The organism is Sphingobacterium sp. UBA1498 (genome assembly GCF_002325125.1).
In the GTDB taxonomy this organism is placed as follows: Bacteria; Bacteroidota; Bacteroidia; order Sphingobacteriales; family Sphingobacteriaceae; genus Sphingobacterium.
Map to the genome: position 1 here is coordinate 1 of NZ_DCRG01000032.1, position 57671 is coordinate 57671.

The 57671-nt window shown below is 40.9% G+C and carries 43 protein-coding genes (1 of these 43 running past the window's edge); 22 read left to right on the forward strand and 21 right to left on the reverse strand.

The genetic code is table 11. The features are described 5' to 3' along the window. Positions 1 to 116: 116 nt before the first annotated feature. The 4 genes from B3139_RS17105 to B3139_RS17120 all read right to left on the reverse strand — a co-directional run bounded on the left by B3139_RS17105 (position 117) and on the right by B3139_RS17120 (position 4576). Positions 117 to 1013 (reverse strand): 3-hydroxyacyl-CoA dehydrogenase, encoded by an 897-nt coding sequence (locus B3139_RS17105; RefSeq protein WP_293884756.1) that lies wholly within the window; start codon positions 1011 to 1013, stop codon positions 117 to 119. 64 nt (positions 1014 to 1077) lie between these two features. After that, entirely contained in the window at positions 1078 to 3018 is a 1941-nt protein-coding gene (locus B3139_RS17110) for an oleate hydratase (RefSeq protein ID WP_293884757.1), read from the reverse strand. Positions 3019 to 3114: 96 nt separating this feature from the next. Then, entirely contained in the window at positions 3115 to 4011 is an 897-nt protein-coding gene (locus B3139_RS17115) for a helix-turn-helix domain-containing protein (RefSeq protein WP_293884758.1), read from the reverse strand. Between the two features lie 64 nt (positions 4012 to 4075). Further along, a complete protein-coding gene (locus B3139_RS17120) occupies positions 4076 to 4576 on the reverse strand; it encodes a GNAT family N-acetyltransferase (RefSeq protein ID WP_293884759.1) in 501 nt (166 codons plus the stop codon). Between the two features lie 251 nt (positions 4577 to 4827). Between B3139_RS17120 and B3139_RS17125 the strand changes: the two genes are divergently transcribed. Next, positions 4828 to 5280, forward strand: coding sequence for a VOC family protein (locus B3139_RS17125; RefSeq protein WP_293884760.1), 453 nt, complete (start codon positions 4828 to 4830; stop codon positions 5278 to 5280). Between the two features lie 87 nt (positions 5281 to 5367). Here the strand turns inward: B3139_RS17125 and B3139_RS17130 are convergent, their stop codons facing one another. Beyond that, positions 5368 to 6162: a class I SAM-dependent methyltransferase gene (locus tag B3139_RS17130; RefSeq protein ID WP_293884761.1), complete on the reverse strand. Its 795-nt coding sequence runs from the start codon at positions 6160 to 6162 to the stop codon at positions 5368 to 5370. A gap of 451 nt (positions 6163 to 6613) precedes the next feature. Between B3139_RS17130 and B3139_RS17135 the strand changes: the two genes are divergently transcribed. Beyond that, entirely contained in the window at positions 6614 to 7447 is an 834-nt protein-coding gene (locus B3139_RS17135; RefSeq protein ID WP_293884762.1) for a hypothetical protein, read from the forward strand. A 170-nt stretch (positions 7448 to 7617) separates the two neighbouring features. On the opposite strand, the gene B3139_RS17140 is transcribed toward B3139_RS17135, so the two are convergent. Genes B3139_RS17140 through B3139_RS17150 form a run of 3 tightly spaced genes read right to left on the reverse strand, consistent with a single transcriptional unit; the run spans position 7618 to position 13426 of the window. Further along, complete coding sequence (locus tag B3139_RS17140) at positions 7618 to 8715, reverse strand: efflux RND transporter periplasmic adaptor subunit (RefSeq protein ID WP_293884763.1); 1098 nt, start codon at positions 8713 to 8715, stop codon at positions 7618 to 7620. Positions 8716 to 8736: 21 nt separating this feature from the next. After that, on the reverse strand, positions 8737 to 12027 hold the full coding sequence (locus B3139_RS17145; RefSeq protein ID WP_293884764.1) for an efflux RND transporter permease subunit: 3291 nt from the start codon (positions 12025 to 12027) through the stop codon (positions 8737 to 8739). 10 nt (positions 12028 to 12037) lie between these two features. Next, on the reverse strand, positions 12038 to 13426 hold the full coding sequence (locus tag B3139_RS17150) for a TolC family protein (RefSeq protein WP_293884765.1): 1389 nt from the start codon (positions 13424 to 13426) through the stop codon (positions 12038 to 12040). A 166-nt stretch (positions 13427 to 13592) separates the two neighbouring features. Here B3139_RS17150 and B3139_RS17155 point away from each other — a divergent pair, with 166 nt between their 5' ends. Further along, positions 13593 to 14606 (forward strand): sensor histidine kinase, encoded by a 1014-nt coding sequence (locus tag B3139_RS17155; protein WP_293884766.1) that lies wholly within the window; start codon positions 13593 to 13595, stop codon positions 14604 to 14606. Between the two features lie 3 nt (positions 14607 to 14609). After that, positions 14610 to 15305, forward strand: a complete 696-nt coding sequence (locus B3139_RS17160) for a LytR/AlgR family response regulator transcription factor (RefSeq protein WP_293884767.1) — start codon at positions 14610 to 14612, stop codon at positions 15303 to 15305. A gap of 44 nt (positions 15306 to 15349) precedes the next feature. On the opposite strand, the gene B3139_RS17165 is transcribed toward B3139_RS17160, so the two are convergent. Then, on the reverse strand, positions 15350 to 16246 hold the full coding sequence (locus B3139_RS17165; protein ID WP_293884768.1) for a LysR family transcriptional regulator: 897 nt from the start codon (positions 16244 to 16246) through the stop codon (positions 15350 to 15352). Between the two features lie 97 nt (positions 16247 to 16343). Between B3139_RS17165 and B3139_RS17170 the strand changes: the two genes are divergently transcribed. Beyond that, a complete protein-coding gene (locus B3139_RS17170; protein WP_293884769.1) occupies positions 16344 to 16955 on the forward strand; it encodes an NAD(P)H-dependent oxidoreductase in 612 nt (203 codons plus the stop codon). Positions 16956 to 17120: 165 nt separating this feature from the next. Here the strand turns inward: B3139_RS17170 and B3139_RS17175 are convergent, their stop codons facing one another. The 4 genes from B3139_RS17175 to B3139_RS17190 form a co-directional block, all read right to left on the reverse strand. Then, positions 17121 to 17444 (reverse strand): hypothetical protein, encoded by a 324-nt coding sequence (locus B3139_RS17175; protein WP_293884770.1) that lies wholly within the window; start codon positions 17442 to 17444, stop codon positions 17121 to 17123. A gap of 95 nt (positions 17445 to 17539) precedes the next feature. Then, entirely contained in the window at positions 17540 to 18271 is a 732-nt protein-coding gene (locus tag B3139_RS17180; RefSeq protein WP_293884771.1) for a glutamine amidotransferase-related protein, read from the reverse strand. An 11-nt stretch (positions 18272 to 18282) separates the two neighbouring features. Further along, complete coding sequence (locus B3139_RS17185) at positions 18283 to 19014, reverse strand: YggS family pyridoxal phosphate-dependent enzyme (RefSeq protein WP_293884772.1); 732 nt, start codon at positions 19012 to 19014, stop codon at positions 18283 to 18285. Between the two features lie 154 nt (positions 19015 to 19168). Then, complete coding sequence (locus B3139_RS17190; protein WP_293884773.1) at positions 19169 to 20983, reverse strand: mechanosensitive ion channel family protein; 1815 nt, start codon at positions 20981 to 20983, stop codon at positions 19169 to 19171. Positions 20984 to 21273: 290 nt separating this feature from the next. Here B3139_RS17190 and B3139_RS17195 point away from each other — a divergent pair, with 290 nt between their 5' ends. Beyond that, on the forward strand, positions 21274 to 23724 hold the full coding sequence (locus B3139_RS17195; RefSeq protein ID WP_414711840.1) for a glutaminase domain-containing protein: 2451 nt from the start codon (positions 21274 to 21276) through the stop codon (positions 23722 to 23724). A 48-nt stretch (positions 23725 to 23772) separates the two neighbouring features. Here the strand turns inward: B3139_RS17195 and B3139_RS17200 are convergent, their stop codons facing one another. After that, a complete protein-coding gene (locus B3139_RS17200; protein WP_293884775.1) occupies positions 23773 to 25692 on the reverse strand; it encodes a sensor histidine kinase in 1920 nt (639 codons plus the stop codon). Next, positions 25689 to 26432, reverse strand: coding sequence for a LytR/AlgR family response regulator transcription factor (locus B3139_RS17205; protein WP_293884776.1), 744 nt, complete (start codon positions 26430 to 26432; stop codon positions 25689 to 25691). Before B3139_RS17205 ends, B3139_RS17200 begins: the two co-directional genes overlap by 4 nt. 186 nt (positions 26433 to 26618) lie before the next feature. Between B3139_RS17205 and B3139_RS17210 the strand changes: the two genes are divergently transcribed. From B3139_RS17210 to B3139_RS17220, 3 genes are all read left to right on the forward strand, one after another. After that, entirely contained in the window at positions 26619 to 27248 is a 630-nt protein-coding gene (locus B3139_RS17210; protein WP_293884777.1) for a Pr6Pr family membrane protein, read from the forward strand. A gap of 95 nt (positions 27249 to 27343) precedes the next feature. Then, the gene (locus B3139_RS17215; RefSeq protein ID WP_293884778.1) at positions 27344 to 27865 is read left to right on the forward strand and encodes a hypothetical protein; all 522 of its coding nucleotides are present in this window, start codon (positions 27344 to 27346) and stop codon (positions 27863 to 27865) included. 389 nt (positions 27866 to 28254) lie between these two features. Then, positions 28255 to 28524: a hypothetical protein gene (locus B3139_RS17220; protein WP_293884779.1), complete on the forward strand. Its 270-nt coding sequence runs from the start codon at positions 28255 to 28257 to the stop codon at positions 28522 to 28524. A gap of 114 nt (positions 28525 to 28638) precedes the next feature. Here the strand turns inward: B3139_RS17220 and B3139_RS17225 are convergent, their stop codons facing one another. Together B3139_RS17225 and B3139_RS17230 are read right to left on the reverse strand one after the other, a co-directional pair. Next, positions 28639 to 29259 carry an HPP family protein gene (locus tag B3139_RS17225; protein ID WP_293884780.1) on the reverse strand — a complete coding sequence of 207 codons (621 nt, stop codon included), beginning with the start codon at positions 29257 to 29259 and terminating at the stop codon, positions 28639 to 28641. 218 nt (positions 29260 to 29477) lie between these two features. After that, positions 29478 to 30053 (reverse strand): GNAT family N-acetyltransferase, encoded by a 576-nt coding sequence (locus B3139_RS17230; protein ID WP_293884781.1) that lies wholly within the window; start codon positions 30051 to 30053, stop codon positions 29478 to 29480. A gap of 200 nt (positions 30054 to 30253) precedes the next feature. Between B3139_RS17230 and B3139_RS17235 the strand changes: the two genes are divergently transcribed. Together B3139_RS17235 and B3139_RS17240 are read left to right on the forward strand one after the other, a co-directional pair. Beyond that, complete coding sequence (locus B3139_RS17235; RefSeq protein WP_293884782.1) at positions 30254 to 31783, forward strand: DUF2931 family protein; 1530 nt, start codon at positions 30254 to 30256, stop codon at positions 31781 to 31783. Positions 31784 to 32307: 524 nt separating this feature from the next. Further along, positions 32308 to 32985: an ATP-binding cassette domain-containing protein gene (locus B3139_RS17240; RefSeq protein WP_293884783.1), complete on the forward strand. Its 678-nt coding sequence runs from the start codon at positions 32308 to 32310 to the stop codon at positions 32983 to 32985. 61 nt (positions 32986 to 33046) lie between these two features. Here the strand turns inward: B3139_RS17240 and B3139_RS17245 are convergent, their stop codons facing one another. Next, positions 33047 to 33730: a YceI family protein gene (locus B3139_RS17245; RefSeq protein WP_209577957.1), complete on the reverse strand. Its 684-nt coding sequence runs from the start codon at positions 33728 to 33730 to the stop codon at positions 33047 to 33049. A 251-nt stretch (positions 33731 to 33981) separates the two neighbouring features. Between B3139_RS17245 and B3139_RS17250 the strand changes: the two genes are divergently transcribed. Further along, positions 33982 to 34419: a winged helix-turn-helix transcriptional regulator gene (locus tag B3139_RS17250; protein WP_293884784.1), complete on the forward strand. Its 438-nt coding sequence runs from the start codon at positions 33982 to 33984 to the stop codon at positions 34417 to 34419. A gap of 74 nt (positions 34420 to 34493) precedes the next feature. Here the strand turns inward: B3139_RS17250 and B3139_RS17255 are convergent, their stop codons facing one another. Both B3139_RS17255 and B3139_RS17260 read right to left on the reverse strand, forming a co-directional pair. Beyond that, positions 34494 to 34883 (reverse strand): response regulator, encoded by a 390-nt coding sequence (locus tag B3139_RS17255; protein ID WP_293884785.1) that lies wholly within the window; start codon positions 34881 to 34883, stop codon positions 34494 to 34496. A 110-nt stretch (positions 34884 to 34993) separates the two neighbouring features. Beyond that, a complete protein-coding gene (locus B3139_RS17260) occupies positions 34994 to 39064 on the reverse strand; it encodes a hybrid sensor histidine kinase/response regulator transcription factor (RefSeq protein WP_293884786.1) in 4071 nt (1356 codons plus the stop codon). A gap of 377 nt (positions 39065 to 39441) precedes the next feature. Between B3139_RS17260 and B3139_RS17265 the strand changes: the two genes are divergently transcribed. The 9 genes from B3139_RS17265 to B3139_RS17305 all read left to right on the forward strand — a co-directional run bounded on the left by B3139_RS17265 (position 39442) and on the right by B3139_RS17305 (position 53678). Next, positions 39442 to 40557 carry a glycoside hydrolase family 88 protein gene (locus tag B3139_RS17265; RefSeq protein ID WP_293884787.1) on the forward strand — a complete coding sequence of 372 codons (1116 nt, stop codon included), beginning with the start codon at positions 39442 to 39444 and terminating at the stop codon, positions 40555 to 40557. 7 nt (positions 40558 to 40564) lie between these two features. Further along, a complete protein-coding gene (locus B3139_RS17270) occupies positions 40565 to 41812 on the forward strand; it encodes a DUF2264 domain-containing protein (protein WP_293884788.1) in 1248 nt (415 codons plus the stop codon). Between the two features lie 14 nt (positions 41813 to 41826). Next, on the forward strand, positions 41827 to 43164 hold the full coding sequence (locus B3139_RS17275; RefSeq protein ID WP_293884789.1) for a BNR repeat-containing protein: 1338 nt from the start codon (positions 41827 to 41829) through the stop codon (positions 43162 to 43164). Positions 43165 to 43178: 14 nt separating this feature from the next. Beyond that, positions 43179 to 45185: a DUF2264 domain-containing protein gene (locus tag B3139_RS17280; protein ID WP_293884790.1), complete on the forward strand. Its 2007-nt coding sequence runs from the start codon at positions 43179 to 43181 to the stop codon at positions 45183 to 45185. A 461-nt stretch (positions 45186 to 45646) separates the two neighbouring features. Beyond that, positions 45647 to 46018, forward strand: a complete 372-nt coding sequence (locus B3139_RS17285; RefSeq protein ID WP_293884791.1) for a carboxypeptidase-like regulatory domain-containing protein — start codon at positions 45647 to 45649, stop codon at positions 46016 to 46018. Continuing rightward, on the forward strand, positions 46015 to 48654 hold the full coding sequence (locus B3139_RS17290) for a SusC/RagA family TonB-linked outer membrane protein (RefSeq protein ID WP_293885076.1): 2640 nt from the start codon (positions 46015 to 46017) through the stop codon (positions 48652 to 48654). The genes B3139_RS17285 and B3139_RS17290 overlap by 4 nt, the downstream gene beginning before the upstream one ends. 39 nt (positions 48655 to 48693) lie before the next feature. Continuing rightward, positions 48694 to 50406, forward strand: a complete 1713-nt coding sequence (locus B3139_RS17295) for a RagB/SusD family nutrient uptake outer membrane protein (RefSeq protein ID WP_293884792.1) — start codon at positions 48694 to 48696, stop codon at positions 50404 to 50406. Positions 50407 to 50534: 128 nt separating this feature from the next. Continuing rightward, positions 50535 to 51461: a 2-hydroxyacid dehydrogenase gene (locus B3139_RS17300; protein ID WP_293884793.1), complete on the forward strand. Its 927-nt coding sequence runs from the start codon at positions 50535 to 50537 to the stop codon at positions 51459 to 51461. 150 nt (positions 51462 to 51611) lie between these two features. Then, positions 51612 to 53678 carry a M48 family metallopeptidase gene (locus B3139_RS17305; RefSeq protein WP_293884794.1) on the forward strand — a complete coding sequence of 689 codons (2067 nt, stop codon included), beginning with the start codon at positions 51612 to 51614 and terminating at the stop codon, positions 53676 to 53678. 95 nt (positions 53679 to 53773) lie between these two features. On the opposite strand, the gene B3139_RS17310 is transcribed toward B3139_RS17305, so the two are convergent. After that, positions 53774 to 54271 (reverse strand): DinB family protein, encoded by a 498-nt coding sequence (locus B3139_RS17310; RefSeq protein WP_209577969.1) that lies wholly within the window; start codon positions 54269 to 54271, stop codon positions 53774 to 53776. A gap of 304 nt (positions 54272 to 54575) precedes the next feature. Between B3139_RS17310 and B3139_RS17315 the strand changes: the two genes are divergently transcribed. After that, on the forward strand, positions 54576 to 57671 hold the 5' portion of the coding sequence (locus B3139_RS17315; RefSeq protein WP_293884795.1) for an alpha-2-macroglobulin family protein. It continues 2904 nt past the right edge of the window; the window shows 3096 of its 6000 coding nt (coding positions 1–3096); its start codon is at positions 54576 to 54578; its stop codon lies off the right edge, out of view.

The following is a 57671-nucleotide window of genomic DNA, read 5'->3' on the forward strand; positions in this document are numbered from 1 at the left end:
GACTTTTCGGACACCCTCTTTTTATGTGCTGTGCAACAAGTCTTTATTTATCCGTTATCTTGTAAGATCGCGAACGAGCTGTTTATTGAAATCGCGTTCTTTCGAAAGCCAGTCCATTACTTCAAAAAGTCTGGCGATTGATAGGCTGGATTGGGATAGGTATAGAACCCTTCCCCGGTAGCGACGCCTAATTTGTTCTTGTCTATGAAATGTTCTTTAAGATAGGCTACAGTTTTGATCTTTATGGGATCATTGGCTGCCTCGGCACTCATTTTGTTGATATTATAGGCAGTTGTGATGCCAACGATATCGAGTATGCCAAAGGGGCCCGTTGGCGCTCCCGTGGCAACCATCCAAGTCTTGTCGATTGTTTGGGCATCGGCTACTTCGTTGACCAAAAGATCCGTTGCTGCCGATAGTAGCGGAACAAGTAAGGAGTTTACAATATAGCCAGGCTGCTCCTTATGCAGTGGCAGTGCAACCATCCCAATGGATTTTGAAAAGTTGACCACCTGCTCAAATACTGTTTTGTCTGTGCCTGGATGGCCCATAATTTCTGCTGTATTGTGCTTCCAGATCTCATTGGCAAAATGTAGGGCCAGGAACTTCTCCGGACGGCCAGTTTCTTGGGCAAACTGACTTGGTAGTAGGGTGGAAGAGTTTGTCGCAAAAATGGTTTTCTCCGGAGCGACTTTCGCTAACTCCTGATAGAAACCTATTTTAATGGCAGGGTTTTCGGGAACGGCTTCGATCAGAAAATCTGCGTTCGCTACTGCCGAAGCAAGGTTTGAATCGTAACTGAGCCTGTCAAAGGTTGAAGCCAGTTGTTCCTTACTCGCATGAAGATCTTTCTCGAATGCCTGCGCCATAAGATCAAATTTAGCTTTTGCTTTTTCAAGTACCTCATCGTTGATGTCATATACGGTAACTTCATAGCCATGAAAAGCAGCTTGGAAAGCAATTTGATAACCTAAAACTCCGCTGCCTGCTATCGTAATATTTTTAAAGTCCATGATGTTATTATTTTTTCAATTCGTAAAAACATACGCCGCGAAACCATGGCGCATGCTGTGATCCTTATCCTTTAATTCCTTTTAACCAATCTTTGAATTTGCTGATCTGTTCTGTGAGAAAGGATTCATGCTCTTCTTCGTCAGCGGAACCAAGCGGTAGGATATGTTCAAAATAAGTGCCTTTCAATAGTTTACGCAGTAAACCTTCTCCTATAAACGGTTTGTCGTCATTTAACGTTTTGGCCGCTTTTAAGAGATGACGGATGTCGTATTGAAGGGGATTGATATCTGGAACCTGTTTATTTAAGTTTAAAAGTTCATATACGGCAATCCGTGCTGTACGTACTGAGCTTTCCATGGTAAAAACCACATCGTTATTAGTTTCGACAAACTGACCGACCAAGCCAAGATTTTTGCAGCCTTCAGGGACAACTCTTGGACGGTCACCCTTTGCTCTAGGCATAAACATAGACGTAATGTAGGGCATAAACGCCGTACGCACAATGGTATTTGTGATAACATCGTCCAGTTGCTCAATAATGCCCAGATGGTAACATAACTCGGCTAGAATTTCATCTCCCGTACATTGGGGCATTGGCTTTTTAATGTAATTTCCTTCTTTATCCATAAATAAGGCATATACCCACAAGACAAGGACATCGTCTGGCTGAGCCGGAAAGTGAGGCTGCCTATTACAAGTGAAACTCACCAACCAGTTGGAATCAGTAATGGTGATAATACCGCCAGTAACTGTTTTGCCGGAATAAGGGTCGTTGACGGAATATTCTTTTAGTTTTTCGACTAAAGCCGAAGGCTTACAAGTCAGCGTTGCAGACTCCCAGGCTGATTTTTCGATGTTACTGCAAAATTTTTCGGGCCTACCAAATATAGCTGATTTGGCGGCAAGGTTTTTCCAGAGCTTCCAGCCTGCGCTTTGACCGCTGCTGCTATTGTCTATACCAATGATCGGTGCGTTTTTGTTATCTCCATAAAAGGTGTCTTCGGTCATTGATCCGGTGGTAACAATGACGAAATCGTCTTTTCCAATTGGAATTTTCACCGCTTTACCATCTTGTTCTGTGATAAGCGCCTCCACGACTTTTCCTTCGGTATTGCTTTGGATATCGAGGTCTTTGACCAGCACATTAAACTGAATGTTTACCCCTTTGCTTTGGAGTACTTTGCGCAATGGGGTTACAAAAGTATCGTATTGATTGTATTTAGGGAATACCAATGACGAAAGGTCGTTCAGTCCATCGATCGCATGTAAAAAACGATGCATGTACAATTTCAGCTCAAGTAAACTATGCCAGTTTTCGAAAGCGAACATGGTACGCCAGAAGGTCCAGAAATTGCTGGATAAAAATGATTCGCTGAAGTAGTCTTCGATGGTTAAGTCATCTAAGTCTTCTTTATTTTTGAGCAGCAGGCGAATGATGGCCAGCTGATCCATTTTGCTCAATTCAAATTTACTGAAATCTTTTATTTCACCCAATTTATGAATGAGCCTTGCTTTCGAGTAATTGGGATCATTATCATTGATCAAACGGTACTCGTCCAAAACACTATACGGGGCAGGCATCTCCAATGCAGGGATATCCTGAAACATGTCCCAAAGATTTTCATAGGTCATATCCATTTCCCTGCCACCGCGGATGATATAACCATCGGCTGCGTTGCCAGCACCATCTAACGAGCCACCTTCCACATGGAGCTGTTCAAGAAAGGTGATGTTCTCCGCAGGAACATGTCCGTCACGGATAAAATAATAAGCCGCGGACATCCCTGCGATACCACTTCCGACGATGTAGATTTTACTGTCTTTATATGATTTTGGGGGAATGCCTTTATTGCGCTGATAATTACCGATCTGATCAGAAAAGGGCATCGATTTTTTTGGTGTATTACGTTGAACCTCTTTGCTCGAATCAGGTTCATGATTAACGTTTTTACATTCGGCAGATGCATTCAATACGTTGTCGAATTTGGAGGTGATTTCTTTCATGATACGTATGGTTTTTAATCCTTGACTAAAGTTACCGATACCATCTGAAACATTTGTGCCCTCAAATTCGCTATTGTTCTACCGAATTTCCGATTCCTACATATTTTGTTGCTTTCGGTATTCAGACGGCGATAAGGTGGAGTATTTTTTGAAAAAACGACCGAATGCCGAAATGGAATGGAAGCCGATTTCATACGAAATTTGTGAAATTGTTTTTTCGGGGTTCCCCAGCAGCACATAGGCTTCTTTAAGTACATACTCGTCAATAATTTCATGCGGCGTTTTACCAGAGGCTCTCTTTACAACATGAATAAGGTATTTGTTTGAAATAAACAACTTATCGGCATAATACTGTACTTCTTTGTATCGACTTCCATAGCGTTGAACTAAGTTCGTAAACTTATAGAACAGATGATTTGTTTCTTGGGTACTGTCTGCAGGAATTTGGTGTTCGGTAGCCAATTCGTCGGCGATTTCCAATAATAAATTAAAGATGATTGTCCGAATGATGTCTGCTGTAAAACGTGTCGTCCGTAAAGTAACATCCTTAAGGTAATCTATTAATTTTATTAATTTGTCGACAAGATTATCTTTAGCATTAACGATGGTAAAGGTCGAATTTTTGAAAAGTCCCAGTTGTTCGATAAAGAATGGATTGACAATATGTTTAAGAAGAAATGCTTTGTCAAAGAAAATAAGCTTCATTCTAAAGTTAGGACTGACCTGTGAAAATCGGATAATTGTTGTCGGTGCGGATACGAGAATCTTATGCTTTGAGAAATGGTATTCCTGATTATCGATTTCAATATTGATATCCCCTTCGGTACAGATACAGATCGCATAAAAGTCGATACGAAAAGCATTACTGGGGTATTCAAAAATCGGATTGCCAGAAGAAATGTAATAGGGGCGATGACAATTTACGCCAAAGAATGATAAGGTATCCTGAAGGCTTTCGTGTGCTTTACAGTTTGTTTTTACCTTAAGCTTCATGGATTTTTTGTTTGACTCGGGCATGGGCTGAAAAGATTGTTTCTAATAAACGAATGGGCTTTGTTTATTTGATTGCGGTTCGTTTGAGGATCAGTTTTTCGGTCGCAATAGCGTCTTCGATCCCGACGAAAAAACTCTTGAATCCGAATTTGCTTAACAGGCGTTTCGAAGCGGTGTTATCGGGATCAATAATGCCGATGACATCCTTATTTGGATCCAATGCTGTCGCTAGTGCGAGCATTGACTTACAAATCTGCGTCCCTAAACCTTTGCCCCAGTGTTCCTTGCGGAGCAAATAGCCTATTTCAAATACGGTTGCATCTTTTTTGTAGTTAACGAGCTTACAGTCCCCTAAAAGTTTTTGCGTATCTGCTTCAATTACTTTGAAATAACCTAAATCCGGATCTTGGTTGAGTTCGAGAATCGACTCGAATTTTTTTCGCGCCTGTGCGTTGGACAAGCCTTTGCCAGTAATATATTTCATGACATCATCCTCCTTCACCAAGTCTTGGAAGTCGGTGAAATCACCAGACACATATTTTTGAAAGAGAAGGGTATCAGGCATAGCTTAATGTGTTTAGTTACAAGATAAGGTTGTTTTCCCTTAAATCAAATTGTGAGATCATAAATCATCATCTTTCTGTCTTATTTAGCTTTTTTACTGGTTTTAGTTTTGCAATTGAGTTAAATTGCGGTTACGAAAGGCGAAAGTTACGGCCAATATAAGTACACGGCATGCTTCATACCCATCCGATCTTATATTGACATCGCGAGACAACTACACATGAATGCGAATAATTTAAAACGATATAATTTATGATACAAGGCTTATACGAAACACATATCCAGGTTAGGGATTTAACCAAATCTGTCGCATTTTATACAGAAGTATTGGGATTACGTGTGGCACATCGCGATCCGACGCGTCCCATTGTTTTCCTATGGATTGGCCCCGGAAAAGACAATATGTTAGGCTTATGGCAGGAAGAAACAAATTTTCAGCCGAGACATTTTGCTTTTAGAGCGGATAAAGAAGATATACTGAATTACGCCGTGGACTATCTGAAAACTCGTGACCTGACCCCTTATAATTTTTTAAAAGATGGGATCGAAGCACCGATGGTCTTTGCATGGATGCCGGCATTGGCCATTTACTTTAATGATCCGGATGGCAATCAATTGGAGTTTATTGCAGTTTTGGAAGGAGAGGGTAGACCCGAATTAGGGGTGCTTTCCTATGAAGATTGGTTAGAGCATACAGGAAAGTAAGTCGTCATTTTAGCGACTTACTTTGCTGTTTATATTTTTCGGATCACCGCGAACACAACGTCTACTTCTCAGGTGGCGTTAATACGCTCACAGATAAGAATTGCTAGCCCTCACATCGTTCATTTTGAGTGTCATGCTTGTCGCTTCTGTTTCTATCCATCTTGTATATTCCTCAATAGCCTGCAAGCGAAGTTCGTCAGTAATATAACCTTCGATGACCATTTGTCGCGACTGGGCCACTTTGTTCCAGATGGCTAAGTTTACTCCAAAATTGTCTTCTCCTCTTTTATAAACTTGATCAGCATTGATCACGTGAATTGCATTGAACCCTGCTTCCTGTAGAAGTGCGGCTACTGTATCGGCAACCCGATTATTCATGCCTGCATCTTCTCGCCATCTAAGGAAAGTACGATAAAATTCAAGCATGCTCTCTGGTGGAGCGGGATTCCACTCGATCGTGGTATGGTTGTAATCTAAAATAGAAATTTGCCCAGCAGGCTTTAGCCAGGATTTGAAAAGATCCAGTGCTTTAGGAATATCGCTTAACCACTGCATGGTGCGCGCTGTAATAATCAAGTCAAACTCATGTGGCGGCTTGTAGTCGAAAATATTACAGCAGACAAGACTTAAATTTCTAGTGCTAGCATACAGCTCCTTTCCACTGTCTATAAAAGCAGCAGTGTTATCCAGACCGATTATTGTCCCGTCACCGATATGTGCCGCAACCTCATTGGTCAGTGTACCTGTGCCGCAGCCTACATCCAATATTTTCATTCCTGGAGACAGTAAGGGAATAATCGTTCTATAATCGGAAGATAATGTCCTTCTTTCAAATATCTTATTGGCCTGTTGATCCTTTCTGTCGATAAATTTCTCTTTCATGAACATGGGTTTAGGTTTTTGTAAATATAGCTTTTGCATTCGTTTTAAAAAAGTCGCTATGCATCACTAAAATTCCATGCTTTCTAAGCAATAGTAAAAGCACCCTATTATTTACTTGATACCAAAGCTATACCAATACCTACATTAACCGTGATATAACAGGAAGACTACGCGGAGATAGCAGGGTGTTAACAGGGATATACCCCTGTTAACACCCTGCTATCCCCCTATAAATACCTATAAATACCTTGTTAGTTTACCAGTTGGTATTGTTTTAGTGTCAATTGGTGCACAACACAATAGCATCCCTATTAATACAGAAAAATGTCCTTTTAAGAGAGAAATAATCAGATTTTTTTTATATTATTTCACTGTATTCTTTAGAATAATTTTTATATTGTTGGACAACGATTCTATAACCGTTATAGTTGCACTAAAATATCCTGATGTTATGCGAAAAGTATTTAAAATGCTCATGCCAATTTATTGTGCTGTTTTTCTTTCAGCCTGTTCTTCTAACTACCTCATGACATTCAACGGCGAGAATGTAAAGAAAGATGAAGACAAAGGAACATTTTCTTTTGATAATGATACGCTACAAATCGATTATTCCTTTGCCGACCGAGATGGTCGAATTTATCTGCGGATAGAAAACAAAATTGATAAGCCGATCTTATGGGATCTTAAAAGTTCGGCCTTGGTTATTAACGGTAAAGCGGTAGGCTATTCAGCCGAAAAAGCCGATTTTAACGGAAAGGTGAACGCCTCTGTTTCCAATATAGATACTCGAAATGCAACGTTATTCAACGACGCATGGGTTAATGGTTATATTACGGGATCGGTAAGTTTACCTAAAGATGTGGTACTTATCCCACCACATGCCTATGTGGATGGGCATTATTTTGATTTTAAAAATGATGTTAAAGCCATTGTACGATCATCTCGAAAAGAGAAAGTGTATATGTATGATATGAATGGGGAGAGTTATGCAGTGAAACTTGCGCAATTTGAAGGTGCTGAATCACCATACAGTTTAAGGAGCTATCTAAGTTATTCTATTTTGGAAGATGGTAAAGTGGTCGCTAAAACTACGGAGCAAAGATTTTATGCTGCCCAGCTTTGGCAGACGGGTGCTGTAGCGCTTAACAATATAATTGAATTATATAATAGGCGTGGGGATGTGGTGGCTGTTAAAGAGAAAAAAGGACAAGGAGCGATGATTGTTGGGGGAGCCTTGGCGCTCACTGCAGTGGCTGCCGCAATTGACCCGAAAGAAGGGCAATAGCATCCAGACTTAACCATGAAAGCTAGATTGACCAATAATAAAGGCACTCCGATTTGTTGAATTCGTATAGCCATTTCAATGTATGGAAATTTAGGAAATTTTAAGAACCGAACCCGTCTAAATCGGGTTCGGTTTTTGTTAGTTATGAGAACTTCAAATTCATGAGCGTCTTAGTTGACCGACGTACCATCTATAATCTCTTCATCTGCTTTGCTGACCAGCGTAACGCCCCCCTTTAAGTCACCAAAAATTTCGGTCTGACCATTTATGCTGCGCCCTTTCTGAACCGGGAGACGTTGTGTTTTGCCAGCAACGACAGCAATTACAAAATTCCCTTCACCGGATGTAAATACCGCTGATTTTGGCACAACGAAAGTGCTGTCTTGGGAAGTCAAAGGCAATTCGACCTCGGCGACCATACCGGGCAATAGCTTGTTGTCGGTATTGATAATATCAATTTCTACCCGTTCAGCTCTTAACCGGCTGTCCAATGCCCCCGATTTACGTGCGATCTTACCGGAGAATGTTTGTCCAGGCAATGATTTGACCGTAAATTGTAAGGGCTGGTTTTCCGCTAAAAAACCCGAATATTGTTCTGGAACAGCAACGGCTAACCGGAGTTTACGTTGTTGTTGAATGGTCATGATGGGCATTTCCGAACCACGGCCAGCAGGTCCGACATAAGCGCCCTGATTGACATTTCTTGTAGCGATGACACCATCAAAGGGCGCCCTGATTTCTAAATAATTCAATAGATTTTGAACTTCGGCGTAGGCGGATTTAGCGGCTTGATATTGTGCAAAATCGGCATTCTTTTTTGCTTCGGCCACCTCTAGATCCAGTCTCGCCACCGTTCCCTCGACTTTACTGGTTTCAAAGAGTCTGTCGTAAGTGCTTTTGGTCGCCATATAGATGGCCTCCTGGGATTTGAAACGTGATTTTGCGGCTGATAGTTGTGAACTTAATTCGGGAGCCTCCAATACAGCTAATAGCTGACCGGCATGCACTTGACTTCCGATGTCCACATTGAGGCTCTTGACATAACTGCTTACCTTGGCGTATATCTCGACCTGTTGGAATCCCGTGATTTCCCCAGGAATCTGCATTTTATTTGTTAATTTCTGTTTGGTGGGTACAAAGGTCTCCATTGCCGGAGCTGCAGCTTCGGGACTTTCTTTTTTTGCATTTTCCTCAGCAGCCGAATGGCATCCGGCTAAGGATGCGATCAGACCGGCGATAGCTACTATTTTGAACAAATTATTTTTCATATTTTATAGATGATACTGCTTTTACGATAAAGGTTTTAATGCGGCAATATAGTGCTTGCTGTCTTTGTCTTCAGGATCTAATGAGATCGATTGTGTACTGCTTTTTTCCTGCGCCCAGGCAAATATGAGAGGTAAGATGACGAGTACGGCAAAAGTCGAAAATAGTAATCCGCCAATGACGGCCCTACCGAGTGGTGAAACTTGTTCGCCACCTTCGCCATGGCCAATGGCCATAGGGAGCATGCCTACAATCATGGCCAAACTGGTCATGATAATAGGCCGGAGCCGTAAGGATGCTGCCTCACGGGCTGCAGCCAGCGCATCGCCATGATGCCGACGGATATGTTCAGCATTGGTGATGAGCAAAACAGCATTCGCAATGGATACACCCACCGACATGATAATTCCCATATAGGATTGTAAGTTGAGGGTAGATCCTGTCAACAACAGCAGAAGCAATGAGCCCAGCACAACCGCAGGCACTGTCGTGAGCACAACCATAGAAACTTTGAACGATTGAAAGTTAGCCGATAGCATCAGGAATATAACGATAATGGCCACAGCTAGACCCGATTCGAGGCTGCTCATGGTCTCTAACAATACTTTTCCAAGTCCTATTTGCTCCATGGATAGCCCACGAGGGAGTTCACCAAGGGCTTTGATACTGCGCTGTACATCCTTGGAGGCTGTTTTTAAATCGGTATGATCAATATTTGCTGTAACTGATACATAGGGCATTGCCCCTAGATTGTCGTTTTCGCCATAAGTAAAGGACGGTGTGATCGTCGCAACGTCGCTCAGAATAGGACGCGCTGAATTTTTCAACAAAGGAATTTCACCGATTTCTTTCTCATCTTTCATTTTATCGATAGGAACCTGAACCTGGACGTTGTAGGAAAGCCCGGCTTTTTCATCGATCCAGGTGTTCTTTTCCGTATAGCGTGAAGAAGAAGTAGAAGCGATGAGTGATCGTGTGACTTCGCTGAGGTCAACGCCCAATTGTGCAGCCCTAATGCGATCTATCTTAATGTCGTACGAAGGATATTTGATGGATTGTGCTAGTTGCACATCTCTAAAGTAAGGGATTGTTTTTAATTCTGCAATCAATTTACCGGCGTACTTCTCGTTGTTCTTTTTGTTTTTTCCTGCAATCCGAACTTCAATAGGTGTGGGCGATCCTTGACTTAACACTTTATCGGTAAGTTCGATCGGTTCAAAAGATACTTGCACATCTGGCAATGCAGCTTTAAGCCGCTTGCGGTACTCATCACGGAAACTGTCCATATCGTGATGGTAGTCTTTCAGTGCAATCTGGAAAACAGCTTCATGTGGACCAGCCATGAAAAGATAGATCGGCGAAACGGAAAATTGCCCCGGATGTTGCCCGATATAGACAGATGATATGCTGATATGTTCTTTCCCAACCAGTTTTTCCAATTCGGCCAGCGCTAGTTTTGCTTTTTCTTCGGTGCGCTCGATCCGTGTGCCTTCCGCTGCACGAAGACGCATTTGGAACTGTCCCGAGTTGACCCTCGGAAATACATCCTGGCCGATTGTGGAAAGTAAAATGACAACAAGACTTATTGCTCCCAGCAGATAAACTACAGTAATGGTTTTCTTCCTTTTGAACAAACGGTCGATCATTTTCATGAACCTGTTTCTGAACCGTTCAAAAATACTGATCTTTCCATCGTTGTTAAAGTCTTCCCGTTCCACCAATAGTTTCTTCTGATCCAGGGTATCCTGCTCGGATGCTACGGTCAGTCCAGTTGCAGCAAATTGCGCTTCATCTGCATTTAAACCCTCGGATTTGGTCGCATGTGGAGCCTTATGCGCATGATCTTTCATCAGCCAGTTGGCCATGATGGGAACAAATGTCTGCGAAAGGAGAAAGGATATGATCATGGAGAAGCCAATGGACAGGGCCAAGGGAAGAAATAACGAACCCGGGATGCCTGTCATGGTAAATGCTGGCGCAAATACGGCTAGTATACAGAGCAGGATCAATAATTTGGGTAAGGCGATCTCTTTACAGGCATCCCAGATCGCCAGGGCTTTGGGTTTACCCATATCCAGATGCTGGTGTATATTCTCGATCGTTACCGTACTTTCGTCGACCAGGATACCAATAGCCAAAGCCAGTCCACTGAGGGACATGAGGTTGATGGTCTGCCCGAAAAGTTTCAGAAAGAGCACGCCGGATATCACGGATATCGGTATGGTTAGGATAACAATCAGCGCAGCTCTCCGATCACCTAAAAATAGGAGCACCATAAGTCCGGTCAGGATAGCGCCGATGGCACCTTCGGTAATCAGACTCTTTACGGAATTGATGACATAGACGGATTGATCAAATTCATAGGATAATTTGACGTCGTCGGGTAAATTCTCCTGAATCTTTGGTAAGGCTGATTTTAAATTCTGCACGACCTCCCAGGTTGAGGCGTCGCCGGCTTTGGCAATACTAACGTACACAGAACGTTTGCCGTTGACCAAAGCATAGCCTGCGGTAACGTCGGCACCATCTTTTACGGTAGCAATATCGCCAAGGTAAAGATTTTGTACTCCACCTTTAAATAGCGGGATTTTTTCAAAATCTTTGACCTCTTTGATCGTATTGTTCGTTGGTGTAATGTAGTTTTTGTCCTGAATACGTACGTTTCCTGCCGGAGCGGTTTGATTGTTTAGTCTTAGCGCTTCTACGACCTGATCGGGCGTCATATGGTGGCTACGCATTAAATCGGGATCAACGTTGACCTCAATGGTACGTGGACTTCCCCCAAAAGGAGGTGGCGACAATAGACCGGGGATTGACGTAAACGATGCCCGGACATAGACGTTGGCCAGATCTTGCAGTTCATTATTGGATCGTTTGCTACTGCTCAAAACCAGTTGACCTACAGGAAGGGACGAGGCATCAAAGCGAATGATGAACGGCGGTTGCGAGCCTGGAGGAAAGGAGGCCTGGATCCGATTGGCCAGGGCGCTTAGCTCGGCTGCAGCCTGTGCCATGTTGGTGTCTTCGTAATACGATACTTTCATTAAGGTCAGACCTTGAATATTCTTGGTCTCAATAGACTTGACCCCATTGGCAAAAAGAAGGATATTGACGTAGTTTTTAGCAAAATAAGATTCCATCTGATCCGGCGAATAGCCACCAAATGGATGAGCAATATAAATAACCGGAAGGTTCATTTTTGGCAGGATATCCACCTTGATCGATCGAACGGCACCTATGCCAAAGACAATAAGTCCCAATACGAGTACGAGGATGGATATTGGCTTGCGTAAGGCAAAACGTATTAAATTCATGTAATGTTATTTATAGTTCGTTGTTGAAAATATCAAAATCTCCCGCGGCTGCGGCTTTGAGTAACAGCGACTGCCAAAGGTTAATGTGGACGATCTCTCGGTCAGTTTCGGCTCTATTGAGTGTGTAAAGGGTTTGTGTAACGTCTACAAGTGTCGCTAGACCGTTTTTATACATCGTCATTTTTTGGTGGTAAGCTTGCTGAGCTGCCGACACTTGTCGGGGAGCTTCTAAATCACTTTTTAGGGCCAGTTGGATTTTCACATCAGCAGCATCCAGCTGTGCGGTCAATTGGGCTTCGGCAGTTTGGTATTCTTCTCTTAGGGCATCATTGGTAAAGCGTTGTGCACTGATTTTTTTATTAATGCGTGCAATCGAAGTCAGATTCCAGTTTATGCCCAATCCCAAGAGATAATTTTGCCTACTGGGACGAACCCCTTGCCAATAATTTGTGCTGTAGGCTTGTAAATCCGTGATGTAGTCGCTCTTAAAACCAGAACCCCTGGTCTGGAAGACACCGAATGCGCTTACCGTAGGAAGATACTCTTTGGTGGATAGTTTTATTTGTTGGTCGCCTAGGTCAATGTTGCTTTGATAAAATTGCAGCAAAGGGTTGTTTTCAATCAAATTGTTGGAAAGAGGTGTGCGCTGGACAGGTGTTTTCTCCACCAGGGCAGTATCTATTTGAAGTTCCTTGGTTGGAATCCCCATTAATACCGTCAACTTATTGTTTTGCTCCTTCACATTTTCGCTGGCCTGGTTGAGGCTGATTTTTGCACGCGATACTTCCGCTGAAGCGAGTGTAGAATCTACCCCGGGCAATAGTCCATTTTTTACTTTGGTGGCAGCAATATTTAAAAATACGAGTGCACGATTGAGATTCATCTGTTGATTTTTTTCCAATCGTTGACTGGCCAATAAATTGAGGTAAGCTGCGGCAATCTTGACTTTATGCTGGAACCTTTCCTGAGCGAGATCCGCCTGTCGTCTTTTAACGTCAGATTTAGCCAATTCGATGCGTTCTTTTTTTCGTCCAAAGGTGTAAATGTCCCAATTGACATTGGCTAAGTAAAGTGCACCAAATGCAGCATTCCAATTTTGTTCCGGAAGGGCTACTCCCGACGAAGCCACACCAAGTCCACCAAATCCATACAGCGGGCCATTTTGTCCGTTAATGGTCCCAAAATCCTGTTGAGCGACGATGTTCAGGTTGGGCCAAAAGTCGCGTTTGACTTGTTCATTGGTCTGCCGGGAAGACTGGAGATAATATTCCTTTGCCTTGATCATTCCATAATTTGCAATGCCTTGTTCTACCGCGTCTCGGAGCGTAAGTTGCTGAGCGAAGGAAGAGGATGTCGCAAGTGATACAGCCAGTGATAGCACTAAATTTAATTTCAGCATAGGTTATCTATCATTTATGGACACGAAGATAGTAAGGACAGCAACCCCGATGTCCCTTTAAAATGATCTATGGCATTTAAAAGTGACCAATTTAATTCGTCATTTATTTTTCTCCTGTTTTAAACTTAAAGCTTTTACTTTGTAACAGAATTTTAACAAAATAAGGATGATGAGAAAGGTTTTAGAGAACAAGATAATACAAGAGATCGTTCTATTGATCTTTTCATTTATCCTTTTTACGTTGAACGACTGGATTTTGATCTTGAGCTGGAAGGGCTTTCTGATGGGCGTGTTCTATTTTATGATCCTGTATGCGCACGCTCAGTTAAATCGTTTCTTTCTATTACCGCTGCTACTTAAGAAGAATAAACCCTTGTTGTATGTGTTCGCGTCGGTGGCAACCCTGCTCATTTTTGCAATCCTATTAAAAGAGCTAACGGACAACGTGATTTACAAGAATTGTTTTCTCTATAAGAATCTTGTACAGAAAACATTCCATTATCAATTTGGTGTACTATTGGGCTCGTTGATCTGTATATTGGGCAGTATACAATTTATCGAATTTTATCGCTTTCAACGGGTGAAGACCAGACGCGAACTGCTTTCCAATCAAACGCAACTGTCGCATTTAAAAAAGCAGCTCAACCCACATTTTCTATTCAACACGTTAAATACCATTTATGGTATTAATCTAAAGTATCCGGAACGTACTTCTGAATTGATCATCAAAGTGTCTCAGCTGCTTCGTTATCAAATGGAGAGCAGTGAACGGGAGTATGTGCCTATGGATGATGAAATTGATTTTATTTCAAGTTATATTGAACTGGAGCGCGAACGGTTAGGTTACCGAACAAAAATTGAATTTGATTATCAAAAAGAGGAAGATATCAATTATCAGATAGCGCCGATGCTATTGATTACTTTTGTAGAAAATGCTTTTAAACACGGAACCTGCAGTATTGAAGATTGTTTTGTACATATTTCGATCAAGATTGAAAAAGGGAACTTATATTTGCATGTACTGAATTCTGTTCCCATTAAGAAAAGGAATGTTTTTTCGGCGAAAATAGGTTTGGAAAATACAGTAGCGCGATTAAAGCTTTTGTATCCTAATCGGTATACATTAACGACGAATTCCAAGAAAGAGGAGTATGAGGTATCATTGGTTATCAATCTTTAAACAATGAATAAAAATAGCTGTATCGTGGTTGATGACGAACCTGCCGCGCATTATGTACTCGTAAATTATATTGAAAGAAGTACTGATCTGGAGTTGGTCGCTCAATGTTATAATGCTTTTGAGGCATTGGAGTTTCTTCGGGAGAACAAAGTAGATTTAATCTTCCTGGATATTGAAATGCCCGAAATTAATGGGATGGAGTTTCTGAAGATGCTGGATAACCCACCCAAGACGATTTTGACAACAGCCTATTCCGAATACGCACTGGAAAGCTATGATTATGGCGTTGTCGATTATTTATTAAAACCCATCTCGTTCCCCCGTTTTTTTAAGGCTGTTCAACGTTTTCTATCCTATAGCACGGTCCTACCACCCCAGGAAGAAGAACCCAAATCAATTAGTATACGCATGGATGGCCGTGTCATTGAGGTTAAATTAGCGCAGATTGATTTTATCCAGAGCTTTGGCAATTACGTGAAAATTGTCACTCCGGGACAAACTTATTTAACGGCAAGCACCACACAGCAAATTCTCACACAGGTGCCGGCATCAAAGTTTGTCCGTATCCACAAATCCTACATTGCTTCGATCAATAAGGTGATCAAATATGAGCATGGCATGGTACAGATCAATAATACTTCTTTACCTGTCGGTATTACTTTCCGTCGGGAATTGCAGGAGCGGCTAGCGAATAAATAGCGCCAAGCTAATGGTGATCTTATCGCTATGAACGAGTCAGTTGACTACCATTTCTCCTTTAATAGCGTTTCCAATTGACCGATTTCTTCCTGGTACATGGTTTTCTTTCTCGTTCCGAAGTAAAGGATATTTTCGACAGGCGATGTCCCTTCCCAGATTAGTTTTATTTTCCCGGAAGCAAGTGCTTCAGCACATAGGAAATCGGGAACGATGGAAAAGCCAGTATTGTTGCTTAAGCAGCGTATGATGGAGCTAATATTAGGAACGATATAATTGGGGCTAAAGTCTGGATGCTCGCCAAAGTGTGTTGACCAGTAGTTTTTTAAATGATCCATATCGGCAGCCGTGCTATACCATAATTGTTTTTTAAGGAGTTGAGCTGCTTCTTTAATTTTATTGTCGCTCAGCAGTGCTTCCAGTGTGGATGTATCCGTCTGACACCCCGCAATCAAGACAATGCGTTCTTTTGAGAACGCTTCGTATTGCAGGTTCTGCTGGTTTCCTTTTTGAGGCGTAATAATAAGGTCCAATAGGCCATTATCAAGATCCTGCTGCATCTGCGGGTATTCTCCAAATTTGATAATTAAATTGAAGGGGAACTGGGCAATATGTTCTTCCAGGGTGTACTGAAAAGTCTCAAAACACATTCCGATACTGATCGTTATACGTTCGTCCAATGCACGTTTGTGAAAATGCTGTTCACCAGTTTCTAGTTTTTTAAGCGGATCAATCACATAGTTGTACAAGATTTTTCCCTTTTCGGTCGGCACCATTCTTCGCGCAGAGCGATCAAAAAGTTTGTACCCTGTAAACGCTTCCAGGGAATTCAGATGTAGGCTGACACCAGGTTGGGAAATAAACAATTCCTGTGCAGCTGCAGATAATGTTCCGGTTTCATAGATTGCCTTAAATGTACGAAGCCATTCTAAGTTCCATTTCATAGTTATTATTTTTATGATACAAATATATAATTTAAATTATTTTTATGATTTATAAAAATGATAGAAATTTGTATTATCAATAAGAAAAATTATAGAAATGAACATATTTATTATTAATGGCGGACAGAAATTCGCACACTCGGGAGGCTCTTTTAATACGACGATAACAAATTGGACCCTTGAAACATTGGGTGATAATGGATTTGAAACAAGGGTTACCAATATCAACGATGATTTTGATCCAATGGTTGAAGTTGAAAATTTTAAATGGGCAGAAATTATCATTTACCATTTTCCTGTATGGTGGTTTCAGGTTCCGAATCGTCTGAAGCTTTATATCGATGAGGTTTTTACGGCGGGTCACAACAACGGTATCTATAAACATGATGGTCGTTCACGTAACAATCCGGCCATTAACTATGGTACCGGTGGTTTGATGCAGGGTAAAAAATACCTAGTGACTTCGAGCTGGAATGCTCCTGAGACAGCCTTTACAATGGAAAATGAATTTTTTGATCAGCATTCCGTTGATGCCGGTGTTTTATTCGGTTTTCACAAGATGAATCAGTTTGCCGGATTGGAACATCTGGGAAGTTTCCATTTTCATGATATGGAGAAAGGTGCGTCTCAAGAACGTATTGACAATTACGAAAAGGAATATAAACAATATTTGGAAGAGGTGTTCCATTTGGAAACCACGATGAACTAAAATTTATTGATCGATAAATCGCTTTATCCGTGGCAGTATTGTGATGAGAAAAGATGGTAAAAAATATCATGTATTGTAGGCCGTGCGCAGGAGGAAGGTATTAACTAGAATTGAGGTATTGCGGTGGGTACCAAAATCATTTGTGTTGCCTTGAATAAGCTTGTTTTATTCTGATTTAGTGACACGAATGATTTTGTTGGTACCTTGCTGAACAGCGACATCAACTTTATTTCGTTGCGTGTAGCTCTGTTGCAGGAGTTTTAATTTTTTGGTCAGTTGACCATCCTGATTATCTAACCAGAAGGTAGCTGCCATAATACCAATTTGAACTCTATAACTGGAGTCCGTTTCTAGAACAAGCTGCTCGATAACCTGATGTTGATACCAAGTGAGGTTTTTGTTTTCTTTTTGGGAAACACAGGCGTGTAGAATAAATGCCAGAAGGGCTAGATAGCCGATTTTTAAAAGTTGACTGTGTATTAGGTTCATCACTAGTTTTTTTGTGTTGCACCAAATCTACTATTTTTGTCCAAATAATGAATTAACGTTGTGAGTTTTTACGCTCCCATTTAGACAGATACGCTTCATGTATTGACTAGGCTTTTCGCGTATGCGCCTTCAAGTAAATCTAAAAATGTATGAAGTTTGCTGTTCATTTCGCTGTAATCATAAGCCTGAATTTCGTCAGGTGATTGCACAAACTGGAGCGATTGGCTTTGAAGAAAGAGATCTTCTTCTGCAGCGATCAAAAGCCGGACGACTTCAGGTGTGAGTTCCATATGGCATTGAAATCCGTAGACGAGATTTGTATAGCGAACAATTTGCCGAGGGCAGCCGACGCTGCTTGCTAAGATTTTACTTTCTGGGCTAAGTCCAGGCATATCGCTGTGCCAATGTCCGACTGGTATCGGGCTGCCAAAATGAGCTATTTTGCTGTCTTGAATTCCTTCTGCTGTGAGCATGATCGGGAAAACTCCAATTTCTTTTTGCGGACTGTGTTCGTATGTTGCCGACAGCGCTTCGCCAATCAATTGTGCGCCCAGGCATATACCGACAACAGCCTTGCCTGCATTGATACATCGGCGGATAAAAGCGATTTCGGCTTTAGCGTCGAAATAAGGATATTCGATTTGGGATGAATCTGGACTTTGCGGTCCGCCCATAATGATCAACACATCGATGGAATCGATTTGTTCTGGCAAATGGTCCTGTCTATAGACGTGGGAAAAGGTGACCTCATGCTGTTGTTTTTCTGCCCAGGCTAAATAAGCTCCGGGTGCTTCGAAAACTTCGTGTTGTATAAAATGTATCCGCATTGCTTTTTATCTTATAGATTCTCATTCCAGTAATAACTATCTGGAGTAGGGCGCTGTCCAAAAATTGCCGTTCCTACCCTGACAATCGTCGCGCCTTCCGCTATCGCTATTTCTAAATCCCCGCTCATGCCCATCGACAGTTCTTTCATCGATACATCAGGAATAGCTAGGGCTATAATTTGTTGTTGAATATGTTTAAGCAATTTGAAACAGGCTCTTACCTGTTCGGCCTCGGCACTCAATAGACCTATCGTCATCAGTCCTTTAATTTTTAGTGTGCTAAATGTGGCTATTTGCTGAACCAGATCGATGACTTTCTCTGGAGCAGCGCCATATTTGCTCTCTTCGAAGGAAGTGTTTACCTGGATGAGCACTTCCATGGTTTTATTTTCTTTTAAAAGGCGCTGATGCAATTTTTCGGCAAAATCTACACGATCTATTGAATGGATGCAGGATACATTATATTTGAGAATATCCTTGATTTTATTGGTTTGCAGGTGGCCAATAAAATGATTAACATGGGGAATAGCTTTTAAATACTCAAATTTGTCTTTCAGTTCCTGCACTTTATTCTCCGCTATCAACGTTTGTCCTGTACGTAGTGCAATTTCAATACGTTCGGCAGGTACAGTTTTAGTCGCTAGCAATAATTTTACTTCTCCGGGATTGCGCTGGTTTGCTTTGCACGCTTTGTCGATACGCTCTTGTATGATGCGTATATTTTCTGTAATAAACTCATCCATGTTGCGGTTGTATTGTTTGTTATTGAAGTCAAAATTACAGCCAATTATTAAGAAAAAGCTAGTCCAATTTAGCTAATACAAGCTGGTCCAGTACGAGCGTCTCTACACGAGTGTTTTAGGTAGACTGCTCGATCGGGAGCGGCTATTACTGAAATTAGTTTTCTTGCGTCTTGCCGGGCATATTTGGATTATATTGCTGTACATGTTCTGCCTTAGCATAGATATGAGGTCCATTCATATCAATTCCTGCGGTTAAAAAGTCGTCAAGAATTAACTGAAAAATTTCAGATCTTGCAAATTCAATTTCCGCAGATCTTTCAATAAAGACATTCAGCTCATAGAGTACATAAAAATCATCTAACTGTTTTTGTAGCACAAATGGTGCGGGATTAAGTTTAACTCTTTTTACGCGCGGTGGTATGTTTAAAAGCAACTCATGGATCCGTTGCCAAGGCTCTTCATAACCGACCGTTAATTCCACCTGAAAGCAGATTCCATCCTCTGAAAAGGTCGAGTAATTCACTGTATTTCCGGAAAGAACAGAGGAATTGGGAATCGTAATCTCCTCATTCTTTATGGTTCGAAGCCTGGTTACCAAGGGCGATTTTTCGATAACAACACCTGTTTTGTCGGCAATGGTGATGCGGTCTCCGATCCGGAAAGGACGCATATACGTGATTACAAGACCTGCAATGATATTGGAAATCGCAGAAGATGACCCTAAAGAGAACAGGATACCAATAAATACGGATATTCCTTTAAAGATATCTGAATTTGCTCCGGGTAAGTACGGGAATATGAGCACCAGCGTAAATGCGTGAAGCAGGAAACGAACGATGGTAAAGGTTGGCATGGCAAAATCACGGTGAAAACCGTTAATTTCTAATTTGCCCTTGTCAATCTCGCTAAAAATATATTTTATAAATCGAACAGCATAGCGCATGACGGCAAGTATCACTAAAATTGTGATCAGATTTGGAATATAATGCCATATGGCCAAGACTGCGGTTTTGAGCGGTTTTGTGAAAAGTCCGATCAGATTGGAAGCCCAGCTCTGTGTAAATGGGAAAACACTGAAAACAATAGGCAGCACGATAAAGGCGATTAGGATGATCAATCCCCAACGTAAGATATTAATCGCATGAATAAACATCCGTGTTTTTTGTACCGAAGTAACGAGTACGTAATTTTTGATCTTAATGTCTTTAATCCGCTGCGTTCGTTCCGTTAGTATGCGTCGTGTCCCGTATGCTTTTAACCTATTTATTAGTAAGATCAGAATAGAAAAAACAATGAGAATAAGGAGTACGAGCCCAATTCGGGTAAGAAGTTTTGTGATGCTGTTCGCGGCACGTTCAGCTGTGATGCTATCTTGAATCTTTTTTAGATAGTTTGCCGCAATTTCTTCTTTGCTTTTTCCTTCAAGAAGTGCATCAAGTTCGGTGACGGAAGTTATGATGAGATCTTTATAAACGATGTCGGCGCTGATTTCGCTGTTTTCGATTTTAAATGAATCTACTTTCACAAAATCATCTTCATAGAGATTGTGGATTCTGCTAACCACGTTGGAAGCGCGATCTTTGGCTAATGACGATCCAAGCTTATTGTAGATATAGAATAACGTGTCTTGAAACGGCGCGACTGCGTATCTTTTTGTGTTTTTTTTGATCGAGTCTACTTTGACTTTCAGTTGCTGCTGCCGAATCGTATTTTCTTCGTCAAACTCATTGAGCTGCTGTTTTAAGTTCTCCTTTTTGGGACTATTTTGACTTTTAAGGTCGGCAATTTCGTGCTGAAGCTTTACCCGTTCGAGCGAATCATTGATTTGCTGTTGCCTGATTCCATTCAGTAGGGAACTCAGATCCAGCTCTTTTTTATTGACCGAATCTATTTCTTGTGCATAGAGCTGTAAGCTTGTTGACAAAAGATAAGATAGGGTCACGAAGAAATAAATAGAAATACTTCTCATTGTGTTGTTGGTAAAATTGAATGCCGATTTTTATTAGGTCATTGAGCACATAACGATCGGACGGGTTCTCAAAGATAATAATTATCTTGATTAGATGGCAGCATGTCAAATATGATATAAATTGAAGGTAAAATGATACGATGCGACAGCTGAATTCCAATTATTCCAACTTTCTTTGTTAAAAGGATTGGGCAAATGCTCAATAGGGAAAACTGTATAGCTAATTTTATCCAAAAAATATGATTAAACCTTTTCAAAAATCTATTTATGCAATGAACAAACTTGGGAAGATGGGTCTCTGTATTGTTGTGGCCTGTGTTTCCGCTGTTTTAGATGGACAAGCCCAAGAACGCAAAGCTCCAGCTTATCCATTGATTACACATAACCCCAATTTCAGTATATGGTCCATGACGGACCAGCTTCATGCGTCGACAACGAAACACTGGACAGACGCTGATCATTCACTGTTGGGTTTAATTGATGTTGATGGCAATACTTATCGTTTTCTTGGCAAAGAAGAGCCTAGTTATGCGGTCATTCTACCGACTTCGGAAGATAAATCTTATACGGTACAGTATACTGAATCGAAGCCTCAAGGCGGCTGGGAGTCTTCCGCTTATAATACGAATACGTGGAAATCGGGACTTGCACCCATCGGTGATGATGCGCAGCAGGTAAAGACACTTTGGAAATCAGACGATATCTGGGTGAGACGTGAGTTTTCCGTTGCGGATCTGAAGGGTATCAATGAGCTGTTTCTAAAACTCAATCATGATGATAATATCGAAGTATTTTTGAATGGGAAGAAGGTTTACGAAAAGGTAGGTTGGACCAACAGCTTTCAATATTTGCCGATTGACAAGGCTAATTTAAAGGCCGGGCAAAATCATATTGCCATCCATTTGAAGAATAGTGCTGGCGGTCGTTACCTCGATTTTGGATTGGTTGACAGGCTTAAAGAGCGTGGGCCACGGATTCAGGAAGCGGTGCAAAAAGATGTGGAAATAACAGCGACGCGTACGGTCTATAATTTTCAGGCCGGTAAGGTGGATCTAAAATTGACCTTTACGTCGCCTTTGCTGATGGATGATCTGAATGTATTGGCTCGCCCCGTAAGCTATATCACATACAACGTAAAAGCAAATGATGGCAAGCAGCATGCGGTGAAAGTTTTTCTAAGTGCATCCTCAAATATTGCGGTGTATAAACCTTCACAAGAAGTAACCGCCGAAAAATATGAGACAGAAAAATTGTCTGTCCTAAAAACGGGAACGGTCGAACAACCCATTTTGCAGAAAGGGGCCGATGATATGCGGATAGACTGGGGGTATTTTTACGTTGCTTCGCCGAAGCGGGATAAAACGCAACAGTTTATTAGTCCGAGGGCCGGAGCTGTAGATGCCTTTAGAAAGGGAACGACGACCGCTGCAAAAACCGTTAAGGGTACATCACTTGCGCTGAACACGGTCATTCCATTTGGAACTGTGGGGGCGAAAGCGGAGGAGCGTTTTGTTGAGGTTGGCTACGATGAGATTTATGCGATTCAGTATTTCAACAATAACCTGAAACCATGGTGGAACAATTCTGGCAAAGAAACGATGGAAAATCAGTTGTCTTTGGCTGCAGATGAGTATCGTAATGTGCTCGATAAGTGCGTGGCATTCGACAAGGCGGTTTATGCGGATGCGCTCAAATCGGGTGGAAAAGAGTACGCACATCTTAGTATTCTAGCTTATCGCCAAAGCATAGCAGCACATACCTTGGTAAAAAGTCCGCAAAATGAACTATTATGGTTGTCGAAAGAAAATAATAGTGGTGGTTTTATCAATACGGTGGATGTCACTTATCCTTCAGCGCCCTTGTATCTGATCTATAATCCGGAGTTGTTGAAAGGGATGTTAAGTGGAATATTTTATTTCAGTGAGAGCGGTAAATATCCCTATCCTTGGGCCGCGCACGATTTGGGTACGTATCCATTGGCCAATGGTCAAACCTATGGTGAACCTATGCCTGTGGAGGAATCGGGCAATATGATTATTTTAACTGCGGCAATCGCGAAAGTGCAAGGAAATGCTGACTATGCCAGGAAGCATTGGAAAACCCTTACTACTTGGGTAGATTATCTTGTTAAAGACGGTTTTGATCCTAAGACACAGCTTTGTACAGACGATTTTGCCGGTCACCTTGCTCGAAATACGAACTTATCTGTCAAAGCAATTGTTGGTATCGCTTGTTATGCGCAGCTGGCTGAAGCAATTGGTGAAACAGCCATTGCAAAAAAATACCGTGCAATTGCGGAGGAAATGGTTCCAAGATGGATGGAAATGGCAGATGCTGGCGACCATTATGCGCTGACATTTGATGATAAAAATACTTGGAGTCAGAAATATAATTTGATCTGGGACAAAGTATTGGGATTAAATCTATTTCCTCAAAAGGTCTATGATACGGAAATTAAATATTACCTAACCAAGCAAAATAGATTCGGCATACCATTGGACAGCCGCAAAGCCTACACCAAAAACGACTGGATTCTTTGGACAGCATCATTTGCTCCATCAAGGGAAGCGTTTGAAGCTTTGGTAAAACCAGTGTATAACCATGCAATTCAAACGGAATCCCGCGTCCCTTTGAATGATTTTTATGATTCCAATACTGGAATTCGTGAAAATTTTAAGGCGCGTAGTGTCGTTGGAGGGTTTTATATGAAAATTTTAGCGGATAAGCTGCAACAACAATAAACCAATGACCCAGGAGTAGCTGTCTGAATGAACGAAGAATACAGATCATCAATAGGTCACCGGTATGTGAAGGATCACTGTGGTGCCAGCATTCGGGTTTTTGTTGATCTGTATACTTGCTTTTTTTCCGAGCAATTGCATGCGTTCTCGGCAGATGGCTCCTGAAAGCGACCGATGTGACAATTCAGGAATGTCGCTATTGATTTTACCACTATCTTGAATCTTCACGCGCAGGATATCTCCTGATAGTGCAAATTGGATGTCAATGCTGCCATTGCCTATATGGAGGTCTATACCATGAAGAATAGCATTTTCAACATAGGGTTGTATCAGCATGGGAGGTAGCATCACCGCACTGAGGTCTTGATCTTGCGGAGGTGTAATATGGTAATGAAAAGTGTCATCAAAACGCATTTGCTGTAGAATGAGATAGTTTTCTAAGGCCTCAAGTTCCTCACTTAGTGGGACAACGTTCTCACGGCTTAATTCGAGATTGCTACGTAATAAGCGACTGAAAAGATTTAAATATTTAATGGCATCTTCTTTTTTATCAAGGCGCATAAAGCTTTGAACAGCCGAAAGAGTATTGAAAATAAAGTGTGGTTCCATCTGTGTGCGTAGTAATTGCTGCTGCAATAAGACCTTTTCTTTTTCTTGCCTGGAACGTCGCTGGCGAAAACTGGAATATAGAAAGAAAAGGATGATGATCAATAAAATGATGGCCAAAGAGGTTGTCATGAGCCAGAGACGATTTTGCTGCAGTTGAAGTTTATTGATTTCAATATTTTCATTCAGCATACGAATAGATTGATCTTTCGCCTGAAGCTGATAAAGAGCATTCATTTCTGCAATCGCCTGTGTATTCTCTGACTGGTAAATACTCCTTTGTAACTGAACAAGGTGATTCAATACATCTATTGAGGCTTTATTTTTCCCTTGCAAGCTGTATAGCGCGGCGAGGTTGTTTTGAAAGGTAATTTCGTTGGCGGGAAAAATTAATTTTGGAAACTGTGCTTTCAGCCTATTGGCCTTTTGGATGAATTTTTCTCCCAAAGCGGGCTTATTTAATGTCACATAAATTGCAGCTACATTGCTGTAATCAACAAATAGATTATTCATCAATGTTGGAGATGATGTCTGTTGATGCAAATATTCGTCTATTGCAATTTTTCGCAGTTCATAATGTAAAATGGAATCAGTTTTTTTCGCAGTTTCGTAGTATTGGATCTTCGAATCGTACAAAAAACTGATGTTGTATTTGTCTGGGTGCTTAGCGTGTAATTCTTCGAGTTTATGGAGGTAGGGGGCAATTTCAGCTGCGGGTCTCTGCAAGGTATTCAGTGTCTGGATAATTTGTACCAAAACGCGTTGTCGATTGATATGTCCTTCAGGCAATGCATCTACTAGGGGTAATGCCGCTCGATTCATCTTTTCAGCAAGATTATACTGAAAGGAAGTGAGGTTGTTTTGCGCTGCAGACAGTAATATTGCTGATTTTGCTTCGTTTGACAGTCCTGATGCGGTGTCCGACAAAACAATTGTAGCAGCTTTATTATAATAATAGCCAGCTTCTCGTTCCTTTGCTTCGAGACTGCGGATGTTTCCTATGCCGTTATAAATAAGCGCCTTGTATTTTGCATTCCCCGTGGTTGGTTCAATCAGCTCAAGAGCCTTTTCAACAAAGAAAAGCGCTGAATCTTGCCTGCTCCTGGCATATTGTCGAGCCAAGTAATATTTTACGCGGGCAGCCAGCACGGTATCTTTTTTCACATTCAAATTCTGGTCTAATTCTAACCAGACCTGTTTTAAAGAATCCCCGTTTGCGCCATTCATTTTTTGGTCCTCGAGCGATTGAATCTGTGCGGCAAGAGCTTTACGTTCAGGTGAGTATGTGCCTTTTTTTTTCGTACAGGCTATGAACAATAGGCAGATTGATAGCCAAGGTAAAATGCGGTTCAGTGCGCTCATTTTTCTGGAAACAGCTGATTTAAAATCGAGTTTTTTCTGCGCGAGGAGATGGGAATTTCCTCTTTGTTTTTTAAGACAATATATTCGGAGCGATTGACGCCTGAAATATGCGACCTATTAACAAGATAGGACTGATGGGTGCGCAAAAAATAGGGCTGGGGCAATAATTCTTCATAATATTTGAGCGGTTTGGATATTAACTCTTTTGTGCCATCATTTAAAAAGAAAAATGTATAAGGGCCATCTCCTTTGCAATATACGATGTTATGAACAGGAACGATGCGTACTTGCTGTAGGGATGATAACGCGATACTTTCGGGTAATTCCCGGGCATACAACGCCTCTTGTGCCATGGATAGACGCTGCATCCATTGTGGATTGTTTTCTCTTTTGCGTCGAAAGCGTTCTAAAGCTTCGTTTAATTCGGTTTGATCTACAGGTTTTAAGAGGTAATCTAGCGCACCATATTTAATGGCTTTGATTGCAAAATGATTGTAAGCAGTAATGAAAATAATATTCTGTGGAATTACAGTCAACTTCTTTAAGATATCAAATGCTGTTCCGTCGCGGAGCTGAATATCCATAAGAAGAACATCGGGCTGTTTGTCTTCAATCAGTTTTACAGCATTTGTCACAGTATCACTCCAGCCAACAAGTTCAACGTCAGTCTCCTGTTGCAACAAATAGCTGATTTCTTTGCGTATGGCGGGCTCATCTTCAATAATGGCTATTCTTATCATCTATTCATAATGCTTTATATCGGATAAAAATAATAATAGTAAGTCAGTAATCTCACTCCATTTACAAATCTTTGCTATTATTTATTATGCAGATTCAAATTCAAACGCCGGAAAGCTGAATTTATCATTTAATTTCAAATAGTGTTTAAAATCTTTATATTTAGTAGGGCTAAGGCTAATTGGGATATGGAGATTCATAAGTCATTAAAATCGGTTTTTGCTGGAAGCATTGGTTTAGTCACCCTATTGGCCCTTGTTGGGCAATTTACATTAAGTGCTCTTGTCTCGAAGCTTGGTACAACCGATTATGTAATACAGTTTTTTAGTTATTTTACGATTTTAAGTAATGTCTGGGTGCTGTTATGTTGTTTTTTTACTGTTTTCTTGGCAAAAAGCCGATTGGGCATATTCTTCACTAACGCCCAAACAATTACTGCCGTCACACTCTACATACTTATTGTCGCACTTATCTATAATAGCTTACTTCGTTTTTTGTTAAACACAAAAGGGATGCTGAGTTTGGTAGACGAGTTACTGCATGTTGTAACGCCTTTGAGTTTTTTCCTCTTCTGGTGGCTATTTTGTAACAAAAAAGTACTCCGTTGGCACCAGATTTTCTATTGGTTGATTTTCCCGTTAGGCTATCTGTTGTACACATTGTGGCATGGTTCGGTTTCTGGATTTTATCCTTATCCTTTTATCAATGTTTCTGAGTTGGGCATAGAAAGCGTTATTTTGAACAGTTTGGCAATGACTTTGGTTTTCGTCCTTATCGCGGTGGTATTGATTGGATTGGGAAAGTGGCAAAATAAATAGCGTACTTAACGTATTGAAAAATAACAAAACTCAAAGCTGTTCGATATTGTTATATGACAGAACAGTTTCTATTTTATACTTTAATTGAATTGAAAATGGTTATACGATTTTTTGTCTGTGTCTCTTTGGTATTATGTACGATATGTTGTTTTGGTCAAGTTGATGTTGATAAAATGAGGGCCGAGTACGCTACCGCCGTTCAAAATAAGAAGCTCTGCGAAACGAATCTGAAACTATTGGAAAAATCCGCCAATTCCGCAACGGAGAAGGGTTACCTCGCTGCTTATGAAATTTTATGGGCCAAACATATGGGCAACCCATTTTCGAAATTGGGTCAATTCAAAAAAGGAAAGAAGCTTTTAGAAGAAATGATCATGAAATATCCGGACAATATCGATTTACGTTTTATAAGATGGAGTGTCCAGACACACGCACCCTCTTTTCTAAGCTATGGTAAAGATCGATTGCGCGATAAGGAATATTTAGTAAACAATTTGCATAAATTGCCCAACCCAAAAGGCAGGGAGGTGATCTACAAATATTTAAAAGAAGCCAATAGTTATCTTAAAGGTGACCATGCATTCTCGCAGGCCGAACTCAATCAGCTTGCAAAATAGAACGTATACTGTCTATCGTTAAGGAATGTATTGTACGTATAGGTTCTAAATAGCATATTATACCATATACTGTATCACAATATATACTAGCGCAAAATGTTCAACAAAATGATTGAACACAAAATTAGAAAGACCCCGTCATTTTCCTCATGTCGGGGTTCTGTTTTAAGAGGCCGCTGTGGATAGCCCCTTTTCCTTTATTATGATTGTTTTAAATCAGCATGCTTAGTCTCAATATAGTCGATTTGAATGGCCGATCGCGCGAATATTAAACGATGCGATGCGAATAATAACTAGCGGTTGTCAAAAGCTGGAGTACACTTATTTTTGTCTACATATCCCTTTGTAGTTTAATACAGGAATGATTACTAAATCATAAATATTGACAGATGTTTAAAAATAGGAGACTCAGCAAAAATCCGCTTCATTATGTATATGCGGTATTATGGATTGTTTTATTTGGTTCAATCGCTTACTATATTTATTCGGGAGCAGCATTTAAACCCGACAATGGAAAAATTCATTTGGTAGCTATTCTTATCGCTTGGGTGGTAGAGTATCTAGGACTTACAATGACAAGTCTACTATTCTTAATTTATGGAATCTATCGAGCTATGACTACCGTGTTTGACAAAACAGATGTGAGCACTGACAATTAACACGTTGCTGCAAAACCGCGTTTACATTCAATAATATACTAGATTTTAACTCGCTATACGTGTTTTGACGGCGATGAAGGTTTTTCAAGATATTAGCTGAAGGTTTTTAAAACATTACATGCGCGATGTGCTGGAGGCTTTAGCAAAGCGGTTTTTTAAATGCTGCCTCCTTGAACGGCGCAGGCGTGATTTTTTTACAGGGTAATGTCTGTTATTGGTAATATTGTTAAAAATTAAGGCTACGAGCAATAGAATGGTGCAGCCTGATAGAACCGGGCTTAATACATACCAGTATCCCATTGATGCAATTTTCGTTCCGCTGCTGACTGCAATCAGCGCTGTTGCTCCACCCGGAGGATGCAAGGTACGGGTATACTGCATACACACAATTGACAAGGCAACAGCAGAAGGGGCTGTAAGCCAAATAATATCAGGAAGGAGCTGTGCCACTGTGACGCCAGCGATGGCAGAGACAACATGCCCACCGATTAGGTTGCGAGGCTGTGCTAGTGGGCTTTGTATCGCTCCGTAAACCAAAACTGAAGAAGCTCCAAAAGAGCCAATCAAAAAGACATTTTCTATTGAGGGTAAGTGAAGTGATTGGATATAAGCGATAATGAATATCCCGACAAAGGCACCAATGAAGGACCAAAAATGTTCCCAAGGATCGACTAATGTCTCCCTATAGACCACGTATCGGTATATCCGTAATTTTCTTTGAAGATGCTGTTTCATTTTATGTGCAAATATAGATAGAACTAGCGTTCAAATTTTGTGCATTCTATCTCGATTTTTGAAGATTTTATACCATGCAATAGCTATTAATAAGCTTTGCAGGTATACGCTATTTGTCGGTATACGCTATTTGTCCCCCAAAGCTGTCCACCTGCTTTTTTTGAAGCAGTTGGCGGAATGTGGGTACCAATAGGTTATACGTTTAACAAGAGTTCTATTTAAGTAAGCTGCATATACATATGATAATATGCGCTACCTGCAACGTACGTTTTCTTCCCAACGTGAAAACCAATCCTTTCATAGAGCTTTCGCGCATTTGGATTCGCGAGGTCAACAAGCAGGCCAACCTGATTAAAGTGGTTTTCTTGGGCATGTGTAATGGCATGGTGTAAAAGTTTGGTTCCGATACCTTTACCTCTTGCAATGGGGGCAACGGCGATGGAATCGATATAAAATTCGCCACCTGCTGTTTCAGTTTCTGGAATCAAATTATTTGCGTAGTGATCCGCTATAAGATCGAGAATAGGCTGTCTTAATTCAATAAACCGGTCACCATCGTAACCTGTCAACGAGCCTATAATCCGGTCATTCATGTCAACGGCCACAAAAGTGTTTTCATAACTGTAAAGATTTCCTTTTTGTTGGAAAAGCTGCGTTAAAAACTGTACGGCTGCCTGTTGATCTTCCTGTCGGATCAAGCGGAATATCATCTCTTCCATTGCCTGAAGCATAATTTCAGGAACACGGTGCGAATCGCTTGCTGTGGCTTTTCTAATTTTATAGTGGGTATCCATGATGGTAACAATAAAAACGAAGTTAGTAAACTTGATCGACTTTACTTAGACGATTTGATTTCCCTGCTTTGGGTCGAATATTTGATCAGGACAGTTGAATATCGATCTGCTTATATTCCTAAAATATTTCTTACTATTTTTAAAACGTGTTGTTGTATCTTAATAGAGGATGACAGCTTTTTGGATTAAAACAAAATATAATGATTGTAAGAGTTACAGTTTCTGCTTTTTTGGTTGCTATTTTTAGTCTCATCGCGACCCTACTTGTACATGAAGCAGATTTAAATATGATTTATGCGGCTTTCTGCTGTTCGCCGTATTTTATTATTCTCGCGTTGGTTTATTTTCATTTCGATGTTTTTAGGAAGAAATTTAGTAGGGTAGTGAAGCAAAAAATCGCTTTTGAATTTGGTTACGGATTTCTATTTTATTGCTTTTTTTCTTTCTTGCTTCCAGTATTACTTTATTTATTTACGTTAGATAATGCGTACGAACATCGTTATTATGCGGATTTAGTTGGGGTAATTAAGGAAATGCTGCCTTGGATGTTAACAATCAGTGCATTCCTCTCCTTATCGAGCGGCGTGATGATAATCTGGGCATTAACATCCTGGAAATATGTGGTGTTCACGCTATTCGGACTTCTGGTTTCACTCCCGGTTATATTTGCATTATCAACGACTATAAGCACATTTAATGAACTACGGGAGGAACGTCTCACGCAGGAAGATAATGTTAAGAACGGACGCTATACATGGTCCTGCTCGATGAGTAACCCAACAGCTTATCCGGTTCAGTTATATAATGGACGTTTTATCTTTCCAAAAGATGAGGATTACGAATTTACGTTTAGTGAGGGCAATATTGTGAACTATCATGGCGTGTGGGGACAAGCAGGAGGCGGTTCGTATGAGCAAATGATGTCATTACCTAAAGCATTGGATGTGACTTGGTATTCATTCGTTGAAGATGCTTTTTATCGGATGGAGGGTGCGATTGATTACAATAAATTACGGACACTTTTCAGTACGTCATTTCAAGAAAAAGGAGCGAACAAAACTGTCGACGAACATTATAATAAGATTATTTTGGGTTTTGCTCCGGGGGGCGTACTGGTGATATGGGTCACGGGCACAGGACGTCGTCAAATTGAAATCGGCCGATATCAAGCTAAGAAAGTAGTGATCAAAGCTACGGATCAATACAAAGGAAATGGGGCGTATGGAAATATCTTTAATAAGGAATGGCGAGAAACGGTATTGTCCGACACTTCAATTATTCCTTCGGAGATTCAGCAAGCAATTGCAAATAAATCTATTCCGTATGGTTATTGGGATAAATTACGTATGCGTTATCAGTTGCAGCCAAAATTTATTTTTTCTTCCGACATTAAAACTTTCGATGCAGATTTTGAGTTTTTTAATGCAGAGCGTTTTGTCTTTGATGAGAGCGGCCGGTATATGGAAATGGAGGCTCGAGGCCTTCCGAAAGATATTTACATCAAATGGTATGATCAGCATAATAACCGCTGCGCCGCCCGGTTTATTTTTGATGAAGATGAAACTTTTAAAAACTTTGCTTCATTTTTCAGTGATAAAAGGGGGGATAGCGCCGAACTGGCGATCAGTGTTGATACAAAGACTAAAATAGCAACAGCGACGTTGAGTAATCATAGCGCGAAAAAGATGCTTTTAAAAACCGAGGTAATCGACTATGGAGCGCATTTTTAGCGCGTTGAGCTAACTCAGCAGTATCTTTACGGCATCCCATAAATCTCAACAGATTAGGTTTTCGCCTAAGTACTTTGTACAATAAGTACTGGAGTTAAGGAATGTTAAAACTGATATACAATCTTTTTATTTGGCTATATTCATAACAGCGTTTACATGTTATCGATAATGATAGCGCCAATTTAACGATAGCGCCAATTTAAATCTCTTTTCCAATCCTTATTGAGTCATAAGCAAATGGTACGATTGAGTTTAAAATTTTTTAGATTCATAATTCTTTTTAATCTATTGGTGACGGTCTGTATTCTTTGGCAGTCGCAACGTTTTATGTTGAGATCCATTGATACAGCGTCGTTCTTCATGTTCATATTCTGGTTGAAGGTTTTCGGTACTATTCTATCTGTTGCCGTCGAATATCTCTTTCACCTTTCTAAAAAGAAAATATTTCTTAAAAACCTCCACCTTTCGCCGAGTCGGATGCTAATAAGGCTTACTGGAATAGATTTGTTGTTATTTATAATACTATGTCTGATATTGAAATGCTTTATGATCGCAATTTATACCTAGATAGTCTATCGTTTAGCCGCGGTGGAAGAAAGATCATTTCAAATCTTTTTTTGACTTTTGGACCAAACGAGGTGATTGGAATATTGGGAAAAAATGGAAGCGGAAAGTCTACGCTAATGAAAATCATATTTGGAGAGACCAAACCTGATTTTGCATTTATGCGTTGCCAAGGTGTAAAATTTGAAAAGGGATACCGAACGAAGGAGATTGTATATCTGCCCCAAGAAGGCTTCTTACCTCGAGAATTGCGGCTTTCTGAAGCAATTCGTTTTTTTGAAATAGATGATTCTCATTTACTGGAACTTTCATTTATTCATGAAAATTTAAATAGGCATCTGGGTAACCTCTCGTTAGGAATGATCCGCTTTATTGAAACTTTAATACTATTGCATACCAAACATTCTTTTGTTTTACTTGATGAACCCTTTGTCGGACTTAGTCCTATTTTTATTGAGGTGATTAGCGCGCACATTGAACGTGTCAGGCATCGCAAAGGAATATTGATAGCTGACCACTATTTTAGGCAAGTAATGGATGTAAGCGATCGCTTATATCTCCTAAAGGACTCCCATTTGATCCATGTCTCGAATCAGGAGGATCTCGTATTTGAAGGGTATATAAAACAAATAGATTAATCAGGTAAGTTATACTTGATTAATCTATTTGATGCCATGAATGACTTATTGCTATAAAAAATTATTTAGCATTTTTTGCGGTAACATTAAGCTCGATGTCAACGTTTTGTGCAATCATCCAATCTTGTGGGTTACCTTCTGTACCGTAAGTAAGTCCCCAATCTTGTCTTTGGATCGTAAATTTAGAGTAGAATGTTACCTCGTCACCATTGAAGGTAATTTTTGCAGGGAACGTTACATTCACCGTTTTATCTTTGATCGTCAAATTACCACTAACTGTATTTGTTGCGTCAGCAACAACACTTTTTCCTTGTGCCGCATCGAATGGACCGACTTTGGTGATTTCAAATTTCGCAGTTGGATATTTGGCTACGTCAAAGAAATCAGCACTTTTTAAATGCGCATCCAAATCTGATGATTTTTTACCACCTGAAGTTGTAGGATCCACCGAAGCAGAATCGGTAAGAATAGAATTCACATCGATGGTGAAAGTACCACCGGTGACAGCATTATTTTCGACGGATAGCGTACCCTCGCTTTTCAGAACACCATATCTTGGATTTAAACCACCTTTGTGGTATCCAGTCCATTTCAACGAACTTTTATCTGCTTCAACAGTGTAAGTTTGTCCTTTTTGTTCAGTTACTTCCTGTGCAGTTGTTGTTGTTGCTTTATCACCATTTGTGTTTTGACAAGAAGCCAACAAGAGGATAAGGGCTAAACCCGAAATTAATTGCTTTTTCATTTTTTTATCGTTTTATTGTTATATGTTATATACGATTTAAACTTTGACAGCATCAACGCTGCCAATCTGAGCTTTTGATGCTGCTGGTACAAAGGTAGAATATAGATAGTTTATTTTTGGTATTAGTTTCCTTAAGGAAACTACTTTCCAAAAAGATAGTGCCTTATCACTTTATAAATCTGTATTTTTGTTGGAAATTTAGGTCAACGAAACGGAGACGCTCTAGTCAACTGATCTAAGAATGATCGTCTATGGAATTAAAAATACCACTGGCGGCCGGCAATAGAAGAATAAAAAATAGTGAAATGAAAAAGGAAGCAACTTTAACGTCGTCGGGTGTATGTAAAACGCGCATGTTAGCCATCAATGATAGCATGGAAATTTTGGCAGGAAAATGGAAATTCCATATCATCGGTACATTATTGTTAGTGGAGAAATTACGTTTTATGGAACTATTGCGCGAAGTAGATGGGATTGGAGCCAAAATGTTATCTAAGGAACTTCAGGATCTGGAAATGAATCAATTGATCAGAAGAACGGTGCTCAACACAAAGCCTTTGACTGTTGAATACGAATTGACTGAATGTGGTAAAACTTTGGGACCCATCATCGACGAAATTGCCAAATGGGGGATTACCTACCGCAGCAAGCTGCACACAAAACAGGAGGATGTTGTGTCTGAAATTTAGTGCTTGAAATCAAAACCGCGATAGAAATGTGCTTTTTTAAAGAAAACTGCTGCCGGATAAGCGCATACTAAAGTCTACAGGCATGTTCTAAGCGGGGAAGGGTTTTCAAGCAGTTCAGCTATGCGATTTTCTAGGTCTTCTAGATCGAAAGGCTTGGCAAGGTAGCTATCGGCTCCAGCCCGCTGTGCAAGCGTTTCAATATCGGTATTTGCAGATAGATAAATCACCGGGATATCTCGATATAAAGGATGATTTTTGAGTAGCCTGGTGGCTTCAACACCGCCTATTTTTGGAATCCAATTGTCCATCAGAATTAAATCTGGACGTACTTCCTCCACTTTTTCAATGATGTCATGAGAGGTTTGTGAAACGGCTATATTATAACCATTTGTTTCAAGAATTATTGTACATATTTCAAGGACATGCTTATCATCGTCCAACATCAGTATAGTTTTGCTTCCCATGGTATCGCTTAAAAAAGTGGTGCTAAATTAAATAAAAAGCGTTAGGGAAAGCATAGGGTAAAATACCGATTCGAATAAGTAGAAATGCGTATTTTAGCATAATTTGTAACTTAAAGCGATTCTAAGGTTGCCCATTTTGCTGCTGCATTTTTTTGAAATTCACTTGGAGTTAGCCCAAATGCTGCTTTAAAGCAGGTGGCAAAATAGCGGGGATCTGAGAAGCCTGTTTCAAAGGCGACTTCACTAACAGCAATGGATCGGTCTTTTTCCATGATCTGACACGCATGTTTTAGCCGTATATTTTTAATAAATTCACTGGGAGATACATTCAGCAGGACTTTGGTCTTTCGATATAGCGTTGATTTGGATAGGCCCAATATATCTCCCAGCTTGATCACGTCAAATTGATCGTCGGCAAGATGTTCTTCGACAACTTGAATCATCTTCTGAACAAATTTTTCATCTAAAGGTGTATGATCGAGTGTCGAAATATTAATTTGCGTGTTATGCTGAAAAACGAGTTGACGACAACGTTTATTAATAATAAAACTTTGGATTTTGGCTTCCAGAACCTTAATCTCAAAAGGCTTACTAATGTAACCGTCTGCGCCAGCTTGATAGCATTCTATACGATCTTCAATACTATTTTTGGCAGTCAGTAGCAAAATAGGGATATGATTGAACTCTGCATTGGATTTGATCGTCTTGCATAACTGGAGTCCATCGAGTTCAGGCATCATAATATCGCTCACAATGATATCTATTTCAGTATGTTCGAGCACTTCCAGACCTTTTAGTCCATTGTGCGCAATATGTACCTGATAATTTTGAGCTAAAATTCGCGCCATAGTCGAACGAAGTTCTTCATTGTCTTCCACCAACAGGAGGTTGAGCTTGGATTGTGTTGCATTTTTGGGTGTGCTATCATCAACGGTATTCGATTCCATAATGGTAGCCTTAATTTCTTCAACAAAGGGTTGTTCCATGACAGCGATCCCTTGGTTATGGTAATACAATTTATCTACCGGAACCGTGATTTGGAAGTTACTTCCGATATGGCGTTGGCTTTCTACATGAATTTTGCCATGATGCGCCTCTATCAGCTGTTTGGTCACGGATAGTCCTATACCATTACTTTCAAGATGTTTTGTGGACGTATTGGTGTAGAAAGCTGTGAAAATTTTCTCCATGTCTTCAGGATAAATTCCTATACCAGTATCGCGAACATAGATGAATAGTCTGTTGCAGCCCATGCTTTCCTCTACATGATAGGAGAGTGTAATCTTTCCACCTTGCTCCGTATATTTAAATGCATTGGATAAGAGATTGAACAAAATTTTGTCAATTTTGTCAACGTCATAGAAAAGGATTTCAGGACAGTCTCCATGCTGAATTTCAAAGTCGATTTTTTTCTTTTTGGCAATGGGGCCAAAATGCATGTCACCCAATTGGGTAACAAAAGAAGGGAAATTAGACGCGCTGATTTGCAGTTTCATGCTGTTATTTTCCATTCTTCGGAAGTCTAGGATTTGTTGGAGCAGCCGTTTTAGACGACTGAGGTTAAGACGCATTTTATCGAATTGTTCCAAATTATTCTTTGTAGTCATCTGCACATCGTCAACTAAACAAGAGATAATTGTAAGAGGCGTCAGCAGGTCGTGTGAAATATTGGTAAAATAACTGAGCTTGGACTGCGCAAGTTCTTTCGTCTTCTCCTTTTCGATCTGCGCTATCTTTAAATCACCGCTCAATTTAAGACGTTTGACAGAATAGCTAATAAAAAAGAAAGCAATGCCGGTAAACGCACAGGCGTATAGAAAATACGCTAAATTGCTCTCATAGAAGGCAGGCTTTTTTATGATTTCAATTTGAGTAGAAGCTGTATTCCACTGATTGTACAAATCGGTTGACTTGACTAAAAACCTGTACTTTCCTTTACTTAAATTGTTGTATGTCGCAAAAATACGATCTCGCGGAGCGTAGATCCATTCTTTATCTACCCCTTCTAATTTATAAGCATAACGTATTTTTCCTTTCTGGCTAAAAGGTAGGGCTGAAAACGATATTTCGATATTTTGGTCTTGGGGATTCAGTGTTAAACTAGCAATATCATCGCTAAATAGCTCCTTTTCTGATTCCAAAACAATGGATCTATTGTTTATTTTTATATCTGAAATAAGGACTTTTTCGTTAAAATCCGGTAAGATGCTGTGATCATCCAGTTGAACAATTCCATTGTACCCGCCAAAGTAAATGGTATTGGAGCTCCTGTCTACAGCAAAAGCCCGTTTTGAGAACATGTTGACTTGGAGGCTGTCAGCTGTAGAAAACTCACTTATATGCTTGTTCGCCTGGTTGATCTTGTATAAATTCCGTGTCGTAGACAGCCAGGTGTAGCGATCGAGACAGACAACATCGAGCAGTTGGTTTTTCTCAAATAATGTACTGTTGGCGATTTCTGATACTTTTTGGCCTGCGAGTTGATAATTCAGTAACCTATTATCTTTGGTGCCAATCCACAGATTACCGGCCCGATCAGCATCCATCGTTTCAATCTGATCCGTTCGTAATCCTGGCGTCTCCTTTCCAATGTGTCTGATTATGGACTGTAAATTGCGGTTATCGATACAATAGATTCCGTTTTCTTTGGTTGCGATCCAGATAAGGTTTCCCTTCCCTTGGGCAATCGCTACGGGCTGATCCTTTATCTTAGCAATCATCGTGATAGGTTCCGATTCCGACTTTTTTAGGAGGAGGCCCTGCGTCGTTGCAATCCAGAGTCGTTTTTGCGAATCCGTAAAGAAAAATGAAGGTTTACCTGGATGTCTGATCTGTTGAACTAAATCGATCTTCCGTAAGAATTTGATCGTATTGTTTTTCTTCTGAAAAACATTGATCGAAGCTTCATAGGCAGAGCCGACCCACAGTTCCTGTCCAAAATCTGTGGCACAGGTAACAGCACGGATCGAAATTAGATCCCTGAAATTGGAATTGCTGTATGTATTGAGCTGATTTGTTTTAGGAGATAGGCTACCAAATCCAAAACGTTCCAGATTGAACCAAAAGATTCCGGTTTGATCGCGATAGAGCATATTTAGATTTGGGGAAATACTATATAATGCCTTAATCTGTTTGAAACTATAGTTTTTAACGATTGGTTTGTCAAAGCTAAACATGAACACCCCTTTACCACCTACAGCGAGCCATAATGTGCCGTGTTTATCTTGGTAGATATCATTAAAAATATTTGTCGTGTTGTTGAAGTGGCTCGAAAGATCAATTTCTTGTAATTGACCATTTCGATATTGAAGTGTCGATATGCCCGAGAAAGACAACACCCAAATATAATGGCGGCTTCGATCCTGAAGAATGTTGTAGAAAAGATCCTCTTTACCGCCATGTCGGCGCTTATTTTTTATTTCAATTTCTCTGTAGGGATTAGTCGCCTGCAGCGGGTCGAATAAATAAATTCCATCTCCCCAGGTGCATATCCATAGTTGTCCATGGTCGTCTTCCATGAGTTTGAACGGATTGTTGCGTTGGCCTAGTCTAGGATAAGACTTTAATTTGTTGTTACCCTGACTTAACATAAATAAGCCGTCTCCCCAGACACCCAGCCAAATCCGAGCCTGGCTATCCTGAAAGATCGTATTAACGGTTTTGCCTCGCATGCTATTATTTAGAATAGAAGCACTTTGGGCGTTTGTCAAAGGCTTCAATGTGCTATCATAGATATAAATACCATCATCTGTTCCAATCCAAAGCCGTTTTGAACCGTCAACCAACAGGGTATTGACGCGAATGTTGGCTACCCGTGGATCATTCAGTGGGACAACCTTATAATTTCGCTTATCTAAAACATAAACACCTTTTTCTCCCCCTAAAATTAGTTTATTTTCGAATTCTATAAGCGTACGGATCGCTTGTTGACTGGTGGCTTTTCCGGCGGCATCCTTCAATTTAAAATTGAGGATATTATAAGCATCATAACGACTTAAACCCTGTGTGGAGGCATACCAGATGTATCCCTCCCGATCCTGTATCGTCTGATTGATCGTGAGGGAGGGAAGCTCATAATTTTTTGTTACGGGATCAAGCCCCATCTGTTGGCTATAAACAACAGTAGTCAAGGATAGATATAGATGCAAAAATGCAATAATCTGCCGAATACGTGCGCTCATCTTGATAATCTTTTAATCCACCTCTTTCAACATCCAGTTTAGTTAGCATTCTTATCCATCAATAGCTGCTGTGCTTCATTGACCGAAGCGGCTGGCAGTATGTCCTTTCACTCCTAGATAGCTGTGTCACTGGGCGAATAGCGGGAATCCAACTGAAAATTTTTAGGTTTATATGGATTAAAGATACAAATGTTTTTTAAATAAGTGTATATTGTACGTTTATTGAATCTGAAGTTACTCTACACGATTTTTAGACCTTCTAGACACAAAATGATCCCATTTTCGGTCATGATTAGTCTTTATTCAAACATCTACAAAATCGATTTGTGGTAGCTTTGTTTATCCCGGTTGGGGATCAAATTTATAAATCTCAAGACATGCGTATCAACTTTATTTTATGCCTATTACTTATAGGGCATTTTTCTTTTGGACAGAAACTAAAAAAAGAAGTTGTCCTTTCTCAACTCAAAAGTGCAAACGATTATTGGCAATCTCATCACAAGCCACAAGTTTGGGCATTTTGGGATCAGGCAGCTTACCATACTGGAAATATGGAATTCTATAAGATTTCCAATTCAAAAAGTGATCTGAAATATTCTGAGGACTGGGCCAAATTCAATGATTGGAAAGGTGCGAAATCAACCAACAAACAAGAGTGGAAATATAGTTATGGTGAAACGGATGATTATGTTCTTTTTGGAGATTGGCAGATTTGTTTCCAGACCTATATTGATCTTTATAATTTTTCACCAAGTCCCGAAAAGATAGCGCGTGCTAAAGAAGTTATGGACTATCAGATTCATACACCCAATACAGATTATTGGTGGTGGGCTGATGGTTTGTATATGGTCATGCCGGTGATGACCAAGATGTATAAATTGACGCAAGATCCACGCTATCTTGATAAAATGTATACCTATTTGCGCTACGCAGATAGTATTATGTTCGATCAGGATGAGCATTTATATTATCGCGATGCCAAATATGTCTATCCCAAACACCAGAGTCTCCACGGCAAGAAGGATTTTTGGGCGCGGGGTGATGGTTGGGTGTTTGCAGCCTTGGCAAAGGTTCTGCAAGATTTACCCAAAGCGGATAAGCATTACCATTATTACCATGAAAGGTTCAAAAAAATGGCACATGCAATCGTGAGCTGCCAGCAAGAGGAAGGGTTTTGGACGCGAAGTATGCTAGATCCTGAACATGCTCCTGGGCGGGAGACAAGCGGTACAGCTTTTTTTACCTATGGTTTACTTTGGGGGCTCAACCAGGGAATACTTATTGATCCGAAGTTTTCTAAAGCGGCGCTTAAGGGATGGAACTACCTCAGTGAAATTTCACTCCAAGCTGACGGAAGAATTGGATATGTACAGCCTATCGGTGAGAAAGCTATTCCCGGACAGGTTGTGGATGCGAATTCTACTGCTCCATTTGGTGTCGGTGCATTCTTATTGGCCGGAACAGAGATGTACCGTTATCTGAATAAAAAATAAGTGATGTATGAAGATGATAAATCAAGTTGTATTTTTCTTCCTTTTGCTGTGGGCAGGTCAATCTGTTCAGGGGCAAACTGTAAAAAAAACGTCTACTGTGCCTGATGAGGCAAGTAGAACGTTCTGGCTCCAAGAAATGGATCGCATGCTGCGGCCCGTATTAAGGAGTTTAGCACATGACAGTCTTCGATTAAATATGCCTCAGATGACATCCACGCAGGTGGATAACAGAGCGCATCGGATTAAAGTGCAGTACGTTGAGGTATTGGGGAGGGTATTGTCGGGTATTGGTCCGTGGCTTTCATTGGATGGAGGGTCCAAAGCAGAAAGAAACCTCCGCGATCAATATAGAGCATGGACTGTTCAGGGACTAAAAAATGCGTTAGATAGTAATGCGCAAGATTTTATGCGTTTTGATCTGGGCGGACAACAGCTTGTAGATGCATCTTTCATTGCTTTAGGTTTTATCCGGAGTCCATGGCTGTGGGATCACATTGATGAGCAAACTAGAAAAAATTTGATTGCATCGATCAAGATAACGCGTCAATTTCGGCCTGCCTATTCGAATTGGCTGCTATTTTCGGCGATGAACGAAGCTTTTTTAGCTCAATATTCTACCGATTGGGATGTAATGCGTGTGGACTATGCCCTGCAGCAGTTAGAGCAATGGTATGTCGGAGATGGTATGTATATGGATGGTCCGCATTATGCTTTTGATTACTACAATAGTTATGTCATTCATCCTTTTTTGGCAGGCATCATGGACATTATTCAATTGAAGACCAAACATTACGATAGCATGTTTGCTAAAATCAGCCTTCGTAATGAGCGATATGCCATCATCCAAGAGCGCTTAATCAATGCAGATGGTAGTTTTCCACCAACAGGAAGATCCGTAATTTATCGTGCTGCAGCCTTTCATCACTTAGCGGACATGGCGTTCAAGAAACGACTTCCTCAAGAACTGACCAATGGGCAGGTTCGGGGTGCGCTGTCTGCTGTGTTGAAAAAGACAACAGAAAATCCAGGTACCTACCAAAATGGCTGGTTGACATTGGGCCTGTATGGTAGCCAGCCTGGCTTGGCAGATTCGTATAATAATCAGGGTAGCCCTTATCTCTGTTCGGTTATTTTCTTGCCTTTAGGCTTGTCTGATGAGGATCCTTTCTGGACAAGTGAAGTTGAGGACTGGAGTGCCAAGCGAATTTGGTCGGGACAGGATTGGAGTAAGGACTATAGTAAAGCTATTCACTAAGATAGTGGCTGTGAATGAAAAGATATCGGATTCAAATATGTAGAATAGGAATGATGTGCGCTTCATTCCTCTTGATTCTTTGTGCAGTGCAAGGACAAGAAATTAAGGAAACAATAGCCGGAAACGGATGGGCTAAGAATACGGTCAACACCGCTGTATTTCGGAAAAATTCCCTAACCAGCAACGGCAAATATCAATATATAGCCTATTACGATGGACAGGGATATGTTGTATTAGGGCGACGCCTACTATCCGGTAAGCTTTGGCAGCTCCGTCGCTCAGGTTATACCGGCAATGCCAAAGATGCGCATAACGTGATCAGCATCATGGTGGATCAGGAAGGATATCTGCATGTGTGCTGGGATCAGCATAATAGTCGATTGCGCTATGCGCGATCTATCCATCCGAATAGTCTTGTACTCGGTGAAGAGCAGATTATGGTCGGTCACAATGAAAGCCGGGTGACTTATCCTGAATTCTTAAAACTGCCCAATGGTGAGCTGTTATTTCTATATCGGGATGGTGGATCCGGGAATGGCAACCTTGTGGTGAATACGTACGATAGTAAACAGCAGCAATGGAAACGTATCCATAGCAATTTGATTGATGGGGAGGGAAAGAGAAATGCTTATTGGCAAAGTTATGTCGATAACCACGGAACGATACACCTCTCTTGGGTTTGGCGTGAAAGTCCAAATGTAGCGAGCAATCATGATATGGCTTATGCTTGTTCAAAGGATGGCGGATTAACATGGGAGCGAAGCGACGGAATAAGATATGACCTGCCCATGAAAGCATCTACGGCAGAGTATGCTGCCCGGATTCCGGAACGGCACGAATTAATCAATCAAACATCAATCGCTGCTGACGATAGTGGGAATCCTTTCATTGCTACTTACTGGCGTGCTCCAGCATCGGACATTCCGCAATATAAAGTTATTTATTTACAGGATGGTCAATGGAAGGTTCGATCTTTTGATTTTAGAGAAACCCCATTTAGCTTAAGTGGTGGTGGTACAAAGGAGATTCCTATTGCAAGACCACAGCTATTGGTTCGGGGTAAGGATAAGAAGATTGCATTAACATTGATCTTTCGTGATCAGGAAAGGGGCAGCCGGCCTTCGATTTTGACGTTACAGGGTATGCAGCAAGAATCGCCGAGGATTACTGATCTTTGTCAAGAATCTGTAGGAGCGTGGGAACCAAATTACGATACTGAGTTGTGGCGAAAGAAACGGAAAATTGCGCTATTCGTACAGGCTACGGTACAAAAAGATGGGGAGGGGTTAGCAGAAACGGATCCGACAGCAGTAAAAGTGCTGGAATGGCGCGACAAAGGGAGAAGAAAATGATAACATTAAGCAATATGAAAATAAAACAGGGCCTACTTAGACTGCTGGTGTTTAGCTGCGTTTTTCTTGGATTCGCAGCAACTGCTCTGAGCCAGAATAGTTCAGTTTTCGAACTGAAAAATCCAGATTTTAAAAAAAGTCCTTACACTGGACTAACACGCCAACATTGGATGGATGCTGCATCCTATCTGTTGGAAGGGGCATTTTCTGTCGTTAGCGACTTAAATAGCCCGATGTTATTTCCCAAGCAGCCTGGACGTAGCTACCCTAGAGATGGCGTGCACAATGAAACAGAACGATTAGAGGGGCTTTGCCGTACGCTTTTCATCGCTGTGCCGCTTTTAAAGAAAAATGCCGACTACGAGATCCGAGGTATTCGCGTAGCAGATTATTATAGGCATCAACTGGAACTGCTATTACATAAGGGCTCCGAAAGCTATATTGCCCCACTTCCAGAAAAAGGCGGGCCGAGTCAAAAGCTGGTCGAATTTGGAGGTTTGGCTGTGGCGCTAATGGCAGCGCCTGAAGTGCTTTGGGATCCGTTGCCACAACATACTAAAAATGAACTCGCACAAACCATGCTGAGTTATGGTAATGGACCAACGATACAGATGAATTGGCGATTTTTCAATATTATGATTTTAAGCTTTTTTAAAAGTAGAGGTTACCCCGTTCGGGAGGATTACCTGAAGGATTTATTGGACAAATGTCTTCAAGATTATAGGAGCGACGGCTGGTATAATGACAGTCCTTACTACGATTACTACAGTATGTGGGCTTTTCAGCTGTATGGATCGCTTTGGGCCGCTAATTATGGTGCGACGATGTACCCTGAACTTGCTGCAAAATTCAAATCGAATTTGCATGATGTGGTGAAAAGTTATCCCTATTTATTTAGCCGTAATGGTGAAATGATTATGTGGGGCCGTAGTATTTCGTATCGTATGGGGGCCGCAGTACCCTTTCCATTATTGGGGTTATTGGATGATCCTTCCATCAATTACGGTTGGATGCGGAGAATTGCTTCGGGTACTTTGTTGCAATTTTTAGAGCATCCCGATTTTCTTTCGGATGGTATTCCCAACCTAGGCTTTTATGGCGCTTTTGATCCTGCGGTACAGGAGTATAGTTGCCGGGGAAGTGCATATTGGCTGGGGAAATTCTTTTTAGGTCTATTGGTTCCGGAAAATAGCAGTTTTTGGACTGCTTCAGAAAATCAGGGTGCCTGGAATCGTCAGATTCCAAATGCGAAGGTGCTGAATACCTATATAGAGGGGGCACAAATGTTGATCACTGATTATAATAGCATCGGTGCCTCCGAAATCCGATCTTGGAATACCAGTAGGGACATCGGCTACTATCAAGGGACGGAAAATTACAATAAGCTTTCCTATAATAGTGCTTTTCCTTGGCAGGCCGATGGGAAGAACGGGGAAATTTCAATGAATTATACTTTTCAGACCCAACCTGCCAAGTGGGAATCACTTCGGATGTATCAATTTAGCGGGTACGAGGAGGGAGTTTATCGCCGTACGGCGACCTTGGCTTCGGACACGAGTATACATCTATTCTTGGCAGAACGGACAATAGCAAATGGAATTTTGAGATGTGATCAATTACTTTCCGAAAAGCCTTTGGCCTTGCGGCTGGGGCATTATGCCCTCCCAAAATGGAAGGATCATCCTATCCATTCAGAAAAAATGGAGTATAACGGTAATGAGGCGATGATTTTAGATAATGGGCAATACCAATTGGCTATGGTAAGGCTCATGGGTTGGGAGGGAATGGAAAGCTTAAGTTGCCGAGGACTTCATCCTGTAGCGCAAGAGAGTGCTGTATTGAATTGTTTTGTAGGTGGAAAAAAGCCGCTAGGACAATGGTATGTCACCTTGCAGCTGTGGAAGAAATCGGGAGAAAAATGGACAAATGAAGAGCTTTTTCCGCAAGTGAAAGCAACGGATAAGAAAGTGGAGATTCGCTGGCGTAACGGAGAGAACTACATCTTTCCTACGCGCATTTAACAAACAGTAGTTAAAAAGTGTACAAGGGTTGCCAAAAAAATGGCAACCTTTTTTTATGGTCTAATAAGGCCACTCTTATCGCCTGTGTTTCCGATTGCCGTGGCTTTTTAAGCCTGGCTGATTAGGCTATCGCATCGTAATTGAATTGGTTTATCGTTGTTGAATGTCGATTTTTCAGCATTTTGAAGCGAATTTCAACTCAATTGAACTAAAATCAAACACCAAAATCTCGCTTCAGAGCTACTTTTGTCTTGGGTCCAAAACAATGTTGGACGAATTATTCACTTGTTTCTTTCAAAAGTTAGCGCACTATTTTTCGCAGGAAACAAGGACACCAATTATAAACGACAGGCTATGAATTCAACTTGAGAAGAGTATCCATTGGACATTCTGGCATTGCTGGGTTGATTCCAGAAGCACGTAGAATATGAAAAACTAACCAAATCATTTATTAATAAATTATGTTAAAACATTATTATAACCGATATTCAAAAAAGGGCATTTTATTGAACAGCCTTTTTCTGATAGCCCTATCCAGTTACGGGCAAAGTGCAAATGTGAAAGGGGTTGTTAAAGATACCTCGGGCAAGGGAATTGCAGGTGTTACGATTCGCGTAAAAGGCGGTGCGGAAACTGTGCAAACGAATGGACAGGGGAATTTTTCAATTCAGGCATCCCCAGGTAGCACCTTGATCATCACCTCCGTTGGTTTTAAGGAGAAGCAAATCACCATAGGGCAGCAGGCCAATCTGGACGTTGCACTTGTACCTGCAGAAAATGTTCTGGAAGAGCTTGTGGTGGTGGCTATGGTAGTCAGAAACGATCGGATATAACCGGTTCGGTCGCTTCAGTTCCTAAAGACCGTCTATCAAAGATCCCTGTGAACAACGTCATGCAGGCCATTCAGGGTGCGGTGTCTAACGTGACGGTATCCCAGGCATCATCAATTCCTGGTGATGCGCCTTCGGTGCAGGTAAGAGGAAGAAACTCAATTAATGCAAATTCCCAACCTTACATTGTGGTAGATGGAATACCATTGTCTCGTACGGATGGCTCTATTAATGACATCAATCCCAATGATATTGAATCTGTCGAAATCCTGAAAGATCCTTCCGCTGTGGCTATTTATGGTGTAAATGGTTCGAACGGTGTGATATTGATTACTACAAAGAGAGGAACAACCGGTAAACCGTCCATTCGGTACAGTGGCTATGGCGGGGTAGAAAATATAGCGCACATCCTCGAACCTGTTTCTGGCGAGGAACTGTTAAAGCGTTATGCGGAATATGCCCGTATCACCAACACGAGTTTGTACAATGGCGGTCCGGTGCGCAATCAATACGAGTATGAAAATTATAAAAATGGCGTAACGACGGATTGGCTGGATGCGGTGATGCAGACTGGCGTCATACAAAACCACAACGTCAGTTTATCGGGCGGTAGTGAAAATGCCAAATATTTTGTGTCGGGCGATTATTTAAATGAAAAAGGAGTTTTGTTGGGTTACAATTACAAGCGTTACTCGTTCCGAACAAATACCGATTTTAAGGCCACCAAATACCTTTCGGTGGGTACGTCCTCCTTTATCGTTGCACACAATAGAGATGGCGGCCGGGCTAATTTGTTGCAAGCTGCGGCAATGAGTCCCTACGCGAGAATGTATAATGAGGATGGCTCTTTAACACAATACCCGATGTATTCTGAGCAACTGTGGTCCAATCCTTTGTTGCCAACAACTTTAGATCCACAGCGCCGGCAATTTAACATTAGCCTGAACGGCTATGCCGATTTGAATTTTGGTGAATTGTACAAGCCATTAGCAGGGTTGAAATATAAGTTGAATGCAGGTTATTCCTTTGTGCCGGTTAGAAACAATGAATACGAAGGTGAGTCGGTATATAATTTTGCTGGTCTTGGACGCATAACCAATAATGAAACACAGACTTATACCTTAGAAAATATATTGACCTACACCAAGAACTTTGGTAAGCACCATATTGACTTCACTGGACTATATGCGGCAAAAAGCAAATATTGGCAACAGGCAATTGCAACGGGCGAGATATTTCCCAATGATGCACTTGGTTGGGGAAATCTGGGTGCGGCGTCAACACAAAAGGTTTCTTCGAAGGCAGATTTATATCGTTCAATATCACAAATGGGCCGTTTAAATTATGCGTATGATAGTCGTTATATGCTGACCTTGACCGTTCGACGGGATGGTGCATCCGTTTTTGGCAGAAACAACAAGTATGGTACTTTTCCATCCGCAGCAGCAGCGTGGAATTTGCATAACGAATCCTTTATGCAAAATGCCAAACAGATTGTCAATAATTTAAAATGGCGTATTTCTTATGGTCTCTCGGGTAATGAGGCAATCGATATTTATCAGACTCAGTTTTTAATGAATTCGTATCCTATAGCGATGAATGGCTTGTCAAATACGGCCTTAACGATCCGAACCTTGATGGGTAATGATAATCTGCAATGGGAAAAAACAAAGGGCTTCAATACAGGGGTTGACTTTGGATTATTCAATAATCGGGTCTCAGGTAGTATTGACGTATACAAATCCAATACTTACGATATGCTATTAAAACAGCTTTTACCAAAGTTAACTGGATTTGCGGATGTATTTTCCAATATGGGCAAGATGCAGAACACAGGTGTTGATCTGACTTTAAATACCAAAAATATTGTAAAGGATCAATTTAACTGGTCGAGTACACTGGTTTTTTCCCGTAATAAAAATAAGATCACGGAAGTATATGGCAACGGGAAAGACGACTTGGGCAATAGGTGGTTTATTGGACAGCCCATAGGAGTCATCTATGATTATACGAAAGTGGGTATCTGGCAGGCGGATGAGATTGCATCTGGAGCGAACAAGGGGTGGGATGATGCTGCGCAAGCGGGCGACCTTAAATTGGCCGATCTAAATGCCGATGGAAAGATTGATGACGGTGATCGATCTGTTCTTGGGCAGACAGCACCGAAATGGACGGCAGGTTTAACCAATACGTTTACTTATAAAGCATTCACCTTAAATGTTTTTATCAATACTGTACAAGGTGCATTGCGTAATAATCCGCAAATTGGCGCCGCCTCGGACGAGATGGGACGTCGAAGCACGCCTGCGGCCCTTGGATATTGGACGCCGGAAAACAAAAGTAATGAATGGCGTTCGCTGGGGAATCATTCCAATGTTCATGGATATGGATTCCCTTCCAATGCCAGTTTCACCCGTTTGAAAGATTTAACCTTAAGTTATACAATGCCACAACCACTTGTGGAAAAAATTGGTGTTCAGGGGCTGACAGTATATGCGAGCGGTCGAAATCTGTATACCTGGACCAATTGGCTGGGCTGGGATCCGGAGGCTCGGGATATCGGACGCGGTTCTACAGATGACAATATCAACTATCCAATGGTGAGGACGTATGTTTTAGGCATTAACCTTAGTTTTTAATGCTTAGACATTTATTTTTCAAAAATCAATTACATACACATGAAAAAGACGATTAACAATTATACCACCTTATTTTCCATATTGGCTTTGTTATCCGTAGGAGCCAGCTCTTGTGGTAAAGGCTATTTGGACGAGAAACCCTATTCTAATTACGATGCAACGAATGTTGATCCGACGACAGTGGAGAACAGGTTGCTGGGCTTACATTATAACTTTGCCCAGCTTTGGGGCTACAGTGGCAGGCAAGGATTTCTTTCCTGTTGGCAGATCGGGACAGATATTACGAGTGCTGGATCGACAGAGGGCGTTGAGAATCCTTTTTACCAATATGCCGATCTCAATTCAGAAAATGGCGGCGTAAGTTTCTTGTGGGAAAAATGCTATGCATTTATTAATAATGCCAACCTCATCATTGATGGAGTAGGCGATAGCAATCCGAAGGCCACTGCAGAAGCACGATTTTTTCGCGCATACGCCTATAATATGCTTGTTACATTGTGGGGAGATGTACCTCTGTTGACCAGCTCCATTAAAGTGCCTTCATTTAATTATACACGAACCGCTGTTGCTGAAATTGACAAGGTTATCGCCGATGATTTGAATTATGCGGTTAAAGAACTTCCTGATCTTGCTACAGCGAGTACAGCTAGCCGAATCAATAAAGATATGGCGAGACAGCTCGCTGCAGAAGCTTTTTTACGTATTGGTATGCGTGACGCAAGCTATTTTGCACAAGCTGAAACGATGGCAACCGCTATTATCAATGGTGGTAACTATAAGTTGATTGAGGCACGTTATGGAAAATACCTGGCCGAAGGTGGTGATTACTTTAGGGATATGTTTCGCCAGGGAAATATGCGACGCAGGCAGGGAAACACCGAGGCCATCTGGACTTTTGAGTTGGAGTATAATCGTGAAGTTAATGGCGGCACGACCGATAGTCCACAACAACGCAGGGTATGGCAGCCGGCTTACCATAAATGGGATGGTATGGTCAATGCTGATTCGCTGGGTGGTAGAGGAAATGGCCGTTTACGGTTGAGTAATTTTATGAAATATACGGTATGGAAAGGGCTGAAAGGCGATATCCGCAATAGCAATTTTAATATACGGAGGACAACCAATTATAATCGTCCAAATTTTACTGCAGAAATTGGTGTTGATGCGGATGGTTATCGGGTTGCAAAAGGTGCAGGAACTAAAAACATCGTCATCAAAACCGGAGATAAGGTCGTTCCTTTCCGTACCGATAGTTTGGAAGTCTGGTATCCATTTCCAACCAAATGGGGTGGTTATGATCCACTCGATGATTTTGGCTATGCGCTGGTGAAAGATTGGCCAGTCATGAGATTTGGGGAAACCTATTTGCTGCGTGCAGAAGCTCGGTTGCGGCAGGGAAATGCAGCCGGTGCCGCAGAGGATATCAATAAGCTGCGTGATCGCTCATTTAAAGCAGCACGTGCGGAGTCTGGTAATAATCAGTTAGGCAAAGTGGCCTCAAGTGATCTAACGGTAGATTTTATCTTAGATGAACGCGCCAGAGAACTGATTTCAGAAGAGAACCGTCGGATGACTTTAGTTCGAACCAATAAATTGAAAGAGCGGATTTTACGCAATGGGGATGCAGGACCTGCAAATAAGATAACAACTGGTTTTCAAGATTATAACGCTTTGTTACCTATTCCCTTAAGTGAAATTCAGCTGAACAATAAAGACGGTGACAACCTGAAACAAAATATAGGTTATAAATAGTATTTTTTTGCGGATTAAACGTTTATTGTGGGGGGGGAAAGCCCCTATTTGCAGGCAATGGGCTGATTAGAGAATCAGCCCATTGCTTTTTTTAGGATTAATGCTATTTTCGTATAAACAAAAAAGATATGAGTATAGCGTTAATCCTCAATCGAAGCAGGGCTGAGGAATGGAAGGTCGAAATCAATACGTATTTGCCGGAAGTGAAAGTGGAGATCTTCCCTGATATTGAAAATTATAGCGAGGTTGAATTTGCTCTTTGCTGGAAGCCTGAGGCGGATTATTATACTTATTTTCCCAATCTAAAAGTTATACAGTCTGGGGGTGCCGGAATAGATCACCTATTCCCCCAAAATATTCCATCTCATCTCCATATTTGTCGGATTATTGATCCCATGTTGAAAAGCGATATGTTTGAGCATGTTTTGACCTGTGTAATGCATTCGATGAAGAACTTTTCGACGTATATCGATGAAAAAGAAAATAGACATTGGCGTCCCTTGTTGTATAAATCAATTGGAGAAACTACTATAACGGTATTAGGATTAGGTGAGATTGGGGGGTATGTGGCTGAGCAGTTGTTGCGGTTGGGTTTCCAGGTGAAAGGGTGGTCAAACTCTACAAAGGATTTTCCCGGAGTAACGTCGCTTACAGGAGCGGCAGGACTGGGTTTGGCGGTAGAAAATGCGGATTTTATCGTCAATATTTTACCATTAACCGATGCTACTCACGGTATTTTGGATCGTAATCTTTTTAATTTGTGCGCCAAAGGAACTGTCCTTGTAAATGTTGGCCGAGGTGACCATCTCGTGGAGAATGACTTGTTGCATGCAATTGCCGAGAAAAACATTGCTGAAGCTTATCTTGATGTATTTCATCAAGAGCCATTGCCGCAAGATCATCCGTTTTGGGACTGCCCCGCTATTATTATAACCCCACATGTTGCGAGTAGAACAAATATAGGCTCGTCAGTCTTACAGGTGGTGGATAATTATTGCAGAATGGCTGATGGGCGACCTTTGCTCAATGAAGTTTCTTTGGAAAAAGGTTATTAGAAATTTGAGCTTTAAGCAAGTTCTGCGATAGCAAGCTTGGTCGAGATTTGGTGGAATACATGGGCGATCTGATTTCTGATGATTTAATAGGCAAATGGATTTTATTTTTTATATTTATATAGTTAATTAACCTTGCACTATTAACAATTTATGAACGTACAAGTATCTACAAACTTTAGAAAACATGCGCGCAAAACAATCTTATCTATTGTCGTTTTTGCCGTCTGCTATATTGCCCTTTTGCTATTGTCAATAGGTATAACGGTTGGTTTTACCTTATTGGGGGGATTGATTTTTATTGCCAAACCTATATTTTTAACTGCAGTATTATGTTTGGGACTATTCGCTTCAGGTTTGACTATACTCTACTTTTTACTAAAATTTATTTTTGCGTCGACAAAAGTGGATACGGGGCATCTCACGCAGATAGCTGAACACGACGAACCACAATTATTTGCACTCATTCATACGGTGGTAAAAGAGGTTCACACCAGCTTTCCGAAGAAGGTGTTTTTGGCGCATGATGTGAATGCTTCTGTTTTTTATGACTCTAGTTTCTGGAGTATGTTTTTGCCTATTCGCAAAAACCTGCAGATTGGCGTAGGATTGGTCAATGCCGTTACGCAACAGGAATTGAAGGCTATTCTTGCCCATGAATTTGGTCACTTTTCACAGAGAAGCATGAAAGTTGGAAGTTATGTCTATCATGTCAATCAAATCATTTACAATATGCTTTATAAGAATGAATCGCTTAATAGTATGTTTGAAAAATGGGGGAATATCAGTGGATACTCGGGTATTTTTATTGGCATATCTGTTTTTATCATTCGACAGATTCAGAACATCTTGAAGCATCTTTATGAATATGTCAATATCAATTATTTGGCATTATCTAGAGAGATGGAATTCCATGCAGATGAAATAGCTGCACATGTGGCAGGGTCTCAGGCATTGGCCGATTCCCTATTGAGATTGAGTTTTGCCAATCATGCACTGACAGTTGTGCTCAACTTTTATGATATCAAATTTTCTGAAAATATAAAGAGCAATAACATTTATCCCGAGCACAGCTGTGTCATGCAGATGTTTGCGGAAAGGAATAGGTATCAGATGCGGAACGGTCTGCCACAGATTGAAATGGCAACATTAAAAAAGTATGATAAATCAAAATTAAATCTTGAAAACCAATGGTCATCCCATCCTTCGGATGAAGATCGGGTAAAAGCATTACAGACACTCAATATTGTAAAACAGGAGACCAACAATGAGCCAGCTATTGCGTTGCTTTCTAATGATGCTGCAGTGGCTAATCAAATCTCTGATAAATTATTCTCGGCGATCCAGTATGAGCAGATACCATCACCTTTAGCCTTAACCGAATTTACGGAGGATTTTGAGAAGCGGATAGATCGGTACGCGTTTGATCAGAAATTCAATGACTTTTACGACTATACTCATCCCGTACGAAGTGGTGCGTCCCCGCTATCCCAAAAGCAGATCCAACCATCGTTTAAAGAACTATTTGCCGAAAATAGAGTTGAAGCGCTTTATGAACTCAATAGTCTGAAAAATGATCAATATGTAGTTGAAGCAATTAGTAAGGGTGAAATAAAGGTAAAAACGTTCGATTATGATGGTAAAAAATATAAAGTCTCAGATGCAATCGTATTACTCCAAAATATTACGGCTGACATCAGTAGTATGGAACAGAAAATTGCAGATTATCATCAGGAGATTCACTATTACTTTCAACAGCTCGCGGATGTTCAGGGAAAACGCTCAGAATTTGATGAAAAATATGAGGACTTTGTTGCGTTTAATAGCGATTACGAAGCTGGAGAAATCCAATATAATGAGATGGTAAAGAACACTGCCTTTTTATATCAGACGCTTCCTTTTTCCGATATTGAATCTAAAATAAGCGATCTTAAAAGAAGTGAAGAGAAATTTAAGAAGCATCTTGCGGTATTACTCGAACTTCCTGATAGCAAAAACAACTTAGAACAGGGTTTGTTCGATTCCTTAGTTAGCTATACAAACAGTGAACAGTTATATTTTTATGTAGATCGCTATAATGAGGAGAATTTAAAAATCCTGTTGAATGCCATTTCCATGTACAAGAATTTGTTGGAAGATAATCATTTTGCGAAGAAAAAGTGCTTGTTAGATTTTATGCTTGTGCTGGAAGAAAATAAGGGAAAGGATATGACAGTTTAAGTTTGCGCTTTAATGATCCGCTTTAAAATCGGATTTTTTTGAAGAAAACCTACACTTTCCTTCAAAAGTGTAGGTTGGGTCAACGCACTTTTGGCCTATAGATTCTGCGAATCCGCAGAGGGTCCATAACTCGCTGGTAAAGGAATATCGTTGAGCCTATAATACACGCCTAATTGTGCCCTGTGATGTGTAATCTGATTTAATGCGTGACGAATTGCCTCATATTTGCTCCAACTTGCCAATACATGGCCGTCATTTTTAATTGCCCAGCTTTCACTCAAGTCTTCCTCTTGCGCTTTTTCTAAGGCATTTATCCCAGCTTCATATGCTTCGTCCAATTTTTTTAAAAGATCTTCGGATGTCGATAGGCTTGTAGGGGCGTAAGGAACTTTGGCAAAATCAAGTTCTGAGGTTTTTAAAACTGTACTAGGCCATTCAAAAACCTCGACTATGTGCGTTGCTAAACGCATCATTTTCATACTTTTCTGATGTGGTGCATACTCATTCTTTCCAACCGGAAAAAGTGCGATAAAGTTTCTTGTAATTTGATACTCATTCGCTAACTCTGCTTTTAATTGTTGTAACGTATCCATTTTTTTATTATGATTTTAAATTTGATCCTACTTCCCACTGGGTTATGAACAAAGATAACTCCAATGAGTGACAAGAGTGTGTCAGCATAATCGCAGCCCCCGTTCGGGCGCTGTTGATTTTTCTTCAGACACTAAAGTTGCAGCTTCGATTAAAGAGCGGTTGATGTTGTATTTTTTCTTCATTTATGGAATAATGATATTCTCCGCATCCCTGCACAAAAGTTGAAGTACTGAATGAAAGAATCTAGTGCTTGGCTTTAGGTAATTTTATTTATTTTTAAAAGAATTTAGCCTGTATTTATACATGAAATGGAAATCAATTGTAGTATGCTTTTTAGCTGTGTTGTATGCTTCTGTACTTTTTGGACAATCGAGCTTATTCGATAGTCCACGCGGTTCTTCTGACTACTATATTTATAAGCTAAGCCCTGAGATTTTAAAAAAGATTCATTTGGATGGAATAAAATTCGATGAAGCTATGCTCAGCAATTTTGTTGTAAAATATAAGGTCGGAGACCCAAATCCGGTGTTACCACCTGGTAACTATGTACAGGTCCGCGCTAATGGAGCAGATCTCATGTATCGGGAGTTGATCAGCGATAACCTGTATGTCAAAATTATTCCTGCGAAAGCTTTTGCGATTTGTCTATACGATTCTTTGGGAACGATTATAGAAGACGCGCAAGTAAAAGTGAACGGACGTCGCATGTCACTCGATAAGAAGTTCCATTATTATAAAGCTGCCAACGCAAATAGTGACGATATCGTCAGTATTGAACATAAGGGTGTCTATCATTATCTGACTGTAGAACGGGGCTGGCCCCATAAAGATAAGGTGTCATTATGGAAAAAAATCAGCAACAGCTGGCTCAGAACTCGGTTTAAAATTCAGCGGATTTTTCATAAAAAAGAAACTGGTGGTACAGAAAGTTTTATGGTTTTTAATAAACCGATGTATAAACCAAATGAGCAAGTTAAATTTAAAGCGTATCTCGAGAAAACAAAATGGAAACCCAATCGCGATTCTATTGTCGTACGTCTATCGGGAGGATATGGTTATGCGAAGGATACCGTTTTGGCGCGCCTAGCGCCTTATCGTCCGGGCATGTATAACTTTGCATTTGATTTGAAGGGACTAGGCCTTATTCTGGATAGAAATTATTGGATTTCTTTGGAATCTCCAAAAACCAAACTAGTCTTGCATCGACAGCATTTCCGATACGAAGACTATGAACTAAAAAGCCTAAGTTTTACGATGACTTCTGAGAAGGCAGATTATGCCAAAGGAGACAGCGTGCGGCTGAAACTAAAAGCATTAAATGAAAATGAAATGCCCATATACGATGGGAAAGTCGATTTACAGGTGGTGGCTAGTCCGGTTTTGATGCATGATTTAAAAGCCAATAAGGTCAATTTTATTCCAGATACCTTATGGCAAACAAGTGTTTCGCTTGCAGATGTGGCAGAAAAGGAGATTGTATTACCGGATTCAATTTTTCCGCCTGACATTGGCATTTCCTTTCGCGTTATTGGTACTTATTTAAGTTCGGATAATGAAAGAATAGAGCGAAGCCTTGATCTCAATAGACTTAACCGCGAAAAGGAAATCCGTATTATTGTCAAAGATGGACATGCAGCGCTGAACTATGTTGAAAAGGGCATTGAGCAGCCAGCGTCTGCTGAGCTCAAGATATTAGGAGAACATGATGAAGTGCTGAAGGCTGAAAATGTAAGTTTACCTAATCTGGTTTCAATACCTTGGCAGGCCAAAGAAATTGTTGTTAAGTCGAATGGTTGTAGTAAAAGTGTTGATCTGGAGGACCAGCAGCAGGTACAACTGAATTACAAATTTTACCGCACTGCGGACTCGGTGCTATTGCATGTCGATAACCCGGCTAGGATTCCATTTTGGTATCAAGTTCATCGTGGTGGTCGTATGATTGCTGCGGGCTATGAAACCGAATTGAATCGTGCATTTTTAGCCGGTGGAAAAGAGGGGTATAGCCTGGAGATCACTTACCTTTTTGGAGGAAGATCTAAAGTTATTCGCGAGGAATTGCCCTATGTGGAGAAAAATTTGAATTTGGAAGTTAACACGGCTACCACAGTATATCCAGGACAGAAGGCTATGTTCGAACTTTCTGTTACGGATAAGGAGGGTAAACCCTTGAAAGATGTCGATATTACAGCCTATGGTTTTACCTCAAAGTTTAAGTCAGCCGCTGCGCCAACGATTACTGTCGGTGGTCTGATGCGCAGGGCGGAGATCAAGCAAAATCTTCATGTTAGTTTGGATGATGATGAAAAAGTTTATCAGGGAGCGCTGCAAGATTGGGTGAAATGGTCTAAAGTAATGCAGTTGGATACAATTCCCTTTTATCAATTCTTATATCCAGAGGTCTATTTTCAGGAGTCTCGTCCACTCGATGTTGTTAAGAGTCAGGTATCCCCTTACATCGTGGTAAACGGTGCTGTACAAGGGATTCATCTGGTTTGGATAGACGGTGTACTGCACTATGCGAAGCAAGATCAGCAAAATAATCCTACTATTTTTGAGGTTACTCCAGGGCAGCATGATTTTAGGTTTAGAACCAAGGATCGTGACATTCGGGTAGAGGGGTATTACGTGGAAAAGGGGAAAAAGGTGATTGTGTCCTTTAATGCTTCACGAGATACGATTGGTTTTGATTACCCCGACAAAACATGGAGAAAAGGCCATATTTCGGTTCTTCGATTGCCAAAAGAGCAACAGAGTAAGCTTTTCGATAAAGAAGTGGCCGAATTGAAGCGACAGTTGATCACCGTGACCAACAATTTTGGAGCCTGGCAATTACCCAATAGTAATGTGCTGATCGAGCGACCAGCATATATCCAAACAGCTGGAGATCTCTATTACCTCAATCCGGTACAGCGAACCGTTTACAATAATCGGTTGCGGACACAGGTCCCCGTTCCGCTGATGGCGGGGCCATTTCCAAGAACAGAAATGTACAATGGTGTGTCCAAAATAGGTACGCTTATGATGGATACATCGAAAATTGGCCGGTTTGAAATCGAGGGCGGCTATCAATATAGCATCTATAAAAACTATCAAAAGCAAAAAAGCTGGGATGGTAATCTTATCCGGCTGGATCTGTATGATTATAAACCAAGTTTAGATTTTCGGGAGAAAGTATGGTCGGTGGCGGATATCAAGGCAAATGTCGAGCAGCGTTTTAGGGAGACGATGCAAAACAGTACTGGACTTGCACAGTTTGCTACGGTGAAAAGAGAACGTGAAGATGCTGGTTTTAAACTTAATTTAATGTTGGGCAATGATGCTTCACAAAAAAGCATTCGACCTACATTGATCTTTATCGAGCCGACGAATGTCGAAGAGCGGATGTACTTTAGGCTCTTT

Coding starts and splice junctions, on each gene's coding strand:
- B3139_RS17250 (WP_293884784.1), top strand. CDS start 33,982: ATGGAATTAAAAATACCACTGGCGGCCGGCAATAGAAGAATAAAAAAT.
- B3139_RS17115 (WP_293884758.1), bottom strand. CDS start 4,011: ATGAAGCTTAAGGTAAAAACAAACTGTAAAGCACACGAAAGCCTTCAG.
- B3139_RS17265 (WP_293884787.1), top strand. CDS start 39,442: ATGCGTATCAACTTTATTTTATGCCTATTACTTATAGGGCATTTTTCT.
- B3139_RS17220 (WP_293884779.1), top strand. CDS start 28,255: ATGTTTAAAAATAGGAGACTCAGCAAAAATCCGCTTCATTATGTATAT.
- B3139_RS17195 (WP_414711840.1), top strand. CDS start 21,274: ATGGGTCTCTGTATTGTTGTGGCCTGTGTTTCCGCTGTTTTAGATGGA.
- B3139_RS17310 (WP_209577969.1), bottom strand. CDS start 54,271: ATGGATACGTTACAACAATTAAAAGCAGAGTTAGCGAATGAGTATCAA.
- B3139_RS17110 (WP_293884757.1), bottom strand. CDS start 3,018: ATGAAAGAAATCACCTCCAAATTCGACAACGTATTGAATGCATCTGCC.
- B3139_RS17295 (WP_293884792.1), top strand. CDS start 48,694: ATGAAAAAGACGATTAACAATTATACCACCTTATTTTCCATATTGGCT.
- B3139_RS17125 (WP_293884760.1), top strand. CDS start 4,828: ATGATACAAGGCTTATACGAAACACATATCCAGGTTAGGGATTTAACC.
- B3139_RS17205 (WP_293884776.1), bottom strand. CDS start 26,432: ATGATAAGAATAGCCATTATTGAAGATGAGCCCGCCATACGCAAAGAA.
- B3139_RS17135 (WP_293884762.1), top strand. CDS start 6,614: ATGCGAAAAGTATTTAAAATGCTCATGCCAATTTATTGTGCTGTTTTT.
- B3139_RS17280 (WP_293884790.1), top strand. CDS start 43,179: ATGAAAATAAAACAGGGCCTACTTAGACTGCTGGTGTTTAGCTGCGTT.
- B3139_RS17210 (WP_293884777.1), top strand. CDS start 26,619: ATGGAGATTCATAAGTCATTAAAATCGGTTTTTGCTGGAAGCATTGGT.
- B3139_RS17160 (WP_293884767.1), top strand. CDS start 14,610: ATGAATAAAAATAGCTGTATCGTGGTTGATGACGAACCTGCCGCGCAT.
- B3139_RS17145 (WP_293884764.1), bottom strand. CDS start 12,027: ATGAATTTAATACGTTTTGCCTTACGCAAGCCAATATCCATCCTCGTA.
- B3139_RS17120 (WP_293884759.1), bottom strand. CDS start 4,576: ATGCCTGATACCCTTCTCTTTCAAAAATATGTGTCTGGTGATTTCACC.
- B3139_RS17155 (WP_293884766.1), top strand. CDS start 13,593: ATGATGAGAAAGGTTTTAGAGAACAAGATAATACAAGAGATCGTTCTA.
- B3139_RS17240 (WP_293884783.1), top strand. CDS start 32,308: ATGTCTGATATTGAAATGCTTTATGATCGCAATTTATACCTAGATAGT.
- B3139_RS17180 (WP_293884771.1), bottom strand. CDS start 18,271: ATGCGGATACATTTTATACAACACGAAGTTTTCGAAGCACCCGGAGCT.
- B3139_RS17150 (WP_293884765.1), bottom strand. CDS start 13,426: ATGCTGAAATTAAATTTAGTGCTATCACTGGCTGTATCACTTGCGACA.
- B3139_RS17300 (WP_293884793.1), top strand. CDS start 50,535: ATGAGTATAGCGTTAATCCTCAATCGAAGCAGGGCTGAGGAATGGAAG.
- B3139_RS17285 (WP_293884791.1), top strand. CDS start 45,647: ATGTTAAAACATTATTATAACCGATATTCAAAAAAGGGCATTTTATTG.
- B3139_RS17270 (WP_293884788.1), top strand. CDS start 40,565: ATGAAGATGATAAATCAAGTTGTATTTTTCTTCCTTTTGCTGTGGGCA.
- B3139_RS17235 (WP_293884782.1), top strand. CDS start 30,254: ATGATTGTAAGAGTTACAGTTTCTGCTTTTTTGGTTGCTATTTTTAGT.
- B3139_RS17170 (WP_293884769.1), top strand. CDS start 16,344: ATGAACATATTTATTATTAATGGCGGACAGAAATTCGCACACTCGGGA.
- B3139_RS17130 (WP_293884761.1), bottom strand. CDS start 6,162: ATGAAAGAGAAATTTATCGACAGAAAGGATCAACAGGCCAATAAGATA.
- B3139_RS17200 (WP_293884775.1), bottom strand. CDS start 25,692: ATGAGCGCACTGAACCGCATTTTACCTTGGCTATCAATCTGCCTATTG.
- B3139_RS17245 (WP_209577957.1), bottom strand. CDS start 33,730: ATGAAAAAGCAATTAATTTCGGGTTTAGCCCTTATCCTCTTGTTGGCT.
- B3139_RS17215 (WP_293884778.1), top strand. CDS start 27,344: ATGGTTATACGATTTTTTGTCTGTGTCTCTTTGGTATTATGTACGATA.
- B3139_RS17230 (WP_293884781.1), bottom strand. CDS start 30,053: ATGGATACCCACTATAAAATTAGAAAAGCCACAGCAAGCGATTCGCAC.
- B3139_RS17225 (WP_293884780.1), bottom strand. CDS start 29,259: ATGAAACAGCATCTTCAAAGAAAATTACGGATATACCGATACGTGGTC.
- B3139_RS17105 (WP_293884756.1), bottom strand. CDS start 1,013: ATGGACTTTAAAAATATTACGATAGCAGGCAGCGGAGTTTTAGGTTAT.
- B3139_RS17190 (WP_293884773.1), bottom strand. CDS start 20,983: ATGAGAAGTATTTCTATTTATTTCTTCGTGACCCTATCTTATCTTTTG.
- B3139_RS17260 (WP_293884786.1), bottom strand. CDS start 39,064: ATGAGCGCACGTATTCGGCAGATTATTGCATTTTTGCATCTATATCTA.
- B3139_RS17140 (WP_293884763.1), bottom strand. CDS start 8,715: ATGAAAAATAATTTGTTCAAAATAGTAGCTATCGCCGGTCTGATCGCA.
- B3139_RS17305 (WP_293884794.1), top strand. CDS start 51,612: ATGAACGTACAAGTATCTACAAACTTTAGAAAACATGCGCGCAAAACA.
- B3139_RS17165 (WP_293884768.1), bottom strand. CDS start 16,246: ATGAAATGGAACTTAGAATGGCTTCGTACATTTAAGGCAATCTATGAA.
- B3139_RS17275 (WP_293884789.1), top strand. CDS start 41,827: ATGAAAAGATATCGGATTCAAATATGTAGAATAGGAATGATGTGCGCT.
- B3139_RS17255 (WP_293884785.1), bottom strand. CDS start 34,883: ATGGGAAGCAAAACTATACTGATGTTGGACGATGATAAGCATGTCCTT.
- B3139_RS17185 (WP_293884772.1), bottom strand. CDS start 19,014: ATGGATGAGTTTATTACAGAAAATATACGCATCATACAAGAGCGTATC.
- B3139_RS17175 (WP_293884770.1), bottom strand. CDS start 17,444: ATGAACCTAATACACAGTCAACTTTTAAAAATCGGCTATCTAGCCCTT.